The 51,438-nt window shown below is 71.5% G+C and carries 58 protein-coding genes and 1 pseudogene; 25 read left to right on the plus strand and 34 right to left on the minus strand.

Going from position 1 to position 51,438, the window contains the following annotated elements:
- Window positions 1–85 precede the first annotated feature (85 nt).
- Together AC1DYZ_RS03470 and AC1DYZ_RS03475 are read left to right on the plus strand one after the other, a co-directional pair.
- Window positions 86–490 carry a hypothetical protein gene (locus tag AC1DYZ_RS03470; protein WP_477063821.1) on the plus strand — a complete coding sequence of 135 codons (405 nt, stop codon included), beginning with the start codon at window positions 86–88 and terminating at the stop codon, window positions 488–490.
- The gene (locus AC1DYZ_RS03475) at window positions 487–609 is read left to right on the plus strand and encodes a hypothetical protein (protein WP_477063822.1); all 123 of its coding nucleotides are present in this window, start codon (window positions 487–489) and stop codon (window positions 607–609) included. Before AC1DYZ_RS03470 ends, AC1DYZ_RS03475 begins: the two co-directional genes overlap by 4 nt.
- A gap of 52 nt (window positions 610–661) precedes the next feature.
- Here AC1DYZ_RS03475 and AC1DYZ_RS03480 read toward each other — a convergent pair whose 3' ends face one another.
- The 9 genes from AC1DYZ_RS03480 to AC1DYZ_RS03520 form a co-directional block, all read right to left on the minus strand.
- Window positions 662–1,312: a coiled-coil domain-containing protein gene (locus AC1DYZ_RS03480; RefSeq protein WP_477063823.1), complete on the minus strand. Its 651-nt coding sequence runs from the start codon at window positions 1,310–1,312 to the stop codon at window positions 662–664.
- Entirely contained in the window at window positions 1,312–2,916 is a 1,605-nt protein-coding gene (locus tag AC1DYZ_RS03485) for a phage tail tape measure protein (RefSeq protein WP_477063824.1), read from the minus strand. The genes AC1DYZ_RS03480 and AC1DYZ_RS03485 overlap by 1 nt, the downstream gene beginning before the upstream one ends.
- Before the next feature lie 414 nt (window positions 2,917–3,330).
- Window positions 3,331–4,047 (minus strand): hypothetical protein, encoded by a 717-nt coding sequence (locus AC1DYZ_RS03490; protein ID WP_477063825.1) that lies wholly within the window; start codon window positions 4,045–4,047, stop codon window positions 3,331–3,333.
- 7 nt (window positions 4,048–4,054) lie between these two features.
- Window positions 4,055–4,258: a hypothetical protein gene (locus AC1DYZ_RS03495; RefSeq protein WP_477063826.1), complete on the minus strand. Its 204-nt coding sequence runs from the start codon at window positions 4,256–4,258 to the stop codon at window positions 4,055–4,057.
- A 68-nt stretch (window positions 4,259–4,326) separates the two neighbouring features.
- Complete coding sequence (locus tag AC1DYZ_RS03500; protein WP_477063827.1) at window positions 4,327–4,494, minus strand: hypothetical protein; 168 nt, start codon at window positions 4,492–4,494, stop codon at window positions 4,327–4,329.
- Window positions 4,491–4,775: a WhiB family transcriptional regulator gene (locus AC1DYZ_RS03505; protein WP_477063828.1), complete on the minus strand. Its 285-nt coding sequence runs from the start codon at window positions 4,773–4,775 to the stop codon at window positions 4,491–4,493. Before AC1DYZ_RS03505 ends, AC1DYZ_RS03500 begins: the two co-directional genes overlap by 4 nt.
- Entirely contained in the window at window positions 4,772–5,875 is a 1,104-nt protein-coding gene (locus AC1DYZ_RS03510) for an AAA family ATPase (RefSeq protein WP_477063829.1), read from the minus strand. The genes AC1DYZ_RS03505 and AC1DYZ_RS03510 overlap by 4 nt, the downstream gene beginning before the upstream one ends.
- On the minus strand, window positions 5,872–6,096 hold the full coding sequence (locus tag AC1DYZ_RS03515; protein WP_477063830.1) for a hypothetical protein: 225 nt from the start codon (window positions 6,094–6,096) through the stop codon (window positions 5,872–5,874). Before AC1DYZ_RS03515 ends, AC1DYZ_RS03510 begins: the two co-directional genes overlap by 4 nt.
- Before the next feature lie 279 nt (window positions 6,097–6,375).
- On the minus strand, window positions 6,376–6,558 hold the full coding sequence (locus AC1DYZ_RS03520; protein ID WP_477063831.1) for a helix-turn-helix transcriptional regulator: 183 nt from the start codon (window positions 6,556–6,558) through the stop codon (window positions 6,376–6,378).
- Between the two features lie 116 nt (window positions 6,559–6,674).
- Between AC1DYZ_RS03520 and AC1DYZ_RS03525 the strand changes: the two genes are divergently transcribed.
- The gene (locus AC1DYZ_RS03525; protein WP_477063832.1) at window positions 6,675–7,310 is read left to right on the plus strand and encodes a hypothetical protein; all 636 of its coding nucleotides are present in this window, start codon (window positions 6,675–6,677) and stop codon (window positions 7,308–7,310) included.
- Window positions 7,303–8,367 (plus strand): site-specific integrase, encoded by a 1,065-nt coding sequence (locus AC1DYZ_RS03530; RefSeq protein WP_477063833.1) that lies wholly within the window; start codon window positions 7,303–7,305, stop codon window positions 8,365–8,367. Before AC1DYZ_RS03525 ends, AC1DYZ_RS03530 begins: the two co-directional genes overlap by 8 nt.
- A 33-nt stretch (window positions 8,368–8,400) precedes the next feature.
- On the opposite strand, the gene glnA is transcribed toward AC1DYZ_RS03530, so the two are convergent.
- The gene (gene glnA / locus AC1DYZ_RS03535) at window positions 8,401–9,825 is read right to left on the minus strand and encodes a type I glutamate--ammonia ligase (protein WP_456824204.1); all 1,425 of its coding nucleotides are present in this window, start codon (window positions 9,823–9,825) and stop codon (window positions 8,401–8,403) included.
- 256 nt (window positions 9,826–10,081) lie between these two features.
- Between glnA and AC1DYZ_RS03540 the strand changes: the two genes are divergently transcribed.
- Window positions 10,082–10,606, plus strand: coding sequence for an RDD family protein (locus AC1DYZ_RS03540; protein WP_477063834.1), 525 nt, complete (start codon window positions 10,082–10,084; stop codon window positions 10,604–10,606).
- Between the two features lie 12 nt (window positions 10,607–10,618).
- Here AC1DYZ_RS03540 and AC1DYZ_RS03545 read toward each other — a convergent pair whose 3' ends face one another.
- Genes AC1DYZ_RS03545 through AC1DYZ_RS03560 form a run of 4 tightly spaced genes read right to left on the minus strand, consistent with a single transcriptional unit; the run spans window position 10,619 to window position 13,575 of the window.
- Window positions 10,619–11,335, minus strand: coding sequence for a DUF4191 domain-containing protein (locus AC1DYZ_RS03545; protein ID WP_477063835.1), 717 nt, complete (start codon window positions 11,333–11,335; stop codon window positions 10,619–10,621).
- Window positions 11,336–11,375: 40 nt separating this feature from the next.
- Complete coding sequence (gene lipA / locus AC1DYZ_RS03550) at window positions 11,376–12,377, minus strand: lipoyl synthase (protein WP_477063836.1); 1,002 nt, start codon at window positions 12,375–12,377, stop codon at window positions 11,376–11,378.
- A gap of 51 nt (window positions 12,378–12,428) precedes the next feature.
- Window positions 12,429–13,094, minus strand: a complete 666-nt coding sequence (gene lipB, locus AC1DYZ_RS03555; protein WP_477063837.1) for a lipoyl(octanoyl) transferase LipB — start codon at window positions 13,092–13,094, stop codon at window positions 12,429–12,431.
- A gap of 10 nt (window positions 13,095–13,104) precedes the next feature.
- Complete coding sequence (locus AC1DYZ_RS03560) at window positions 13,105–13,575, minus strand: MarR family winged helix-turn-helix transcriptional regulator (protein WP_477063838.1); 471 nt, start codon at window positions 13,573–13,575, stop codon at window positions 13,105–13,107.
- 50 nt (window positions 13,576–13,625) lie between these two features.
- On the opposite strand from AC1DYZ_RS03560, the gene AC1DYZ_RS03565 reads away from it, so the two are divergent.
- The 3 genes from AC1DYZ_RS03565 to AC1DYZ_RS03575 all read left to right on the plus strand — a co-directional run bounded on the left by AC1DYZ_RS03565 (window position 13,626) and on the right by AC1DYZ_RS03575 (window position 18,185).
- Entirely contained in the window at window positions 13,626–15,857 is a 2,232-nt protein-coding gene (locus AC1DYZ_RS03565) for an MMPL family transporter (protein WP_477063839.1), read from the plus strand.
- A 5-nt stretch (window positions 15,858–15,862) separates the two neighbouring features.
- Complete coding sequence (locus tag AC1DYZ_RS03570) at window positions 15,863–16,888, plus strand: Gfo/Idh/MocA family protein (RefSeq protein ID WP_477063840.1); 1,026 nt, start codon at window positions 15,863–15,865, stop codon at window positions 16,886–16,888.
- Between the two features lie 61 nt (window positions 16,889–16,949).
- Complete coding sequence (locus AC1DYZ_RS03575) at window positions 16,950–18,185, plus strand: protein kinase family protein (RefSeq protein ID WP_477063841.1); 1,236 nt, start codon at window positions 16,950–16,952, stop codon at window positions 18,183–18,185.
- A gap of 2 nt (window positions 18,186–18,187) precedes the next feature.
- On the opposite strand, the gene AC1DYZ_RS03580 is transcribed toward AC1DYZ_RS03575, so the two are convergent.
- From AC1DYZ_RS03580 to lpdA, 3 genes are all read right to left on the minus strand, one after another.
- Window positions 18,188–19,075, minus strand: coding sequence for a TIGR01777 family oxidoreductase (locus AC1DYZ_RS03580; protein WP_477063842.1), 888 nt, complete (start codon window positions 19,073–19,075; stop codon window positions 18,188–18,190).
- A 97-nt stretch (window positions 19,076–19,172) separates the two neighbouring features.
- Window positions 19,173–20,987, minus strand: a complete 1,815-nt coding sequence (gene sucB, locus AC1DYZ_RS03585) for a 2-oxoglutarate dehydrogenase, E2 component, dihydrolipoamide succinyltransferase (RefSeq protein WP_477063843.1) — start codon at window positions 20,985–20,987, stop codon at window positions 19,173–19,175.
- A gap of 30 nt (window positions 20,988–21,017) precedes the next feature.
- Complete coding sequence (gene lpdA / locus AC1DYZ_RS03590) at window positions 21,018–22,403, minus strand: dihydrolipoyl dehydrogenase (RefSeq protein ID WP_477063844.1); 1,386 nt, start codon at window positions 22,401–22,403, stop codon at window positions 21,018–21,020.
- A gap of 190 nt (window positions 22,404–22,593) precedes the next feature.
- Here lpdA and AC1DYZ_RS03595 point away from each other — a divergent pair, with 190 nt between their 5' ends.
- Window positions 22,594–22,932: an oxidoreductase gene (locus AC1DYZ_RS03595; RefSeq protein ID WP_477063845.1), complete on the plus strand. Its 339-nt coding sequence runs from the start codon at window positions 22,594–22,596 to the stop codon at window positions 22,930–22,932.
- Window positions 22,933–22,963: 31 nt separating this feature from the next.
- Here the strand turns inward: AC1DYZ_RS03595 and AC1DYZ_RS03600 are convergent, their stop codons facing one another.
- Complete coding sequence (locus AC1DYZ_RS03600; RefSeq protein WP_477063846.1) at window positions 22,964–24,448, minus strand: leucyl aminopeptidase; 1,485 nt, start codon at window positions 24,446–24,448, stop codon at window positions 22,964–22,966.
- A 64-nt stretch (window positions 24,449–24,512) separates the two neighbouring features.
- Between AC1DYZ_RS03600 and AC1DYZ_RS03605 the strand changes: the two genes are divergently transcribed.
- The 4 genes from AC1DYZ_RS03605 to AC1DYZ_RS03620 are packed head-to-tail and all read left to right on the plus strand — an operon-like array spanning window position 24,513 to window position 26,570.
- Window positions 24,513–24,872, plus strand: coding sequence for a hypothetical protein (locus tag AC1DYZ_RS03605; RefSeq protein ID WP_477063847.1), 360 nt, complete (start codon window positions 24,513–24,515; stop codon window positions 24,870–24,872).
- Window positions 24,869–25,288, plus strand: a complete 420-nt coding sequence (locus AC1DYZ_RS03610) for a hypothetical protein (protein ID WP_477063848.1) — start codon at window positions 24,869–24,871, stop codon at window positions 25,286–25,288. Before AC1DYZ_RS03605 ends, AC1DYZ_RS03610 begins: the two co-directional genes overlap by 4 nt.
- 5 nt (window positions 25,289–25,293) lie before the next feature.
- The gene (locus AC1DYZ_RS03615) at window positions 25,294–26,358 is read left to right on the plus strand and encodes a quinone-dependent dihydroorotate dehydrogenase (protein WP_477063874.1); all 1,065 of its coding nucleotides are present in this window, start codon (window positions 25,294–25,296) and stop codon (window positions 26,356–26,358) included.
- Window positions 26,358–26,570, plus strand: coding sequence for a hypothetical protein (locus AC1DYZ_RS03620; RefSeq protein ID WP_477063849.1), 213 nt, complete (start codon window positions 26,358–26,360; stop codon window positions 26,568–26,570). The genes AC1DYZ_RS03615 and AC1DYZ_RS03620 overlap by 1 nt, the downstream gene beginning before the upstream one ends.
- Window positions 26,571–26,574: 4 nt before the next feature.
- On the opposite strand, the gene yczR is transcribed toward AC1DYZ_RS03620, so the two are convergent.
- Complete coding sequence (gene yczR, locus AC1DYZ_RS03625) at window positions 26,575–28,035, minus strand: MocR-like transcription factor YczR (RefSeq protein WP_477063850.1); 1,461 nt, start codon at window positions 28,033–28,035, stop codon at window positions 26,575–26,577.
- Window positions 28,036–28,098: 63 nt separating this feature from the next.
- Between yczR and AC1DYZ_RS03630 the strand changes: the two genes are divergently transcribed.
- Both AC1DYZ_RS03630 and yczE read left to right on the plus strand, forming a co-directional pair.
- Complete coding sequence (locus tag AC1DYZ_RS03630) at window positions 28,099–28,233, plus strand: hypothetical protein (protein ID WP_456824222.1); 135 nt, start codon at window positions 28,099–28,101, stop codon at window positions 28,231–28,233.
- Window positions 28,234–28,265: 32 nt separating this feature from the next.
- Complete coding sequence (gene yczE, locus AC1DYZ_RS03635; RefSeq protein ID WP_477063851.1) at window positions 28,266–28,898, plus strand: membrane protein YczE; 633 nt, start codon at window positions 28,266–28,268, stop codon at window positions 28,896–28,898.
- A gap of 41 nt (window positions 28,899–28,939) precedes the next feature.
- Here yczE and AC1DYZ_RS03640 read toward each other — a convergent pair whose 3' ends face one another.
- Both AC1DYZ_RS03640 and AC1DYZ_RS03645 read right to left on the minus strand, forming a co-directional pair.
- The gene (locus AC1DYZ_RS03640) at window positions 28,940–29,950 is read right to left on the minus strand and encodes an aldo/keto reductase family protein (protein ID WP_456824223.1); all 1,011 of its coding nucleotides are present in this window, start codon (window positions 29,948–29,950) and stop codon (window positions 28,940–28,942) included.
- Between the two features lie 21 nt (window positions 29,951–29,971).
- Window positions 29,972–30,553, minus strand: a complete 582-nt coding sequence (locus AC1DYZ_RS03645; RefSeq protein ID WP_477063852.1) for a DUF3043 domain-containing protein — start codon at window positions 30,551–30,553, stop codon at window positions 29,972–29,974.
- A 26-nt stretch (window positions 30,554–30,579) separates the two neighbouring features.
- Between AC1DYZ_RS03645 and AC1DYZ_RS03650 the strand changes: the two genes are divergently transcribed.
- On the plus strand, window positions 30,580–31,965 hold the full coding sequence (locus tag AC1DYZ_RS03650) for a M20/M25/M40 family metallo-hydrolase (RefSeq protein ID WP_477063853.1): 1,386 nt from the start codon (window positions 30,580–30,582) through the stop codon (window positions 31,963–31,965).
- A gap of 20 nt (window positions 31,966–31,985) precedes the next feature.
- Here the strand turns inward: AC1DYZ_RS03650 and AC1DYZ_RS03655 are convergent, their stop codons facing one another.
- From AC1DYZ_RS03655 to nadA, 4 genes are read right to left on the minus strand one after another with little or no spacing between them, the layout of a single operon-like run.
- A complete protein-coding gene (locus AC1DYZ_RS03655) occupies window positions 31,986–32,513 on the minus strand; it encodes an acyl-CoA thioesterase (RefSeq protein WP_477063854.1) in 528 nt (175 codons plus the stop codon).
- A 19-nt stretch (window positions 32,514–32,532) separates the two neighbouring features.
- The gene (locus AC1DYZ_RS03660) at window positions 32,533–32,862 is read right to left on the minus strand and encodes an antibiotic biosynthesis monooxygenase family protein (RefSeq protein ID WP_477063855.1); all 330 of its coding nucleotides are present in this window, start codon (window positions 32,860–32,862) and stop codon (window positions 32,533–32,535) included.
- Window positions 32,859–33,458: a DJ-1/PfpI family protein gene (locus AC1DYZ_RS03665; protein WP_477063856.1), complete on the minus strand. Its 600-nt coding sequence runs from the start codon at window positions 33,456–33,458 to the stop codon at window positions 32,859–32,861. The genes AC1DYZ_RS03660 and AC1DYZ_RS03665 overlap by 4 nt, the downstream gene beginning before the upstream one ends.
- 2 nt (window positions 33,459–33,460) lie before the next feature.
- Window positions 33,461–34,651 (minus strand): quinolinate synthase NadA, encoded by a 1,191-nt coding sequence (gene nadA / locus AC1DYZ_RS03670; RefSeq protein WP_477063857.1) that lies wholly within the window; start codon window positions 34,649–34,651, stop codon window positions 33,461–33,463.
- Between the two features lie 42 nt (window positions 34,652–34,693).
- On the opposite strand from nadA, the gene AC1DYZ_RS03675 reads away from it, so the two are divergent.
- Complete coding sequence (locus AC1DYZ_RS03675) at window positions 34,694–35,884, plus strand: glycerate kinase family protein (protein ID WP_477063858.1); 1,191 nt, start codon at window positions 34,694–34,696, stop codon at window positions 35,882–35,884.
- A 112-nt stretch (window positions 35,885–35,996) separates the two neighbouring features.
- Window positions 35,997–36,353, plus strand: a complete 357-nt coding sequence (gene erpA, locus AC1DYZ_RS03680) for an iron-sulfur cluster insertion protein ErpA (RefSeq protein ID WP_477063859.1) — start codon at window positions 35,997–35,999, stop codon at window positions 36,351–36,353.
- Window positions 36,354–36,401: 48 nt separating this feature from the next.
- Here erpA and AC1DYZ_RS03685 read toward each other — a convergent pair whose 3' ends face one another.
- Together AC1DYZ_RS03685 and AC1DYZ_RS03690 are read right to left on the minus strand one after the other, a co-directional pair.
- Window positions 36,402–36,620 carry a sulfurtransferase TusA family protein gene (locus AC1DYZ_RS03685; RefSeq protein ID WP_477063875.1) on the minus strand — a complete coding sequence of 73 codons (219 nt, stop codon included), beginning with the start codon at window positions 36,618–36,620 and terminating at the stop codon, window positions 36,402–36,404.
- Entirely contained in the window at window positions 36,620–37,738 is a 1,119-nt protein-coding gene (locus tag AC1DYZ_RS03690; RefSeq protein WP_477063876.1) for a cysteine desulfurase family protein, read from the minus strand. The genes AC1DYZ_RS03685 and AC1DYZ_RS03690 overlap by 1 nt, the downstream gene beginning before the upstream one ends.
- Window positions 37,739–38,061: 323 nt before the next feature.
- On the opposite strand from AC1DYZ_RS03690, the gene ctaC reads away from it, so the two are divergent.
- From ctaC to AC1DYZ_RS03710, 4 genes are all read left to right on the plus strand, one after another.
- Window positions 38,062–38,943 (plus strand): aa3-type cytochrome oxidase subunit II, encoded by an 882-nt coding sequence (gene ctaC / locus AC1DYZ_RS03695; RefSeq protein WP_477063860.1) that lies wholly within the window; start codon window positions 38,062–38,064, stop codon window positions 38,941–38,943.
- The gene (gene ctaD / locus AC1DYZ_RS03700; RefSeq protein WP_477063861.1) at window positions 38,943–40,751 is read left to right on the plus strand and encodes an aa3-type cytochrome oxidase subunit I; all 1,809 of its coding nucleotides are present in this window, start codon (window positions 38,943–38,945) and stop codon (window positions 40,749–40,751) included. The genes ctaC and ctaD overlap by 1 nt, the downstream gene beginning before the upstream one ends.
- Window positions 40,748–41,146, plus strand: coding sequence for a cytochrome c oxidase subunit 4 (locus tag AC1DYZ_RS03705; RefSeq protein ID WP_477063862.1), 399 nt, complete (start codon window positions 40,748–40,750; stop codon window positions 41,144–41,146). The genes ctaD and AC1DYZ_RS03705 overlap by 4 nt, the downstream gene beginning before the upstream one ends.
- Before the next feature lie 72 nt (window positions 41,147–41,218).
- A complete protein-coding gene (locus AC1DYZ_RS03710; RefSeq protein WP_477063863.1) occupies window positions 41,219–41,626 on the plus strand; it encodes an META domain-containing protein in 408 nt (135 codons plus the stop codon).
- Between the two features lie 85 nt (window positions 41,627–41,711).
- Here the strand turns inward: AC1DYZ_RS03710 and AC1DYZ_RS03715 are convergent, their stop codons facing one another.
- The 5 genes from AC1DYZ_RS03715 to ctaE all read right to left on the minus strand — a co-directional run bounded on the left by AC1DYZ_RS03715 (window position 41,712) and on the right by ctaE (window position 46,732).
- The gene (locus AC1DYZ_RS03715) at window positions 41,712–42,338 is read right to left on the minus strand and encodes a superoxide dismutase (protein WP_456824235.1); all 627 of its coding nucleotides are present in this window, start codon (window positions 42,336–42,338) and stop codon (window positions 41,712–41,714) included.
- Between the two features lie 121 nt (window positions 42,339–42,459).
- On the minus strand, window positions 42,460–44,196 hold the full coding sequence (gene qcrB / locus AC1DYZ_RS03720) for a cytochrome bc1 complex cytochrome b subunit (protein WP_477063864.1): 1,737 nt from the start codon (window positions 44,194–44,196) through the stop codon (window positions 42,460–42,462).
- Window positions 44,193–45,233 carry a cytochrome bc1 complex Rieske iron-sulfur subunit gene (gene qcrA, locus AC1DYZ_RS03725; RefSeq protein WP_477063865.1) on the minus strand — a complete coding sequence of 347 codons (1,041 nt, stop codon included), beginning with the start codon at window positions 45,231–45,233 and terminating at the stop codon, window positions 44,193–44,195. The genes qcrB and qcrA overlap by 4 nt, the downstream gene beginning before the upstream one ends.
- Entirely contained in the window at window positions 45,230–46,015 is a 786-nt protein-coding gene (gene qcrC, locus AC1DYZ_RS03730) for a cytochrome bc1 complex diheme cytochrome c subunit (RefSeq protein ID WP_477063866.1), read from the minus strand. Before qcrC ends, qcrA begins: the two co-directional genes overlap by 4 nt.
- A 69-nt stretch (window positions 46,016–46,084) precedes the next feature.
- Window positions 46,085–46,732: an aa3-type cytochrome oxidase subunit III gene (gene ctaE / locus AC1DYZ_RS03735; protein WP_477063877.1), complete on the minus strand. Its 648-nt coding sequence runs from the start codon at window positions 46,730–46,732 to the stop codon at window positions 46,085–46,087.
- A 293-nt stretch (window positions 46,733–47,025) separates the two neighbouring features.
- Between ctaE and AC1DYZ_RS03740 the strand changes: the two genes are divergently transcribed.
- Together AC1DYZ_RS03740 and trpD are read left to right on the plus strand one after the other, a co-directional pair.
- The gene (locus tag AC1DYZ_RS03740; RefSeq protein ID WP_477063867.1) at window positions 47,026–47,463 is read left to right on the plus strand and encodes a hypothetical protein; all 438 of its coding nucleotides are present in this window, start codon (window positions 47,026–47,028) and stop codon (window positions 47,461–47,463) included.
- Entirely contained in the window at window positions 47,460–48,527 is a 1,068-nt protein-coding gene (gene trpD / locus AC1DYZ_RS03745; RefSeq protein WP_477063868.1) for an anthranilate phosphoribosyltransferase, read from the plus strand. The genes AC1DYZ_RS03740 and trpD overlap by 4 nt, the downstream gene beginning before the upstream one ends.
- A 5-nt stretch (window positions 48,528–48,532) precedes the next feature.
- On the opposite strand, the gene AC1DYZ_RS03750 is transcribed toward trpD, so the two are convergent.
- Entirely contained in the window at window positions 48,533–48,814 is a 282-nt protein-coding gene (locus AC1DYZ_RS03750; protein ID WP_477063869.1) for an Lrp/AsnC family transcriptional regulator, read from the minus strand.
- A gap of 8 nt (window positions 48,815–48,822) precedes the next feature.
- A complete protein-coding gene (locus AC1DYZ_RS03755) occupies window positions 48,823–50,736 on the minus strand; it encodes a DEDD exonuclease domain-containing protein (protein ID WP_477063870.1) in 1,914 nt (637 codons plus the stop codon).
- 145 nt (window positions 50,737–50,881) lie between these two features.
- On the opposite strand from AC1DYZ_RS03755, the pseudogene AC1DYZ_RS03760 reads away from it, so the two are divergent.
- Window positions 50,882–51,438 (plus strand): annotated as a pseudogene (locus AC1DYZ_RS03760) (NYN domain-containing protein); the annotation flags it as partial.

Consider the following 51,438-nt stretch of genomic DNA (forward strand, 5'->3'; position numbering starts at 1 on the left):
GATCAAGAACAGAGCGGCGCCCGTCGATGCGGGAACACCAACGGGCGCCTAGGAAGCACCCCTACTGCTGGACAGGAGCACTCCCATGAGTACGAGCATGACGCACGGCCCTGGATACACCGAAGGCGTCCTCCCCGTGTGGGCGACGGAGTGGGACACCGACGAGTACGGCGACTCGACTCCGATCCGCCCGATCGTGGGCGAGGAGATCCGACTCGAGCCGGGCGCGGACGGTCAGCCCGTCATCTACACGTCCTACGCGTTCGTCGCGGGTAGCGGACACGTCGAGCCGTCGAAGGCCCGTGAGCTGGCGGCGGCGCTGTTCGAGGCTGCCGACATCCTCCAAGGTGGGCCGAGCATCGCGCGGCAGGTCGCCACGGTCATCGCGGGGCTCATCGAGGAACGCGACATCACCGCGGGCCAGCTCGACGCGATCGCCACCGTTCTGGGCATCGACGCCGACGCCATTCTCAAGGCGGCGCGCGGATGAACGCCGCCGACGACTTCGTCCTGGACGTGCTCGCTGCTCGCCTGACGTCGCATCAGGCGCGGGCGCTCGCGGCGGCGTTCACCGAGGTTGCCGAGGTCCTTGAGAGCGCTCAGGACTGACCGACCAACGAGCCCCCCGCAACCATGGTCGGTTGCGGGGGGCTCGCTCGCGTCAGCGGAAGTAGATGACGGTCGCAGCGATCGAGAAGAACGCCGTGGCAGTCCCTGCGCTGACGAACGCGCGGGTCTCGACCGTGAACGTGCCCCMGGGCGTGACGCTGAACTTGCGCGAGAAGTTCGAGGCGCCGTTGGCGAATCCGGCGCCCGGGTAAAGGTTCATGAACGGCCCGTCGGTGCCGCCGATGCGGGTGGCGATCTGCGCCGGGTTGGACGATCCGATCGCTGCAGCGGTGTTGGCCGTCACGGCCGCCTGCGTGTAGCCGGCCGGAACTGTGAACGTGACCGTCGTGTAGGAGCCGGTCGATGTCGTGAGCGTGATGCCGCTCTGGCTCGTGTTGGCCGTGTCCGCCGTCGTCTGCTCGCCCTGGAGGGTGGAGATCGATGCGACCTGGGCCGTCAGGGTGGCCTGCTGTGCCGTGAGCGTGGCTTGCTGGCTTGTCAGGGCGGCCTGCTGGGTTGTCAGCGCATCCTGCTGAGTCTCGAGCGCCGCCTGCTGTGCCTGCAAGTCAGCGATGACCGGGGCGAAGGACGCCGCGATCGACGGCCCGAGCTCCCTGACGCCGCGTTCGAGGTCGATGATTCGTCGGCTGTTCGCGTCCTCGCCCGGAGGGACGAGGTTGCCGAGCGTTCCGGGGAAAGCCATCAGGGCATCCTCATGTTCTGTCGTCGGGCCACGGCCTGAGCGGTGGCCTCGGGGGTGGCGTTCTCGTAGATGTGCCAGTTGGTGACCCCGGCTGCGGAGCCAGTGGAGGACGAGCCCATTGCCGCGAGCTGCTGCTGGTTGTAGATGTGCCCAGGACGGTCCGGCACGAACAGCTCCGGGGAGTTCTCGCCCACGACGTACGGCTGCCCCGCAGACACCGGGCCGCCACTCGCGCGGAACTTCACGCCGCCACCCGCGACCCGGAACGTGCCGTCCTGGAACGCGGTAACGAGGTTGCCCTGCGCGTTCAGAGACACGGTCGCGGATGCCCCGTTGAGGGCCAGCACCTTGTCCCGCAGAGAGTCGACTGCGTCCGCGCCGGCGTAGAAGGTCTGAGCGGTCTTGTCGGCCCCGGCACGCATCGCTGAGAACGTCTCGTCCGTCGTGGCGCCGAACGTCCTCAGGTTGTCGGAGGCCTGCTGGATCTTCGGACCGATGCCAGGGATCCACCCGAACGCCTCCGCGGCACCGTCCACGAACCGCTGCACGACGTAGAGGAACGCGTCGACCATGAACTGGCCGCCCGTGAGGATCGCACCCTGGAGCTGGAACCACATCGCCCCAACCTTCAGGAGCGCCGAGGTGATCGAGAGGCCACCTGCGACGAACGCGATCGCGGTCGTCTTGATGACGTCCTGGTTCTCCGTGACCCACGCCGCCAAGTCCTGAAGCGCCGGCACGCCGACGTCGGAGAACGTGTGGAACAAGTCGGTGACCACGGGCAGGAGAGCCGTGCCGATCGTGGCCTTCGTGTTCTCCAGCTCAGCCGTGAAGATGCGCTGCTGGTTCGCCAGACCGCCGCTAGTGCGGGCGAAGTCACCCTGAGCGTCCGAGGTCTGCGCCAAGATCTCCTGCTGAGCCGCAAGAACCTTGTTTGCCGGCGTCAGAGCGTCCTTGGTGGACGAGATGAGCCCCATCGCCAGCGCACGGTTCTTCAGGGTCGCGTCGTCGAGGAGGACCCCATATGCGCGGATCGGCTCAGCCTCGCCACGCAGCGCGGACCCGATCGCGTTGATCGCATCCTCGGGGCTGGTGTTGTTGAACGACGCCAAGTCACCCGCGAGGCCCACCAGGCCAGTCGAGAAGTCCGACAGGTTGTCACCCGTCAGGCCGGCGGACTTGCCGAAGATGCCGAACGTCGCCGCACCGTCGAGGGCCTCCTGCTGGGACTGACCGAGGGCGGTCGAGGTCGTCTTGGAGAACTTCAAGACCTTGCTAGCCGCATCCCCGAAGATCTGCTCGGTCTTCGACGTCGTCTCGTTCAAGTCCGACGCCGAGGAGATCGCATCCGTGAGGAAGTCCTTCACGGCGTCAGCAGCCTGCGAGATGCCCACCGCGGCGAACGACGCCAGGAACGCACCACCGGCGACCAGTCCCGCCTTCGCAAACCCCTTCGACTTCCCGACACCGTCACCGATCTGGTCACCACCACGCATTCCCGCCTGCGAGAACGGAGCGTCCAGATCCTTATTCAGGTTGCTCGCGAAGCCCTTCGTGCTGGGCAGAATCGTCAGGTACGCAGACCCGACCTCATAACCGGCCATCACTGGCCCCCCTTCTTCGCAGCCGCTAGGGCCGCATCGAGTAGTGGCCCAGCCATCCGGCCGAACCCAGTGCGGAACGCCGACACCGACGTCACCGCCAGAGCGATCACAAGCTCATCCATGGCGTCCACCTCACGAGCCCGTGCGATCACCAGCTGCGCACTCGCGTCATCCGTGTCAGCCGCGTAACGGATCAACGCGACAGCCTCAGCAGCCGCGTCGAACGACTGCGGCGTCACCACGACGACCCCGCAGAGACGACGGGGCGGGACCCCCCTGCCCCCCGGTGGACGGCCACCCCGTGGCATAGGGCCCTTTCACACACGGAGTGCTGGGGGTTTTTTGCCTGCGGGGAGAGATCGGCCCTATGCCACGGGAGGGCCGTGAGGCCCCCCCGGAGGAGGTGGTGCCCGGTCACGCGTCGGCCGTTTCGAACGTCGTCTGACGTTTGGCGGGTCGGACGACGTCGGCGGGCTCGGGTGTGGTCGGAAGTCCGGCCATCACCTTGTACCGGTCTTCCACCTGCAGGTCATAGGCGGCCTTGTCAGAGGTGGTGTAGTCGCCCGGTGCGAGCCTGTAGGGCTCGGGCTGGAAGCGGCTGCCCGAGTGCCAGCGCAGGTGGACGTAGGAGAGCCCGACACGTTCGCGGGCCTCTGCTGCCCGTGCGACGGCCTGGTGCGCTTCCTGTGCGGCCTGGCGGTACTCGGTGAGCCGTGCGAGCTCGTGGGCGGCTACCTCGGCCTGGTGGGTGCGCAGGTAGTTGCCGACGGCGGCCTGAGCATCGGCCATCGGTGCTCGAGCGTCGGCGCGGGCGATCTCGAACGCTACCCATGCGATCTCTTCGGCTCGCCGGGCTGCGTCGGTTGCGGGGGTTCCGGGGTCGGGCTCGCCGGCCCGGATCGCAGCTATGAGCGCGTCCTTGTCTTCCTCGGGCGCGCCGTTCTCGAGAATGTCGACGGCGTCGGTCCAGGCGTCGTGTGCCTCGGTGGCCTTGACCCAGGCGGCGTCACCGGCGGCGAGGATCTTGGCGACGTCCCTGGGGAACGGGTAGTCCTCGAGCTCGATGGGCAGCGGGTCGGCGATGACGTACGTGTGCGTCGTGCCGTGACGGGTAACGGAGAAGGCGGTCATGGTGTGATCACTCGCCCGTCTGCGCGGCGAGGCCGATGTCGCGGCCGTCCGGCGTCGCAGAGGCCGACTCGGCCGACGGCTTCCCGGCCATCAGCTCGGTGAGGTAGCCGGCACGCCGGGCCTCGTTGATGGCCTTGTAGTCCTTCGCGGCCACTGCGCGTGCCAGGTCGCTGTGCGTCCACTGCTCTTCGGGGGTCGGGTTGTAGCTCATGGTGGTTCCTCTCGGGGTTGGGGTGGTGCTGGTGGTCTGCCGCGCTTGGTGCGCGGCGGTCTGGGGGGTCATCGGGTACCGGCTCGGACGAGGCGCACGGCGCCGCAGGTGGCGCACTTGAGGGCGTGCCAGCCGCGGACTGCTGCGGTGTCGGAGGTCCAGCCGGGTAGGTGGCAGCCGGGGGCGTGGTGCACTCCGTGCTGGTCGATGACTTCGGGGCGGGTCTCGTAGTTCACGCGGCCTCTCCCTTCTTGGGGCGGCCGACCTTGGGCCGGCGCTCGAGGTAGGTCAGGCCGCCGTAGACGCCCTCCTCCTTGGGGTGAGCGAGCCCGTACGCCTGGCACTCAGGGACGGCCCTGCAGGGCACGCAGCGGCGTGCGGCGTACTCCTGGTCCGCGGGGTCGTCCGAGATCCAGCAGGCAGTCGTGTCGGGCGGTCCGAGGCGGCACTGGATCCGGAAGCCGTTGTCCTCGAGCGCCTGCAGGTACCTCTCGAGTGCGTCGCGGTCGGTGCTCACGCCGCCTCCTGGTGCTGAGGTCGGCAACGTGCCGTGAATCCCGGACCGTTGAGGGGTTCGCCGCAGTCTTCGCAGGCAAGTGATGTGGGTGTGGAAAGTGTGGGTTTGTGGAAAGTGGGTTCCAATTCCACACTTTCCACACTCCCAACAGGGGCATACAGACCCCGGCTGCGGATCCGTAGGCGTCCGCTGTCGACCAGGCGCCCGAGGTAGGTCCCGGCAGCCTTGGCGGTGACGCCCACTGCTGCCCCCACCTCGGTCGGGCCGACGCCGGCGGGGTAGCCGTTGACGTACTCGACGATCTCTGCGGACCGGTCGCCGAGACCCTCCGTGGCCTTGGCCTGCTGGGCAGCTCGTGCGGCATCGGCCAGTGACGATCCCTGGATGGTCCAGGAGCCCTCGCTGACGGTGAGCGCGTACTCGCCCTCGGGGACATCGCGACCGGTGACCCTCAGGACGCCCTCTGTGTCGTTCCTGGAGCGTGAGAGGGACACCGTGAAGTCGGCGGCACCGTTCAGGCCGTTCGTGCCGCTGGTGGAGTCCATCCAGTCGTCCGAGGTGGCCTTGCGGACGTGGTGCACGACGAGCAGGCAGGCGCCCGGGTTGTCGTCGGTGAGCCGCTTGAGTGCCCCACCGATGCGGTAGTCCCGGGCGTAGGCGCTCTCTCCGGGCTGTGCCGGCGGGGAGACCTTCCCAAGGGTGTCCAGGACGACCAGGGGGCGCGTGCCGGGGTGCTCGTCGAGCCAGGTCGCGATCAACGGGATGATGTCGCCCGGCGTCGCGCTCGTCGCGTAGTCCAGGTTGGAAGGGATCGGCTCGTCGCCCAGGAGCTTGCGGCATCGGCTCTGGAGCCGCCTGTCGCCGTCCTCGAGCGCGAGCAGCAGCACGGGTCGCGCCTCGCCCACTGGCACCTTCCCAAGGGCGTCGGAGCCGGATGCGACCGCGAGGACGATGTCCAGGGAAGCCCAGGACTTGCCGACCTTGGGCGGCCCGGTGAACAGGCCGAAGCCCTCAGGGATGATGCCCGGGACAGCCCAGGCGAGCTCGGGGAACGTCTGCGCGTCGAGCCATGCGCCGCTACGGATCCGGGGGGCGTTCACGCGGCCACCCCACGGTCACGAAGGATCTCGCGCTGACGGGCCGCCCGGTCGGGCTCTCCCCGCCGGTCGCAGAGGTCCGCGTACGTGGGCCTGGCGGCCACGAGACGGGCGATTGCGGCGGAGACCTCCATGCGTCCGCGCCACTCGTCCTCGGCCTGCTGGCGACCGATGGCGATGCCCTGAACGACTCCCGCCTCGTACCAGTCCAGGGCGTCACTCATGGTCATCACCCGCCTCCGTGACGGGGACGAGCTCGACGAGGATCATGTCGGCGGCATCACCGCGGTCGTGGGCTCGACGTACAGCACGCTCGGCCGCCGGCAGGTTGAAGTACAGATGCCGGTGCACCCTCTTGCCACGCACCAGGACAGCGAACGAGGTGCGGAAGAACTCCGCGGCGTCGTGGTCGGTGCTCGGTAGAATCGGAAGTGATCCGGCGCCCACCTGATCGTTGCGGCCCTCGTCCCTGACCAGGACGGGGGCCGTTCTCTGTGCCCCCATCAGGCGGCACGACCGGCGCGGACGTCCTCAAGCCACGTTTCTACGTCGTCCACCGCGTAGAGGACGCGACGGCCGACCTTGAGGCTCTTCGGCCCCTTCCCGACGTACCGCCAGTAGCGCAGAGTCTCGGCTGGCGTGTGTACGAGCGTTCCGAGTTCATCGGTTGTCATGTACCGGGACATCGGTCCTCCTCTTGAATCACGGTCACCCGGTGAGATCCGGGTACTACCGTTGACTCTAGGTGAGATAGACCCCTAAGATGGGTCTAACTAGACGCCCACACGCTTGGAGGCCCGCGATGCGGAGCCAGTTCAGGAAGTACCCCGACCACTACGAGCGGCAGCTCACCGTCGCCGGCGGCACGGCATTCGTCGCCTACTCCTACAGCGGTCCGAAGGTTGAGAGCGCTGGCGGAACGGTCGCCCCTGAGCGCTTCACCTACGTCGAGACTCCGACCGATCCCTTGGCGCCGAGCTACGTGGTCGAGTGCGCGCACGACGACCAACGCCGAGTCAGGATCGAAGCAGTGCACGTCCTCCGCAGACCGGGTGGCCGAGAGATCTACTCCTCGGACATGAGGAGAATTCGTTCGCTCGAAGATGTCGTCGAAGAGGCGTGGATGGCCGCATCGTTTCGGAACGCCTTCGCACTCGGAGACTCACTCAAGGAAGCAACGGACGCGCTCGAGCGGACGGTTGCTTCCCATACCGCGGAGGACCGGAAGACAATCCGCGGGTTGCGCCGCCAACTGCGGCGCAAGGTCACGCCGGAACTCTTGGCCGAGGTTGCGGAGGTGTACCGAGAGAACGTGTCGACCGGCAAGCCGACGCTCGCGGTGCGAGAGCACTTCGGCCTAGCCGAGTCGACCGCCTCGCTGTATGTGAAGCGAGCTCGAACGGCTGGCCTCGACATGGGGGATGCGAACAATGGCTAGCATCGCGAAGCGCACGAGCGGCCGCTGGATGGCCCGCTACCGGGACGTCGCCGGCAAGGAGCACTCCAAGACGTTCGACCGCAAGATCGACGCTCAGCAGTGGCTCAACATCGTTACGGCGAGCGTCGTTCGTGGGGACTACGTCGACCCGCAGACGGCCCGGACCACAGTCGAGGCCTGGTGCACGTCGTGGCTCGAGGGCTACGGGACGCGCCGCAGGTCGACAGTTCGCCAGGCCGAGGTGCACGTCGCGAAGATCGTCGAGCAGTTCGGGCCGATGCGCCTGGCCGACGTGAAGCCGTCGGCGGTGAAGTCGTGGTGCGCGAAGCTCAAGGCCGGGGGAGCGGCGGACTCATACGTCTACGCGCTCCACGCGCGGCTCTCCCAGATCATGGCTGACGCAGTCCATGACGGTGTGATCGCCCGCAACCCGTGCTCGCGGCGGACGTCGCCCGGAGCGGGCAAGCAGCGGCCCTACGTGGCGACCACAGAGCAGATCTGGGCGCTCTACGACGCCGTACCGGAGCACATGCGCGGAGCGATCCTCCTGGGCGCGTTCGCGGGCCTCAGGACGGCCGAGGTGTGCGGCCTGCGGGTCGAGGACGTCGACTTCATGCGGGGCATCGTGAACCCCAAGCAGCAGTGGCCCGCGGAGCCCTTGAAGACAGAGACCTCCAAGACACCCGTGCCGATCCCGCAGTCACTCGCGCTCGAGCTCGCGGCCGGGGCGGACGACCGTACGTGGGTCGTCGAGACGATCCTGGGCGAGCAGGTCGGGCCTTGGCAGATCGATCGGGCCATCCGTGCACACCGTGCCGCCGCCGGTCTGCCAGCGGCGTTCCGGTTCCACGACTGCCGGCACTACTACGCGTCGCTGCTCATCGCGGACGGCGCGGACGTGAAGGTCGTGCAGGCCCGTCTGCGGCATGCGTCCGCGACGACGACGCTGAACACCTACACGCACTTGTGGCCGGACACAGAAGAGTCCACACGCGCCACCGTGGGAGCAGCCATGGCGGCGCGTGCGGACTCTCTGCGGACTAGGCGGACCTCGTGAACGCGTTACCGCAGGTCAGAGGCCCTCCGACGACTACACGTCGTAGTAGAGCTCGAACTCGTGCGGGTGCGGGCGCAGACGGATCGGGTCGACCTCGGCGTTGCGCTTGTAGTCGATCCACGTCGCGATCAGGTCGGGCGTGAAGACGTTGCCCGCCGTGAGGAAGTCGTGGTCGGCCTCGAGGCTGTCGAGCACCTCGCCGAGCGAGCCCGGGACCTGCTGGATGAGGGCGTGCTCCTCGGGGGGCAGCTCGTACAGGTCCTTGTCCACCGGGTCCGGCGGCTCGATCCGGTTCTGGATACCGTCGATACCGGCCATGAGCATGGCCGCGAACGCCAGGTACGGGTTCGACGACGGGTCCGGAACGCGGAACTCGATGCGCTTGGCCTTGGGGTTCGAACCGGTGACCGGGATGCGGATGCACGCGGAGCGGTTGCGGGCCGAGTAGACCAGGTTGACGGGGGCCTCGAAGCCGGGGACCAGGCGGTGGTAGGAGTTCACCGTCGGGTTGGTGAACGCCAGCAGCGAGGGCGCGTGCTTGAGCAGGCCGCCGATGTACCAGCGCGCGAGGTCGGACAGGCCGCCGTAGCCCTTCTCGTCGAAGAACAGCGGCTCGCCGTCCTTCCAGAGGGACTGGTGGACGTGCATGCCGGAACCGTTGTCACCGAAGAGGGGCTTCGGCATGAAGGTCGCGGTCTTGCCGTTCTCGTGCGCCACGTTCTTCACGACGTACTTGAAGAGCATGACCTTGTCGCCCGAGATGGCGAGCTTGTCGAAGCGGTAGTTGATCTCCTGCTGGCCGGCGGTGCCGACCTCGTGGTGGGCGCGCTCGACACCGAGGCCGAGGGCGTCCAGCTGCAGGCTGATCTGGTCGCGGATGTCCGAGAAGCCGTCGACCGGGGGGACCGGGAAGTAGCCGCCCTTGTAGGGGATCTTGTGGCCGAGGTTGCCACCCTCCTCCTCGCGGCCGGTGTTCCAGGCCGCCTCGAAGGAGTCGATCGAGTAGAAGGACTCGTTCTGCTTCGTGTGGAAGCGGACGTCGTCGAAGATGTAGAACTCGGCCTCGGGGGCGAAGAACGCCGTGTCCGCGATGCCGGTCGACTTCAGGTACGCCTCGGCCTTCGCGGCGACCTGACGCGGGTCGCGGCTGTAGGGCTCGTCGGTGTACGGGTCGACGATGTGGAAGTTGATGTTCAGCGTCTTCTCGACCCGGAAGGGGTCGATGTAGGCGGTGCTGATGTCCGGGATCAGCTTCATGTCCGACTCGTGGATCGCCTGGAAGCCGCGGATCGAGGATCCGTCGAACATCTGGCCGTCCGTGAAGAAGTCGAGCTCCAGCGAGTAGGCCGGGACGTTGAAGTGCTGCATCGTGCCGGGCAGGTCACAGAACCGGACGTCGACGAACTTCACGTCCTCGCTCTTGATGAACGCCAGGACTTCCTCTGGCTTGCTGAACATCCGCTGCTCCTCGGTCGGTGGTACCCGTGGGGTCGGGCAAGGCGAGGCTACGAGCGGGGCGTTTCTCTGTCGTGTACCAAGTGTTTCGACAGCGTTACGGGCCCGTTCCTCGTGTAACGAATGTTGACCCTATGCCCTCCGGTGGGGTGGCTCATGGGCGTCTCACTAGAGCATGACGAGCATCCTCCGGGTCGCGGGCAGCGGCCACCGCTGGCTCCTGTGCGGCCGATCCGGGTCCGTCGCCTACCCTGCTCGGGTGGCAGATCGTCGTGACCTCAGCTCGTGGCTTGGCGGCACTCCCGACGACTCCGACGGGCCGGGCGCGACCCGCGCGGTACCGCGCGGGGTGCGTCTCGGGCTGCCCGAGTCCGGCCCGGGCGCGCTCGCCCCGCTGGGGCGCCGGGTCCTGGCCCTCGCTATCGACTGGGTGGCGTGCCTGCTGATCTCCGGCGCGTTCTTCGTCGTGGACCCGACCGCGTTCTTCCTGTCCCGCGGCAACCCGCTGGCCACCCTGGGCATCTTCGCGCTGGAGAACGTGCTGCTGGTCGGCTCGATCGGCAACACGCTCGGCCACCGGCTCCTGGGCCTGCGCGTGCGTCGGGTCTTCCCCGACCGGCCCGCCGAGCGCACGGACCCGGTCTGGACGACCGCGGCCCCCGGCTTCCTCAGCGCTCTCGGGCGCACCCTGCTGCTCTGCCTCGTCGTGCCCGCGGTCGTGTGGGACAGCGACGGCCGCGGCCTGCACGACCGCGTCGCGGGGACGGCCATCGTCCGCCGCTGACCCCCAGGCGGGTCAGCGGCCGCGCATGCCCTTGCGGTCGGGGCGGGCACGCATGGGGTCGACGCCCTTCGGCACGGGGAGCTTGATGCCGCCGAGGGCGGTGAGGCGCTTGCTCACCTCGGCGACCTCCTGCTTGGAGAGCTTGGGTCGGAGCTTCTGGACGGCACGCGGGAGCTTGCGCAGCGCGACCTGGCCCTCGCCGTCGCCGACCTGGATGAGCGTGATGGGGGCGCCGGAGATGACGCGCGCGGTGCGCTTGCGCTCCGACTCCAGCAGCTTGCCGATGCGCGACGCGGGGCCCTCGCCGACCAGGACGACACCCGGCCGCCCGACGCCGCGGAACACCATGTCCTGCGTGCGGGGGTCGACCGCGACGGGCTCCTGCGCGAACGTCCAGCCGCGCCGGATGGTCCCCAGGGCGGCGAAGGCCGCACCCGGCTGGCCCTCGATCTGCGTGTAGGCGGCTGTCTCCGCGCGGCGGGCGAGGATGAACATCGCACCCAGAGCGGCGAACGGGATGCTGAGCAGCAGCACGTACACCCAGTGGTTGATCAGCAGGCCGATGATGAGCCCCACCACGATGATGCCGAAGAACACCGCCAGCACGATCCACGTGACCGCCGGGTCGTTCTTACGGGTCATCTGGTACGCCTGCCACACCTGGTGGTACCAGCGGGTCTTCTTGACCTTGCCGGTCGGTGCAGCGGCGGGGGAGTTGTCACGGGCCATGGGCCCGAAGTCTACCGACCCGGAAGGGCCGTTCTGACGCTCACCGGGCGAGCAGGCTCGCCGCCTCCTGGCGGGACGTCGTCGGCTCGGCGAAGTGGGCCAGCGCCTCGGGGATGGGGCGGCCGTAGCGGCGCATCGCCTGGCCCCAGAGGCGGCCTGCGCGGTACGACGAGCGGACCAGCGGCCCGGACATCACGCCGAGGAACCCGAGGCGCTCGGCCTCAGCCGACAGCTCGACGAACTCCTCCGGTCGCACCCAGCGCGACACGGGGTGGTGCCGCACCGACGGACGCAGGTACTGGGTGATCGTGATGAGGTCGCAGCCGGCCTCTCGAAGCTCGGCCAGGGCCTCGACGACCTCCTCAGTGGTCTCGCCCATGCCGAGGATGAGGTTGGACTTGGTGACCAGCCCGGCCGCGCGGGCCGCGGTGAGCACCGAGAGCGAGCGGTCGTAGCGGAAGCCGGGCCGGATCGTCTTGAAGATGCGGGGGACGGTCTCGAGGTTGTGCGCGAGCACCTCGGGTCGCGACGAGAAGACCTCGGCCAGCAGCTCGGGGGTCGCGTTGAAGTCGGGGATGAGCAGCTCGACGCCGGTCCCGGGGTTCACCGCGTGGATCTGGCGGACGGTCTCGGCGTAGAGCCAGGCGCCGCCGTCGGGCAGGTCGTCGCGAGCCACGCCGGTCACGGTCGAGTACTTCAGGCCCATGGCCTGCACGGACGCGGCGACGCGGCGGGGCTCGTCGGCGTCGAAGTCGGCGGGCTTGCCGGTGTCGATCTGGCAGAAGTCGCACCGCCGGGTGCACTGGTCGCCGCCGATGAGGAAGGTCGCCTCGCGGTCTTCCCAGCACTCGAAGATGTTGGGGCAGCCGGCCTCTTCGCAGACCGTGTTCAGGCCCTCGCGCTTCACCAGGCCCTTGAGCTCGGTGTACTCGGGGCCCATCGTCGCGCGCGTGCGGATCCACTCCGGCTTGCGCTCGATCGGGGTCTCGGAGTTGCGCGCCTCGATACGGAGCATGCGTCGGCCATCGGCTGCGATCGTCACGCCGGTCAGACTAACCCGCGGTCGGCGCGTCGGCTGCAGGGGAGTCGCGCGTCACACCGCGGCCGGCGCCGTCCGCGCCTCGAGGATCGGGAGCAGCGTGTCGACGAGGTGCGCACGGACGAGGGGGACGACCTCGGCGATGGTCACCCGCCGTCCCGTCTCGACGGACAGCGAGGTCACGTCGGCGTCGGCGATGCCGCACGGCACGATGCGGTCGAACGCCGCCAGGTCGGGCTCGCAGTTGAGCGCGAAGCCGTGCATGGTGACGCCGCGGGAGACGCGCACGCCGATCGCGGCGACCTTGCGCTCCCGGCGCAGCTCGTCGGCGGGGAACCAGACCCCGCTGCGGCCGTCGACGCGGATGGCGGTCAGGCCGAGGTCGGCGCACGTGCGGATGAGCGCCTCCTCGAGCGCCCGCACGTAGCGCACGACGTCGATGGGGGTCGCGAGCTTGACGATGGGGTAGCCGACCAGCTGTCCGGGCCCGTGCCAGGTGATCCGGCCGCCCCGGTCGACGTCGACCACGGGGGTGCCGTCGACGGGCCGGTCCCACGACGCGGTCCGCCGGCCCGCCGTGTACACGTCCTCGTGCTCGCACAGGAGCACGACGTCCTCGCGGGTGCCGTCGGCGACCGCCGTGAGCACCTCGCGCTGCAGCTGCCACGTCGGCTCGTAGGGGAGCAGGCGCGTGCCGAGGTCGAGCTCGTCGAACCGCATGTCGGTCAGGCTAACCCGCGTCCGCGGCGGGACGGGCGACGAGGGCGAGCAGGACGCGCAGCTGCTCGGTCTGCTCCTGGGTCAGTCCCCGAGTGACCAGCTCCTCGGCGAACTCGCGGTCGGAGGCCACGGCGAGGGCGCCCCGGCCGGAGTCGGTGATCGCGATGACGTGCCGGCGGCGGTCGGCCTCGTGCGGCGTGCGGGTGACGTAGCCCGTGCGCTCCATCCGGGCCAGGACCCGGCTCATGGTCTGTTCGGTCACGCCGCAGGCGGCGGCGAGCTCCCGCTGGGACATCGAGGCGCGCACCAGGTGGATCAGCACCGGCAGGCTGGCGTGGTTGAGGTCCCAGGCGGCCAGGTGCGCGTTCCAGTCCCGCTCGACTCGTCGGGACGCCGCGGACAGGAGCCGTCCGACGGGCCAGTGCGCGGGGTCGGGCGAGGCCGGGTCGAGCGTGTCCGCCGCCTCGTCCTCGTGCTCCATGATCCCGTCTCCATTTGCTCTCCGGAGGATCGTCGCCAATGATACTCAGCATGCTGAGTAATCGCCGTTCGACGATCGTCCGCGCCGTTCTCGTCGGCGTCGCCCTGGTGGTGTGGCTCGGCATCGGGTCGGTGGGCGGGATGGCTCAGGGCAAGCTGTCCCAGGTCCAGACCAACGACGCCTCGGCGTTCCTGCCCTCGTCGGCCGAGTCCACCAAGGCCGCCGAGGAGAGCAAGGGCTTCGTCGACACGGAGACCCTACCGGCGCTGGTGGTCCTGGAGCCGGAGGACGGTGGCGACGTCACCCCGGAGCAGCTGGCGGCGGTCCAGCAGTGGGCGGAGGGGGTGCCCGACCAGGCGCTGCCGGCGGGGAACGAGGGCACGTGGTCCGAGTACCTCGTCGGAGAGCCGGCCGTGGTCCCGGCCGAGGACGGGCAGGCGCTGCTCGTCGCGTTCTCGCTGGACGGCGCGAAGGCCGACGACCTGCTGGCCGGCGACGAGGGCGTCACCGACTCGTTCGTGCTCGCGCTGCGCGAGTCGCTCGAGGAGGACCTCGGCGCGACCTCGACCACCGCGGGCGACCTCGGCCTGCACGCCTGGGTCACCGGTCCCGCCGGTTTCGTCGCCGACCTGGTCACGGCCTTCGGCGGCATCGACGGCGTGCTCCTGCTGGTCGCGCTCGGTGCGGTCCTGCTGATCCTCGCGATCGTCTACCGCTCGCCGTTCCTGCCGTTCGTGGTGATCTTCACGGCGGTGTTCGCCCTGTGCCTGGCCGGCCTGGTGGTGTACCACCTCGCGAAGAACGGCACGATCGTCCTCAACGGCCAGTCCCAGGGGATCCTCTCGATCCTCGTGGTCGGAGCGTCGGTCGACTACGCCTTGCTGCTCGTGGCGCGGTACCGGGAGGAGCTCCACCACGTCGAGCACCCCGCAGCCGCCATGCGCCGCGCGCTGCGGGCGTGCGTCGAGCCCATCGCCGCCAGTGCGGGCACGGTCATCGCCGGCGTCCTGTGCCTGCTGCTGTCCGACCTCGGCTCGAACCGCAGCCTCGGGCCCGTGGCGGCGATCGGCATCGCGTCGGCGCTGCTGGGCGCCCTCACGCTCCTGCCGGCACTGCTCCTCGTCTTCGGCAAGCACTCGCGCGTCCTGTTCTGGCCGCGCGCTCCGCGGCCCGACGCGATCGACGCCGCGGTGGTGGACCCCGCGCAGGGCACCGGGGTCTGGGCGCGGCTCGCCCGGTTCGTCGGCCGGCGGGACCGCGCGGTGTGGATCCTCACCGCCGTCGCGCTGTGCATCGGTGCGGCGTTCCTGCCCACGCTCAACGCGTCCGGGACGAGCCAGGTCGACATCTTCCTCACCGACGTGGACGCGGTCAGCGGCGAGGCGGTCCTGACGGAGCACTTCCCGGCGGGCGCCGTGCAGCCGGCGATCGTCATCGTCGACGAGGCGGACGTCGAGGCCGTCACCGCCGCGGCCGAGGGGGTCGAGGGCGTGGACGCCGTCGTGCCGTACACCGGCGCGCCGGCCGGAGCGGGTGCCCCGGCGACGGACGCGCCGCCGATCGTGGTCGACGGGCGGGTGCGGCTCGACGTCACGACGACGGCCTCGGCCGACACCCAGGCGGCCGTCGCGACCGTCGAGGACCTGCGGGCCGCCGTGCACGAGGTCAGCCCCACCGCCGTCGTGGGCGGAGCCGCAGCGCAGACGCTGGACACGCAGCTGGCCAGCGAGCGGGACCTGCGGGTGATCGTCCCGGTCGTGCTGCTGGTGATCGGGCTGATCCTCATGTTCCTGCTGCGGTCGGTCGTGGCGGCCGCCCTGCTGCTGGTCGCGAACGTGCTGTCGTTCGCGGCGGCGCTCGGCGTGGCCGCGATCTTCTTCAACCACGTGTTCGGGTTCGCGGGCGCGGACCCGGTGGTGCCGCTGTTCGCCTTCGTGTTCCTCGTGGCGCTCGGGGTCGACTACTCGATCTTCCTCATGACCCGCGTGCGTGAGGAGTCCGCGCAGGTCGGGACGCGGGCCGGCGTGGTGCGGGGCCTGGCGGTCACCGGCGGGGTGATCACCTCGGCGGGCGTGGTGCTGGCCACCACCTTCGCGGCCCTGGGCGTCATCCCGCTGCTGTTCCTCGCGCAGATCGCGTTCATCGTCGCCTTCGGCGTGCTCCTCGACACGCTCGTGGTCCGCAGCCTGCTGGTACCCGCCCTCGTGCACGACCTCGGTCGTCGCACGTGGTGGCCCAGCGCGCTCGGGCGCAAGGACGGTGCGGCAGCCGACCTAGAGTGAGCCGCATGGAGCCGCTGCGGGTCGGTCTGGTCGGGTACGGGGGAGCGGGCCGGGGGATCCACGCCCGGCTGCTGCGCGAGGCGGGGCAGCGCGTGACCGCGGTCGTCACGCGGAGCCGCGCGGCCCAGGTGGAGCAGGACTGGCCGGGAGCCACGGTCGTGACCGACGTCGACGGGCTGCTTGCGCGGGCCGACGAGCTCGACCTCGTCGTCGTCGCGAGCCCCACCGGCGAGCACGTGGCGCACGCGAGCGCCGCCCTGGACGCCGGCCTGCACGTGCTCGTCGACAAGCCGCTGGCCACCACCGCCGCCGACGCCCAGGCGCTGGCCGACCGCGCCGACAATCGGCTCACCGTCTTCCAGAACCGGCGGTGGGACAGCGAGCAGCTCACGCTGCTGGGCCTGCTCGCGAGCGGCGAGCTGGGCACGGTGCATCGTTTCGAGCGACGCTGGGAGAGGTTCCGGCCGGTGCCGCAGGACCGCTGGAAGGAGAACGACCCGCAGTCCGGCGGGCTCCTGCTCGACCTCGGCGCCCACCTGGTCGACTCGGCCGTGCAGCTCTTCGGACCCGTCGCACAGGTCTACGCCGAGCTGCACGCCCGCTCGACGCCCGCCACCGACGACGTGTTCCTCGCGCTCGTGCACGCGCGTGACGGCGTCGTGAGCCACCTGCAGGCCGGTGGCGTCGTCGGCGCTCCCGGGCCCCGCACGCGCGTGCTGGGAGACGGCGGCGCGTTCCTGGTCACCAGCTTCGAGGGGGAGCCGACGCCGTTCGCCGCGCTGGACGACGCCTACGAGGAGACCCGTCGACCGGGGGAGCCGGTGCACGAGGGGTGGCTGGTCCGCGGCGCGGAGCGCACACCGGTGCCGCGCGCGGCCGGCGGGCACGTCGACCTGTACCGCGCCGTGGTGCGGTGGGTGGTGGACGGCGGGCCGCCGCCCGTCGACCCCGCCGACGCGGCGCGCACGGCACGCGTCCTGGACGCCGCCCAGGTGTCCACCGACGAGCGCCGGGTGGTCCTGCTCGACTGAGGGCGCGCGGCCTGTGGACGACGGCCGACGCGCGAGCCCGGACGGGTCTTGGATGACCGGCATGGACGCGTACCTCGTGCCGGCCGACGTCGAGACCGTGCTCGCCCACGTCGGGTTCCGCCCCGTCGAGCTGGCGGGCGAGGGCTGGCTGGCCGTGGCCCTCGACGGCTCCGAGCGGCGGCTCGAGCTCCACGTCGTGCCCGCCGTGGTCGACGAGCTCCTCTCGGCCCGCGTCGCCCGGCTCCGCGCACTGCGGCACGAGCACCTCGCCCAGCTGCTCGACGTGATCGAGCTCTCCCCGGGGCGGCTCGGGCTCGTGGTCGAGCACGTGCCCGGCCTGACGCTCGCGCAGGTCCGCGCCGCGCGCGCGCCGCTGAGCGACGGCGAGGCCGCGACGGTGGCGATCCCGGTCGCGGGAGCGCTCGGCGCCCTGCACGACGCGGGCATGGTCCACGGTGGCGTGACGGCGTCGGCCGTCGTCGTGCGCCCCGACGGCCGGCCGGTCCTCACCGACCTGCGCGGTGCGGTGCTCGCGGCGGGTGACCCCGAGGCGGACCTGCGGCGCCTGATCGCCACCGTGCTCGCCCAGCTGCCGAGCCAGGACATCCATCTGGTGTCCGACGTGGCCGACCGGCCGGCGCTGCGGGAGGCCTTGGCCGAGCTGCTGACGGTCCCCGGGCTCGAGGCGGGCCGCGTGGTGGACCGGTGCTACCGGATCACCGAGCCGGAGCCGGTCCGGCTGCCCGACGCAGGTGCGCTGGCGTCCTCGTCGCTGGCCGCCGGCGCCCGCCGCGAGCACGACCTGCCGCGCGGCGTGCGGCGAGCGGAGCGGGTCCGACGGCGTCGCCGGGCCTTCGCTGTCGGCGTCGCGGCGACCGTGCTGGTCGTTGGGGCGGTTGCCTTCGGGCTGGTCGAGTCCAGACGGGTCGACGTGGTGCTGGACCGCGACGACCCGGTCGCGGCCGCCGCCCAGCTCAGCAGGCTGCGGGCCGCGGCGGTAGGCGATGCGGACCCGGCGGCGCTCGACGCGGCGGAGGTTCCCGACGGCCCCGCGCACACCGCGGACGTGCAGCTCCTCGCCGGCCGTGGTGGGCGGCACGCGGACGGGCTGACGGTCGACGTGCAGGACGCGTGGCTGGTGGAGGACGACGGAAGCCGGGCCACCACCACCGACGTCGCGGTGTCCGCGGTCACGACGACGCCGTCGCAGACGCCCGCACCGGCGGCCCGCACGGTCGTGCTCGGGCTGCGCTGGACCGACGAAGGCTGGCGCGTGTGGGACGTGGTGGAACCCTGACGTCAGCCGGCGGCCACCCAGGCCGCGGCTGTCGCGAGGTCGCCGTGCACGGGGGCGAAGCCGCTGGCGTCCAGCACGGCGGGGACCGCCCGGATCGACCCGAGCACCTCCGAGGAGAAGTCGCGGAGTACCAAGCGCAGCGCGAAGGACGGCACCGGGATCGCCGCCGGACGGTGGAACGCACCGGCCAGCGCGGCGACCACCTCGGCGTTCCGGGCGGGTGCGGTGACGAGGTTGACGGGACCCTGCACGTCGGCCGTGAGCAGGTGCTCGATCGCCCGGACCTCGTCCAGCAGCGTGATCCACGGCCAGAACTGCCGCCCCGACCCGAGCCGCCCGCCGACTCCGGCCTTGATCAGCGGCAGCAAGGGTCCCAGCGCCCCACCGCCCTGCCCGAGCACGATCCCGGTGCGCAGGTGCACCACGCGGACGCCATCGTCGGCGGCGGGCGCGGTGGCCGCCTCCCACTGCCGCACGACGTTCGCGAAGAACGTGGTGCCGATCGGCTCGTCCTCGTCGAGCACGTCCTCGCCGCGGGAGCCGTAGGCGCCGATCCCCGACGCCTGCAGCAGCACCTGCGGCCCGTCGTCGAGCTCCGCGAGCGTCCGCGCCAGGAGCCGGGTGGTCAGCAGCCGCGACGAGAGGACCTCGCGCTTGCGGGCCTCGGTCAGCGGCCTCGACCCGGGGTTCGCGCCCGCGAGGTTGATGACCGCGTCCGCGCCGGCGAGCGCGGCGGGGTCGAGCCGGCCGGCCACCGGGTCCCACGCGATCTGGTCGGCGCCCTTGGCCTCGCCCCGCACGAGCACCGTGACCCGATGCCCGCCCGCCCGCAGATGCGGGACGAGCCTGCTGCCGATGAACCCGTGCGACCCCGCGACGACGACCTGCATGCCGTCACCCTACGGTCGGGACGTCCCGCCGACATGTCGACGGCCCGGCACCCGCTGCGGGGTACCGGGCCGTCGGTCGATCAGGTGGAGCCGTGCGTCAGAGGCCGACCTCGGACTCGAACGCGCCTTCCTCGATGCGGGCCTTGACCGCGCTGAGGTACCGCGAGGCGTCCGCTCCGTCGACCAGGCGGTGGTCGTAGGAGAGCGACAGGTAGCACATCGAGCGGATCGCGATGACCTCGGCGCCGTCCGCGTCCTGGACCACGACCGGGCGCTTGACGATCGCGCCGGTGCCGAGGATGGCGGACGTGCCACCGGGGACGATCGGGGTGTCGATGATGGCGCCGCCCGAGCCGGTGTTGGTCACCGTGAACGTGGCACCGCTCAGCTCGTCCGGCGTGACCTTGTTCTGGCGCGTGCGACCTGCGAGGTCGACGATCTTGCGCGAGATGCCGGCGAGGTTCAGGTCGCCCGCGTCGCGGATCACCGGGACGAGCAGGCCCTTCTCGGTGTCGACAGCGATGCCGACGTTCTCCTGCGCGTGGTAGGTGATCTGGTTGCCCTCGAGCACGCCGTTGATCTTCGGGAACGCCTTGAGCGACTCGACGGCCGCCAGCACGAAGAACGGCAGGAACGTGAGGTTGACGCCCTCGCGTGCCTTGAAGTCCTCCTTGGCCTTGGCGCGCAAGCGGGCGACCCGGGTGACGTCGACCTCGACGACCGTGGTCAGCTGAGCCTGCGAGTGCAGGGCGTCGACCATGCGCTCGGCGATGATCTGGCGCAGCCGGCTGGCCTTCTCGGTCGTGCCACGCAGCGGTGAGACCGCCGGGACGGCCGCGGCGGGCTTGGCKGGGGCGGCGGGCTTGGCGGCGGCCGGCTGGGCCTTCGCCGCCTCGGCTGCTGCCTTCTCGGCCTCGGCCTTGGCTGCCGCGTCGAGGACGTCTTCCTTGCGGATCCGACCGCCGACGCCCGTGCCCACGAGCGCAGCGACGTCCACGCCCTTCTCGGCCGCGAGCTTGCGGACGAGCGGGGTGAGGTAGGTGCCCGAGACCGACGGGGGTGCAGCGGGAGCCGGCGATGCCGCGGGTGCGGGTGCGGCGGCGGGCACCGGAGCCGGCGTCGGGGTGGMCGGCACGGGCGCCGGCGCGGCCGACTCCTGCTCGGCGGCCGGCTCCGGAGCGGTCTGCGGCTCGGGAGCCTTCTCCTCGGCCTCGGGTGCCTTCTGCTCGGGAGCAGKAGCGGCATCGGCGGCCGGCGCGGAGCCGGAGCCGATGACGGCGAGCGTGGCGCCGACCTCGACGGTCTCGTCTTCCTGCACCAGGATCTGCTGCAGCGTGCCGGCGAAGGGCGACGGGATCTCGGTGTCGACCTTGTCGGTGGAGATCTCGAGCAGCGGCTCGTCCACCGCGACCTCGTCGCCCACGGCCTTGAGCCAGCGGGTGACGGTGCCCTCGGTGACGGACTCGCCCAGCGCGGGGAGCACGACGTTCTCGCTGGCGCCGCCGGACGTGGACTCGGCCGCGGGCGCTGCCGCCTCCGCGGCGGGCTCCTCGTGCGACTCCGTGCTCTGCTCCTGCGGCTCGACCTCGGCGGCGGGCTCCTCGGCGGGCGCCTGCTCCTCGGCTGCGGGCTCCTCGGCCGCGGGGGCGGCGTCGCCCTCGCCGGACGAGGCCTGGCCGGAGCCGATGACGGCGAGCGTGGCGCCGACCTCGACGGTCTCGTCCTCCTGCACCAGGATCTGCTCGAGCACGCCGGCGAACGGCGACGGGATCTCGGTGTCGACCTTGTCGGTCGAGATCTCGAGCAGGGGCTCGTCGACCTCCACCGTGTCGCCCACGTTCTTCAGCCAGCGGGTGACGGTCCCCTCGGTGACGGACTCACCGAGTGCGGGCAGCTGCACGTTGTCGGACATGACCGCTCGTGTCTCCTTCGATTCGTGTGGTCAGTTGTGGGCGTGCAACGGCTTGCCGGCGAGCGCGAGGTGCGCCTCCCCGAGGGCCTCGTTCTGCGTCGGGTGAGCGTGCACGAGGGACGCGACGTCCTCGGGGTAGGCCTCCCAGTTGACGATGAGCTGACCCTCGCCGATGAGCTCGCCGACGCGCGCGCCGATCATGTGGACGCCGACGACGGGTCCGTCCTTCTGCCGCACGAGCTTGACAAAGCCCTGCGTACCGAGGATCTGGCTCTTGCCGTTGCCGCCCAGGTTGTACTCGAGCGTCTCGACGGCGTCGGCCCCGTGGACCTCCTTGGCGCGCGCCTCCGTGAGACCCACCGAGGCGACCTCGGGGTCGGAGTACGTCACGCGCGGGATGCCGGACTCGACGATGGCCGCCGGGTTGAGGCCCGCGATCTCCTCGGCGACGAAGATGCCCTGCGCGAAGCCGCGGTGCGCCAGCTGCAGGCCGGGGACGATGTCGCCGACCGCGTAGACGTTGCCGACGCCGGTGTGCAGGCGCTCGTCCGTGATGACGAAGCCGCGGTCCAGCGTGATGCCCTGCTCCTCGTAGCCGACGCCAGAGGTGCGGGGTCCGCGGCCGACGGCCACGAGCAGGAGGTCGGCGTCGAACGTCTTGCCGTCCTCGAGCGTGACGTGCACGCCGTTGTCGTCCTGGGTCACGCCGGAGAACCGGACGCCCAGGTTGAAGTTGATGCCGCGCTTGCGGAACGCGCGCTCGAACGCCTTGGACAGCGACTCGTCCTCGTTCGCGACGAGGTGGGGGAGCGCCTCGATGATGGTGACGTCCGCGCCGAAGGACTTCCAGACGCTGGCGAACTCGGAGCCGATGACGCCGCCGCCGAGGACGATGACCGACTTCGGCACCCAGTCGAGCTGCAGCGCCTGGTCGGACGTGACGACACGACCGCCGATCTCGAGGCCGGGCAGCGAGCGCGCGTACGAGCCGGTCGCGAGGATCACGTGGCCGCCGGTGATGCGCTCACCGTTGACCTCGACGGTGTCGGGGCCGACGAGCTTGCCGTAGCCCTCGAAGACCGTGATCTTGCGGGACTTCACCAGTCCCTGGAGGCCCTTGTAGAGGCGGCCGATGACGGTGGCCTTGTACTCGTTCACACCGTTCATGTCGATGTGGTCGAGGGTCGTGTGGACGCCGAAGTGGGCGCCGTCGCGGGCGTGGTCCGCCAGCTCGGCGGCGTGCAGCAGGGCCTTGGTCGGGATGCACCCGTAGTGCAGGCAGGTGCCGCCCACCTTGTCCGCCTCCACGAGGGCGACGGACTTGCCCAGCTGTGCGGCGCGCAGCGCGGCGGCGTAGCCACCACTGCCTCCGCCCAGGACGACGATGTCGAAAGCGGTGCCGTTCGTGTCGGCCACGTGCAGACTCCTCATACGCAGACTTGGTGGTCTCGAGCTCGCCGACCATCCTGTCATCCCGACAGGGTTGGAACGACCCGGACGACGCGCACGACCATGTGATGAGCAGAACAGTCGTCCCATGACTGGTGTTCCGTCTGCTCGATCACACCCCGGCAACCGGCAGGTTCGCAGGTTACTCTCGTGCGCCATGGGCCTGTTCTCGCGCCGCAAGCCGGCCGCCACCGACGCGCCGACGGACCGCGACGCGCGCGAGGCGACACTCGCGCACCTCAAGAACTTCGTCGCGACGCGCGTCGGCGTGGAGGCCTACGTCGAGCCCCGCACCAATGACACGCCGACGACGATGATGCTCGTCGCCACCGACGGTGAGTGGACCCGTCGGCGGGTGCCGGACCCGGCGACGGCGTGGCAGCTCGCGCGCGACATGGCGATCCCCGTCTACGACGTGCAGCGCACCGGCTACCCGCAGCGCGTCCGTGACTGGAACTCGCGGMAGCGGCTCCGCGGGCGGCGCAAGCACGCCTAGCAGCGGTCGCGGTCTCGAGCCCTGAGGGCGGTCAGGCCGCCGGCGCCCGGCCCTCGAGCAGAGCCAGGAGCGTCCGGACGCCGACACCGGTGCCGCCGACCGGCGTGTACCCGTGCGGCGCCCGCTCGTTGTAGGCCGGACCGGCGATGTCGAGGTGGGCCCACGGGGTCTGCCCGACGAACTCCTGCAGGAAGATCCCGGCCGTCAGCATGCCGCCGAACCGGTCCGCGATGTTCGCGAGGTCGGCGACCTTGGACTTGAGCCCCGCCCGCAGGTCCGCGGGCAGCGGCATCGGCCAGAACTGCTCGCCGCTGGCCTGCGCGGCGGCCACGACCTCGCCGCGCACGTCGTCCGTGCCCATGACGGCGGACACGCGGTGGCCGAGCGCCACCAGCTGCGCGCCGGTGAGGGTGGCGATGTCGATGACGACGTCCGGCTTCTCCTCGACGGCGGCGACGAGCCCGTCGGCCATGACCAGGCGGCCCTCGGCGTCCGTGTTGAGCACCTCGACGGTCTTGCCGCCCCGGATGGTCAGGACGTCGGACGGGCGCTGGGCCGTGCCGGACGGCATGTTCTCCGCGAGGCACAGCCAGCCCGTGACGGCCACGGGCAGCTCCAGGCGGGCCGCGGCGAGGACCGTGTGCAGCACGGCGGCGGCACCGGCCATGTCGGACTTCATGGCCTCCATGCCGGCGGCGGGCTTGATCGAGATGCCGCCCGAGTCGAACGTGATGCCCTTGCCGACGAGCGCGACCTTGGCCTTGGGACGCGACGGCGTGTACGCCACCTTCACCAGGCGGGGGCCGCGGACGGATCCCTGGCCGACGCCGATGAGGCCGCCGTACCCGCCGGCTGCGAGCGCCTTGTCGTCGAGCACGGTGACCTTGAGCCCCTTGGCGCCGGAGTCCTTGACCGCCGCCTTGGCGATCTCGGCGAACGCCGCCGGGTACAGGTCGTTCGGGGCCGCGTTCACCAGGTCGCGCGTGCCGTGCACGGCGGCGGCGACGATCTCGGCGCGGGCGACGGCCGCGGCGGCGGCCCGGTCCCGGGGGTGGGCGGTGACGAGCTGGAGGACGCCGACCGGCGCCTGCTTGGCCGCCTCGGAAGCGCGGTACCGGGTGTAGGAGTACGCGCCGAACAGGGCGCCCTCCGCGACGGCGGCGACGGACGCCGTGTCGTCGGCGGGGAGCGCCAGGCCGACGCGCGCGGTGCCGGCGAGCTCGCGCGTGGCGGCACCCGCGGCCCGACGCAGCACCTCGGGGGTGATCTTGTCGGCCGGCCCGACGCCGGTGAGCACGACGACCGTGGCCACGAGCCCGGTGCCGGGCAGGCGGCGGACCTCGTCGGTGGCGCCCGTGATGCCGAGCGCCGCGGCGTCGGCCAGCTGGGCCCGCAGGTCCTTGGGCAGGCGTTCGGCGCCGAGGACGGCGGGCGCTCCGTCCTGCTGGGCGACCGCGACGACCAGGGCGTCGACGGCGAGGCGGGCAGGGTCCTGGGAGGTCAGCGTCAGCGTCACGGCTCGATGATAGATCCGGACGGGTGGACGGTCGTCGCGGCCCCCGCCGGTACGGTGGGGCACCGTGATCGTCCCCCTGGCCCTGCTGGTGGCCGCGCTGTGCCTGTCGCTCGCCGGCTGGGCGCTCTGGTTCGTCGTCCGGGACCGCGCGGTCGTCCTGCGCCAGCTGTGGGGTGGGGCGGTGATCGAGGCCGTGCTCGTCGTGCAGGGCGTCGTCGCCGGAATCCTGGCGGCCACCGGGAGCCCCGACGTCGACGGGGTGCTCCTGTGGGGCTACGTGCTGACGCAGCTGCTCATCCTGCCCATCGCCGCGGCGTGGGCGTTCGCCGAGCGGACGCGCTGGAGCTCGGTGGTCCTGCTCGTCGCCGCCGTGACCGTCGCCTTCCTCGAATTCCGACTGCTCCAGATCTGGGGGACCGTGTGACCGACCGACCGGACAACCACCGACCGACGGGGAGCGGCCCCGGCCGCCTGCTCGTGGCCGTGTACGGGATCCTCGCGCTCGCCGCGACGGCCCGCGGCGTCTATCAGGTGGCGACGAAGCTCTCCGAGGCGCCGGTCGCGTATCTGCTCTCGCTCGCGGCCGGTCTCGTATACGTCGTCGCGACGATCGCGCTGGCCAAGGACTGGCGTCGGCTCGCATGGTGGGCCGTGTCGATCGAGCTGGTGGGCGTCCTCACGGTCGGCGTCCTGTCGCTCGTCGACGTCGGCGAGTTCCCCGACGAGACGGTGTGGTCGGCGTTCGGCCAGGGGTACGGGTACATCCCGCTGGTGCTGCCGTTCCTCGGGCTGCTGTGGCTGTGGCGCACGGGCCGCCCCGCCGCCGACGACCTAGGGTGAGCAGCGTGTACCGCCTGCTGTTCGACCTCGTCTTCCGCCGCATGGATCCCGAGCGCGCGCACGAGGTCGCCTTCCGGTTGATCCGCGTGGTCGCGCAGGTCCCGGGCCTGCGCGACGTCGTCCGCCGGGTGTTCGCCTCGTCCGACCGCGGCGCCGTCCACGTCTGGGGGCGGCGCTTCCCGTCGCGCTTCGGCCTCGCCGCCGGGTTCGACAAGAACGCCGTCGGCGTCGCCGGCCTGACCACGCTCGGGTTCGGCTTCGTCGAGGTGGGGACCGTGACCGCCCACGCCCAGCCCGGCAACGAGCCGCCGCGGCTGTGGCGGGTGCTGGACCAGCGGGCGCTGCGCAACCGGATGGGCTTCAACAACGAGGGGTCCGAGGCGGTGGCGGCGCGCCTGCGACGCCTGCGCGCGACGCCCGCGGGTCGCCGGCTCGTGGTCGGCGTGAACATCGGCAAGACGAAGGTGACGCCCGCCGAGCACGCGCCCGCCGACTACGCCACCAGCGCCGGGCGTCTCGCGCCGTACGCCGACTACCTCGTGGTCAACGTGTCGTCCCCGAACACGCCCGGCCTGCGCGACCTGCAGTCGGTCGAGGCGCTGCGGCCCATCCTCGAGGCCACGCGCGTCGCGGCCGACGAGGCGACGGTGGCCGCCGGGATCGCCCCGGTGCCGTTGCTGGTCAAGATCGCGCCGGACCTGTCCGACGACGACGTCGACGCGGTGGCCGAGCTCGCCGCCGAGCTCGGCCTCGACGGGATCGTCGCCGTCAACACGACCATCGGCCACGACCTCGGACCCGGCGGGCTGTCGGGACCGCCGGTGCTGGCGCGCGGGCTCGACGTGGTGGCCCGCCTGCGCAACCACCTCGGGCCGGACGCCGTGATCATCGGCGTCGGCGGTATCACCACCCCTGCCGACGCCCGCGAGTACGTCGCCGTCGGCGCCACGCTGGTCCAGGGTTACACCGGACTCATCTACGAGGGACCGGCGTACGCCTCGCGGATCACCCGCGCGCTCGCGGCCGACCAGGCGCTGCGCGGGACGCCCCGCCGGACGGCGGTCGCCTGATGGTCCTGCGACCGCAGTGGGAGTGGCGGTTCGACGGTGCGGACGGTGCCGTGCTCGACCGCCCCGTGAGCCCGGTCTTCACCACGCAGTACGACGCCGAGCAGTGGCTCGGCGAGCACTGGCGCACGCTCGCCGCGCAGGGCGTCCAGGCGGTGGGCCTGCTGCACGAGGGTGCGCAGGCGACCCCGACTCTGACCCTGCCGCTGACCTGACGCGTCACACCATCGCGTGGACTCCGGCGGGTCCCGCGGCGGGCTCCGTGATGCCCAGGCCGGCCCAGGCGTCCGCCAGCCCGGCGACGGCGCGGCGCAGGTTGTCGGCCGTCGTCGTGAACGGCAGGCGCAGGTTCCGCTCGAAGCTGCCGTCCACCCCGAACGCCGTGCCTGGCACCACGCGCACGCCGTGCCGGGCGGAGATCGCGGCCAGCGCGCTGGACACCGGCGCCCCGAGGTCGGCCCACAGGGACAGCCCGCCCGCGGGGACCTCGAACCGCCACGACGGCAGCTGGTCGAGCAGGAGGCCGACGAGCAGGTCGCGGCGGTCCCGCAGCGCCGCACGACGGCCGGCGAGGAGCTCGTCGGAGTGCGCGAGCAGCTCGGCCACGACCAGCTGCTCGAGGAGAGCCGTGCCGATGTCGACGTGCGCCCGCGTGGTGGCCATGCGGTTGACCAGGTCGGGGTGCGCGCGCACCCACCCGACGCGCAGGCCGCCCCAGAAGCTCTTCGACGCCGAGCCGATCGAGACGACGTAGGCGGCGGCCGTGCCGTCGCCGGCGAACGAGCCGGGCGCGGGCCCGTCCATGGTCAGCTCCGTCAGCACCTCGTCGCCGACGATCGTCGTGCGGTGCCGCCGCGCGAGCGCGCGCACCCGGGCGCTGTCCTCGTCGCTGAGGCTGGTGCCCGTCGGGTTCCGGTGGCTCGGGATGAGGTAGACCAGCCGCGGCGCGACCTGCCGCAGGGTCGACTCGAGCAGGTCGATGTCGAGCCCGGCCTCGCCGGAGGGGACCGGCACCGCCCGGCCGCCCACCGACCGGACGACGTCGATCGCGTGCGGGTACGTCGGGTGCTCGACGACCACCCGGTCGCCGGGGCCGGCGTGCGCGGTGACCAGCAGGTGGATGGCCTGCTGCGCGCCCGTGGTGACGAGCACCTGGTCCGGCGTCGTGGGCGTCCCGCGCAGGGTGTACCACCGCGCGATCGCCTCGCGCAGGACCGGGAGGCCCAGCGGTGCGTACCCGGTGCCCGTGAGGTGCCGGGGGAGCGCGTCGAGGGCGGCCAGGTACGCGCCGTGCAGGGACGACGGGGCGGACGGCGCGGCCATCGCGAGGTCGACGATCCCGGGCTCGTCGCGCACCGTCTCCGCCATCGACGAGCGCGCGCCCGGACCGGCGGGAAGGGTGGTGACCGTGCCGGACCCGCGGCGGCTCACCAGGTACCCCTCGTCCCGCAGGAGCCCGTACGTCGCGGTGGTCGTGGTGCGGGAGACGCCGGTGGCGTCGGCGAGCTCGCGCTCGGACGGGAGGCGCGTGCTGAGCGGGACGGTGCCCGACAAGATCGAGGCCCGGACGGCGTCGGCGAGCGCGACGTAGGCGGGACCGGGGCGCTGCCACGCCCCGAGCACCGAGCCGAGGCGTTGGCCACTGATCCGACGGTCCGCGGGCAACTCAGGCGTGATCACCAGGCCACTATGCCAGAAGTGGCTATTCCAAGGAAGGCCACACACGAGCCAGCATGGCTGACCATGAGCATGTGGATACCAGCGATCCTCCTGATCGCGAGCCTCACCGTCACTCTCGTCCTCGTGGTCCACCGGGACGGCCTCGGGCACCGGCCACCGCCGGCTTCGCACCGCGAGTGGTTCGAGCAGCTGCCGTGAGCGCCGGATCGGTGCGGACGTATGCTCGCGCGGTGCTGACCCGGAGGACACCCGACGCGCGACCCGTGCGCCGGGGCGTGCAGCTCCTGGTCGGCCTCGTGCTGTACGCGGCCTCGATCGCGATGCTCGTGGACGCCGGCCTCGGCAGCATGCCGTGGGACGTCCTCACGCAGGGGATCGTCCGGCACACGGGCTTGTCGTTCGGCGCCGTCACCCTGCTCGTCGGGGTGGTGGTGCTGGCGTGCTGGATCCCGCTGCGCCAGCGACCCGGGGTGGGCACGGTGGCCAACGTCATCGTCATCAGCGTGCTGGTGGACCCGTTCCTGGCGCTGCTCGGCGGGCTGCCCGACGCGATGGGTGTCCGCATCGCGCTGGCCGCGAGCGGCCTCGTGCTCAACGGCCTGGCGACCGGGCTCTACGTGGGCGCCGGGCTCGGACCGGGACCCCGCGACGGACTCATGACGGGCCTCGTGCGCCGGACCGGGCGCTCGGTGCGGCTGGTCCGGACCGGCATCGAGGTGGCGGTCGTCTCCGTCGGCTGGGCGCTGGGCGGCACCGTCGGCTTCGCGACGCTGGCCTACGCGCTGGCGATCGGTCCGCTGGTGCACCTGTTCCTGCCGCGGCTGACGGTGCGCACCGAGGTGCGGGAGCCCGTCGCCGTGTGACGAGGTCCGGCCCCGGGGAGCCCAGGGGCCGGACCGTCGCGTCAGCGCGCGGGCGGCGCGTTCTTGGCCGTCTCGGCCGGGTCGGACACGACGGAGTCGCCGAGGATCGTGTCGATCCGGGCCAGGAGCTCCGCCGGGATGGTCACGCCGGACGCCTTGACGTTCTCCGTGACCTGCTCGGGCCGCGAGGCGCCGATGATCGCCGCGGCGACGTTCTGGTTCTGCAGCACCCACGCCACGGCCAGCTGGGCCAGCGAGAGCCCGAGCTCGTCGGCGACGGGCGTGAGGTCCTGCACACGCTGCAGCACGTCGGGCTGCTCGAGGAAGCGGCCGATGAACCGGGCGCCGCCCTTCTCGTCCGTCGCGCGCGAGCCCGCGGGCGGGGCCGCGCCGGGCTTGTACTTGCCGGTGAGCACGCCCTGGGCGACGGGGGACCAGACGATCTGCGACACCCCGAGCTCCTCGGACGTCGGGACGACCTCGCCCTCGATGACTCGCCAGAGCGCCGAGTACTGCGGCTGGTTGGAGATGAGCTGGAAGCCCAGGTCCTTCGCCAGGGCGTGCCCGGCCCGGATCTGGTCCGCGGTCCACTCCGAGACGCCGATGTAGAGCGCCTTGCCCGCGCGGACGACGTCGGCGAACGCCTGCATCGTCTCCTCGAGCGGCGTCGACTCGTCGTAGCGGTGCGCCTGGTAGAGGTCGACATAGTCGGTCTGGAGGCGCTCGAGCGAGCCGTCGATGGACTCGAGGATGTGCTTGCGCGACAGGCCGGAGTCGTTCGCCCCGCCCGGGCCGGTGGGCCAGTAGACCTTGGTGAAGATCTCGAGCGACTGGCGCCGCTCGCCCTTCAGGGCCTCGCCCAGGACGGTCTCCGCCTTGGTGTTGGCGTAGACGTCGGCGGTGTCGAAGCTGGTGATGCCCGCGTCGAGCGCGGCACGAACGCAGGCCTTCGCGGTGTCGTTCTCCACCTGCGAGCCGTGCGTGAGCCAGTTGCCGTAGGTGATCTCGGTGATCTTGAGGCCGGAGCGGCCGAGGTAGCGGTAGGAAACCATGGCCGCCACCCTACGGCGGGGTCAGGACGGGCGCTGGCCGTGCTTGACCTGCGGCTTGGGCAGCCGCGCCGGACGGATCTGGAAGACGCGCAGCACCGCGTACATGGCCACCCCGCGCGGGATCTGCGCGGCGCCGAACTTGGCGACGAGGCGCTTCTTCAGGCCGCGCCACATCAGCCACGCGTCGATGGCCGCCGCGATGATGTAGATGTACAGGGCGAGGATGGCGATGACGGCGAACCCGGTCTTGGCCAGCGCGAACTGGATCACCAGGAAGACGGCGGCCATCGGCAGGAAGAACTCGCCGAGGTTCCAGCGGGCGTCGACCGCGTCGCGGATGTAGCGGCGCACCGGTCCGCGGTCCTTGGCGGGCATGTTGCGCTCGTCGCCGGTCTGCATCGCGCGGTACTCGACGTCGCGCTGCGTCTTCGCCTGCTGGCGGGTGGCCTTCTTGGTGGTCGGCGAAACCAACGGGCGCTTGTTCGCGGCCTCGGAGACCTTGCGCTTGGGCGTCGGGCGGCCCTTGCCCGCGTCCGTGGGCGGCGGGGTGCTCTCCGTCAGTGCGGGAGTCACGGGCTGGGGGTCGTTGCTGCGTCCGAACACCCCGCCAGGGTAGTCGAGTAGCGTGCTTGTCCGTGACCGATGCCTCCTCGCACCAGACCACCGTTCCCGGCGACCGCACTGAGGCCCTGCGCACGCGCACGGCTGCCGCATTCGGTGCTCTGCGCGCCGACCTCGAGGCCCTCGTCCGCATCCCGAGCGTGTCCAACGCCGAGTTCGACCAGGCGCACGTGGCCGCGAGCGCCGACGCCGTCGTGGCGCTGCTGCGGGGCGCGGGTCTCGACGACGTCCAGGTGCTCTCGGTGCCGGGCGGCGCCCCCGCGGTCGTCGGCCGGCGCCCCGCGCCGCAGGGCGCACCGACCGTGCTCCTGTACGCCCACCACGACGTCCAGCCGCCCGGGGACGACGCGGACTGGGACACCCCGCCGTTCGAGCCCACCGAGCGCGGCGGGCGGCTGTACGGCCGTGGCGCGGCGGACGACAAGGCCGGCGTCATCGCGCACGTCGGGGCGCTAAGGGTGCTCGGCGCCGACCTCGGCGTGGGCGTCACCGTGTTCGTCGAGGGCGAGGAGGAGATCGGCTCGCCCACGTTCACCGCGTTCCTGCACGCGTACCGCGACCTGCTGGAGGCCGACGTCATCGTCGTCGCGGACTCATCGAACTGGGCGATCGGCGTGCCGGGCCTGACCACGTCCCTGCGCGGCCTGGTCGACTGCGTGGTGGAGGTCGCGGTCCTGGACCACGCCGTGCACTCGGGCATGTACGGAGGCGCGATCCTCGACGCACCGACGCTGCTCGCCCGCCTGATCACGACGCTCCACGACGACGAGGGCAACGTGGCCGTCGAGGGCCTGGTGCACGCGCCGGACCCGACCGTGGACTACGACGAGGCGACGTTCCGCACCGACGCCGGCGTGCTGGACGGCGTCCGGCTCGCCGGCTCGGGACCGATCACGGCCCGGCTCTGGACGCGCCCGGCCATCGGCGTCATCGGCTTCGACGCCCCCCGCGTGGCCAGCGCGTCGAACACCATCACCCCGCGCGCCTCGGCCAAGCTCTCGGTCCGGCTCGCGCCCGGCCAGGACCCAGCCGCCGCCATGGCCGCGCTGCGCACTCACCTGGTCGAGCACGCCCCGTTCGGTGCCCGCGTGACCGTGACCGACGGCGAGGAGGGCAAGCCGTTCCAGGCGCCGCTCGACTCGCCGGCGATGCAGGCGGCCCGCTGGGCGTTCGCGCAGTCGTGGGGGACCGATCCGGTGGACATCGGCGTCGGCGGGTCCATCCCGTTCATCGCCGACCTGCTCGAGGTCTACCCCGACGCGTCGATCCTGGTCACTGGCGTCGAGGACCCCGACGGCCGCGCGCACGGCGCGAACGAGTCGGTGCACCTGGGCGAGCTGGAGAAGGTCGTGCTGGCCGAGGCACTGCTGCTGGAGCGGCTGGCCAGGAGCTGAAGTCGGCGACCAGCCGGGCCTCAGGCGGTCTCGCGGTGGGCGACGCCGACGGCCTCGGCCCAGCCCTGGACGTCGGCGGGCAGCTCGGGCGAGGGGCCGTCGTGGGTGCCCAGCAGGTCGATGACATCGGGCGCCGGGATGCGCGAGCCGTCCCGCGCGAGGAACCGACCGGCGACGACGCCGCGGGCCACGTGCTCATCGCCCCGGCGGAAGGTCTGCTCGAGATAGGCGCAGCGCAGGTCCCAGCCGAGCAGGCGGGTGGAGATCTCGAAGCGCTGGCCGAGCGTCAGCGAACGGCGGTAGGAGATGGTCGACGAGGCGACCACGGGGTACCAGCCGTGCTCCTTCAGCGGCCCGAAGGCGCCGAGGTCCGCGAGGAAGTTGCCGCGCGCGACGTCCATCATCTGCAGGTACACGCCGTTGTTCACGTGCCGGTAGAAGTCCAGGTCGCCGACGTGCACGCGCATCCGGGTGACCGACGGCTCGAAGAGCCCGCGGCCGGGGACGGCGGGCCGGGGGCGGGTGGTGGCCAGTGCGAGCTGGATCATCCGAGTCACCCGGGCGACGTTACTCGCCGGTAGGTTCCGCGGGAACGGCGACGAAGTGCTCCACGACCGGGAACGGCTCGTAGAAGTGGTGCAGCAGCTCCCGCCAGCGCGCGTACTGCTGCGACCCGCGGAAGCCGACCTCGTGCGCCTCGACCGAGTCCCACCCGATGAGCAGCAGATAGGTTCCCGTGCGCTCCACCCCGCGGGAGACGTGGATCCCGCGGAAGCCCGGGATGCCCGCCACGAGCGGGACGGCCTCGGCGAGCGCCCGCTCGAAGGCTTCCTCCTGGCCGGGGCGGACGGGCAGGAGGGCGTGCTCGGTGACGGCCGCGTCGAGCGGCCCGGTCATACGGGGGGCTCGGGGTCGTACTGGATGCCGCGCCGGACGGCCTTGGCGGCGTCGACGGACTCGAGGCGGGCCACCAGGTGCAGGGCCATGTCGATGCCGGCGGACACACCCGCCGACGTGACGATGTCGCCGTCGTCGACGAACCGGGCCTCGGTGTCCGCCAGGACGCTCGGGTCGATCGTCGCGAGCTCGTCGAACGCGCTCCAGTGGGTCGTGGCCGGCCGCCCGGCGAGGAGCCCCGCGGCGGCGTACACGAGCGCACCCGTGCAGACGCTGGTCATCAGCGGCGTCGCGGCGCGCATCCCGCGCACCCACTCGAGGTGGTCAGCGTCGCGCACGAGCGCCCGGGTGCCGAAGCCTCCCGGGTAGACGAGGACGTGCAGGGGGCCGACCTCCTCCGCGCTGAGGTCCGGGACGAGCCGCAGCCCCTTGGCGCAGCGCACCCCGAAGCCGTCGGCCGAGAACGTCACGACCTCGGGCCGCAGCTCCGAGGTTCTGGCCCAGTACGCGAGCACCTCGTACGGCCCGACGACGTCGAGCTCCTCCGCGTCGTCGAAGATGAAGATGCCGACGCGCAGGTGGTGGCCGGTGGACACGCTCAGTACCCCGGCAGGGCGAGCATCTGGTCGAGCGCGACGCGCGCCCAGTGGGCGTCGTCGGCGTCCACGACGATCCGGTTGACCGCCCGGCCCGCCACCAGCGACTCCATCGCCCAGACGAGGTGCGGCAGGTCGATCCGGTTCATGGTCGAGCAGAAGCAGACCGTCGAGTCGAGGTAGTGGATGTTCTTGTCCGGGTGGGCGGCGGCGAGCCGGCGCACCAGGTTGAGCTCGGTGCCGACGGCCCAGGAGCTGCCCGGCGCGGCGGAGTCGAGCGCCTTGACGATGTACTCGGTCGAGCCCACCAGGTCCGCGGCGAGGACGACCTCGTGCTGGCACTCCGGGTGCACGATCACCGTGACGTCCGGGACGGCCGCGCGCATGTCGGTGACGTTGCGAACCGAGAACCGGCCGTGCACCGAGCAGTGGCCGCGCCACAGGATCATCCGGGCGTCGCGCAGCTGCTGGGTGGTCAGGCCGCCGCCGGGCTTGCGCGGGTCGAACACCACGCAGTCGTCGAGCGAGAGCCCCAGCTGCTGCACCGCGGTGTTGCGGCCGAGGTGCTGGTCGGGCATGAACAGCACCTTGCCGGTGCCGCCGACGCCGCCCACCTTGTCGAACGCCCACCGCAGGGCGACGTGCGCGTTGGACGACGTGCAGATGGTCCCGCCGTGCCGTCCCGTGAACGCCTTGATGGACGCCGCCGAGTTCATGTAGGTCACCGGCACGGTCACCTCGGCGACGCCGGCGTCGACCAGCACGTCCCACGCGTCCTCGACCTGGTCGATCGCCGCCATGTCCGCCATGGAGCAGCCCGCCGCGAGGTCCGGGAGGATCACCTGCTGGTGGTCGGACGTGAGGATGTCCGCCGACTCCGCCATGAAGTGCACGCCGCAGAAGATGATGAACTCCGCCTCGGGCCGGGCGGCTGCCTCGCGCGCGAGCTTGAAGGAGTCGCCCGTGACGTCGGCGAACTCGATGACCTCGTCGCGCTGGTAGTGGTGGCCCAGGACGAAGGCCCGGCTGCCCAGCGCGGCGCGGGCCGCGCGGGCGCGCTCGACGAGGTCCGGGTCGCTCGGGGCGGGGAGGTCGCCGACGCACTCGACGCCGCGCTCGGAGGCCAGGTCGACGCCGCGTCCCAGCAGCAGGAGGGCCGACGGAGCCGGCTCGGAGAAGGTGCTCACGCTCACGCCGCGATCCTTTCACACGGTCGCCCGCTCGCTCGTGCCACGATGCACGCCGTGCGCGTGCTCATCGCCCCGGACAGCTTCGGCTCGAGCCTCACGGCCGACGAGGCGGCGCAGGCCATGGCCGGTGCGTGGCGGGCGACCGCGCCGCACGACGAGGTCACCACGTGCCCGCTGTCCGACGGCGGCCCGGGATTCGTCGCCACCCTGCACGCGGCGCTGGGCGGCGAGCTCGTGCCGGTGACCGTGACGTCGCCCGTCGGCGCGGCCGTCCCGGCGGTCCTGCTGCTCGCCGGGACGACCGCCTACCTCGAGTCCGCGCAGGCCGTCGGCCTGCCCCTGGTGCCGGACGAGCTCCGCGACCCGACCCGGACGTCCAGCCGCGGCGTCGGTGAGCTGCTCGCGGCCGCGATCTCGGCGGGCGCCCGCCGCGTGGTCGTGGGCCTCGGGGGGTCGGCGACGAACGACGGCGGCGCAGGTGCGCTCGTCGGGCTGGCACGGGCGCTCGGTCTCGACGGGCCGGGCGACCTGCTCGACGCCGGCGGCGGATCGCTCGGCGCGGTCGGCCCGGACGACCTGGTCGGCCTGCGGGTGCTGCGCGACCGACTGCGGGGCGTGGAGCTCGTCGTCGCCACCGACGTGGACGTGCCGCTGCTGGGCCTGCACGGTGCGAGCGCCGGCTTCGCTCCCCAGAAGGGGGCCACGCCCGAGCAGGCGCAGGACCTCGAGCGGTCCCTGGGCCACTTCGCGCACGCGGCGACGGCCGCCCTGGGCGACGCGCTGCGCCCCGACCTGCTCGCCGGCACCCGCCCCGCGTCGGCGACGTCGCGGCTCACCGCCGCGCCCGGTGCCGGTGCCGCCGGCGGGCTCGGGTTCGGTCTCGCGCTGCTCGGCGGGCGGCTGGTGCCCGGGTCCGTGTTCGTCGCCGACGCCGTCGGCCTGGACGGCCTCATCGGCGACCACGACGTCGTCGTGACCGGCGAGGGCCGGTTCGACTGGCAGTCGCTGCACGGCAAGGTGGTCTCCGAGGTGGCGTCCCGCGCGCTCGCGCACGCCGTGCCCACCGTCGTCGTCGCCGGGGAGGTGCTGGTCGGGCGTCGGGAGCTGTCCGCCGCGGGCATCACCTCGGCCTACGCCGTGGGCGAGACGCCCGAGCAGGTGGCCGCGGCGCTGGCCGACCCGGCGGGGAGCCTGGCGGCGCGGTCGGCCCGCGTGGCGAGAACCTGGTCACGTTGAGCGGGATCTTGTCGCGGGAGTCGTACCCTGGACGGGAACAACCTCGACCCTGGTGCTGTTGGCCAGGGTTGACGCGTGAGCAGTGCTGTCCAGCGAGCACCCAGGAGAGACCATGAGCGAGACCACCGAGACCGCGACCGAGACGCACGGCGTCCTCCTCACCGACTTCGCCGCCTCGAAGGTTCGCAGCCTCCTCGAGCAGGAGGGCCGCGACGACCTGCGTCTGCGCGTCGCCGTCCAGCCCGGCGGCTGCTCCGGCCTGATCTACCAGCTCTACTTCGACGAGCGGGTTCTCGACGGCGACGCCCTCAAGGACTACGACGGTGTCGAGGTCGTCGTCGACCGCATGAGCGTCCCCTACCTCGAGGGCGCGACGATCGACTTCGCCGACTCGATCGAGAAGCAGGGCTTCACCATTGACAACCCGAACGCCGGCAGCGCCTGCGCGTGCGGCGGGTCGTTCAGCTGAGCTGAGCTCACCGCAGGCCCGGTTCCCCACCAGGGAGCCGGGCCTGTGTCATGCGTGCGTCCGGACGGTCAGGGCGTGCACGCCGTCGTGCTCCGTCGCGCCGACCATCTCGTGGCCTCGCATCCGGGCCCACGCCGGCACGTCGTGGACCGCCGCCGGGTCGGTGGCCAGCACCGTCAGCTCCGACCCGGGCGGGGCGTCCGACGCCGCGCGGGCCAGGCGGATCACGGGGGCGGGGCAGCGCAGGCCGCGCGCGTCGACCGTGATCACAGCCCGCCGACCCCCCACGCCTGCCGGACGCCGGCGACGATGCCGGGAAGCTCGGCGAGGAACCGGTCCACGTCGGCGGCCGAGGTCCCGCGGGGGAGCGCGAGGCGGATGTTGCCGTGGGTCAGCGCCCCCATCGCCGCCAGCACGTGGCTGGGCTCCAGCGCGCTCGACGTGCAGGCCGAGCCCGAGCCCACCGCGAAGCCGCGTTCGTCCAGGGCGGTCAGCAGCGCCTCGCCCTCGACGTAGAGGCAGGAGAACGTCACCACGTGGGGGAGCCGGTCGCTCGGGTCGCCGACCACGTCCACGTCGGGCACGTCGGCGGCCACCCGCGCCCGGATCCGGTCCACCAGCTCGCGGCGTGCCGTGTCGTCGGCGCTGCGGGTCGAGGTGGCCACCTGCAGCGCGACCGCGGCGGCCAGGGCGGCGGGCACGCTCACACCGCCGGGGAACCAGCGGTCCTCGTCCTCGGGCCAGTCGGGCGTGCGCCGCACTCCCGTGCGGGTCACCAGCACGCCGAGCCCGCCGGGTCCGCCCCAGTCGCCCGCGTCCGCGGCCAGCAGGTCCCACGCATCACCGACGTCGACGTGGCCCAGGCTCGCGCCCGCGTCGACCAGCAGCGGGACGCCGGCCGCACGCGCCGCGGCGTGCACCGACCCGACCGGCTGGCGGGTGCCCACCTCGCCGTTGGCGTGCTGCAGGGCGGCCAGGGCGACGCCGGGCCGGGCGACGGCGTCCACGAACGCGTCGGCATCCACCCGACCGAGCCGGTCCACCGGGACGGTCACCCGGTTCCCCGCGAAGTCCGCCGCGTTAAGCACGGCCGCGCGCTCCACCGCGCCGACGACGACGTCCGTCCCGCTGCGCCGGCGACCGCGCGCGACGGACCGCACGGCGCCGTGCAGTGTCGCCGTGTGGGAGGGCGCCAGGTCGACCTCGGGCGTTCGCGCGCCGACGGAGGCCGCGATCGCCTCGCGGGCGCCGTCGAGGAGCATGCGGGCGCGTCGGCCCTCGGCGTGCAGGCGGCGGGGGTCCGCCCAGCCCTGGTCGAGGGCCTCGAGGAACGCGGTGCGGGCCGCCGGGAGCAGGGGAGCCCGGCCGCCGGCGTCCAGGACCACCCTCGGGCCAGTGGTGTGCGTCACACGCGTGTCGCGCGCGGAGTCGACGTCGCCGTCGTCGGGCTGGCTGCTCACGGGGGCACCGTAACCCCGTGGCGCCGTGACCAGGCGCGCGACGGCGGGCTTGTCGCCCGCCACCCACCGTCGGTTTCGGTGAAGGACGCGCGGTGTGATGGTGCTGACACGGTGTCGTCAAGGGGTGTCGTCAGCACGAAAGGCTGTGGTCGGCGCGCTAGGCTGCACTGGTCGAGGACGAAGGTCCCGGGTGGCGCCCTGCAGCATTGCGGGGAGTCGACGGGACGCGAGTGAGAGGTCCCCCCCCGTTGCACCCGGACACCCCCCGTCGCACGCGGCGACCAGCCCTGTTGCTGGCCGGTCTGCTTGGCGTCGTCGCCATCGCCCTGAGTGGATGCTCAGCCGAGGTGGAGCGCGGCTGGCTCCCCGGCAGCTCCAGCGCCGAGATCACCGACCAGACCGGCAGGATCACCAACCTCTGGGTCGGCTCCTGGATCGCCGCGCTCATCGTCGGCATCATCACCTGGGGCCTGATCCTGTGGTGCGTCGCGGTCTACCGGAAGCGCAAGGGTGACGACACCCTCCCCGTGCAGCTGCGGTACCACGTCCCCCTCGAGGTCATGTACGTGATCCTGCCGATCATCATGGTCGGGGTGCTCTTCTACTACACCAACCGCGACACGACCGAGATCCAGGACACCGCGGCCGACGCGGACGTCCACGTCCAGGTCATCGGCAAGCAGTGGAGCTGGGACTTCAACTACCTCGACGACGACGCCTACGACACCGGTCAGCACGCGCAGGACGTGGGCAGCGCCGGCACGGGCGTCCTCAAGGACCAGGTCACGCTCTACCTCCCGGTGAACGAGCGGGTCGAGTTCACGCTCGACTCCCGTGACGTCATCCACTCGTTCTGGGTCCCCGCGTTCCTCTACAAGATGGACATGATCCCGGGCAAGACAAACACCTTCCAGGTGACGCCGCAGCAGATCGGTGACTACCTGGGCAAGTGCGCCGAGCTCTGCGGCGAGTACCACTCGTCGATGCTGTTCAACGTCAAGGTCGTATCGCGCGAGGACTACGACGCGCACATCGAGGAGCTCAAGGCCAAGGGGCAGGAAGGCTCGCTCGGTCTCGAGTACAGCCGCCAGCAGGACCTGGACAGCGCTCCGAAGGAAGGCGATAAGTGATGGCCGCCGTCGCGGAGCACATCCCCGGCCTGGCGCCCTCGCGCCAGACCCTCGGACGCACGGTGATCAAGTGGATCACCTCGACCGACCACAAGACGATCGGGTACCTGTACCTGATCACGTCGTTCGTCTGGTTCGCCATCGGCGGCGTCCTGGCGCTGCTCATCCGCGCCGAGCTGTTCGCGCCGGGCATGGACATCTTCCAGTCCCGTGAGCAGTACAACCAGGCGTTCACGATGCACGGCACGATCATGCTGCTGCTGTTCGCGACGCCGCTGTTCGCGGGCTTCGCCAACGTGATCATGCCGCTGCAGATCGGCGCGCCCGACGTGGCGTTCCCGCGCCTCAACATGCTCGCGTACTGGATGTTCTTCTTCGGCGGCACCATCGCCGGAGCCGGCTTCTTCACGCCCCAGGGTGCCGCGTCGTTCGGCTGGTTCGCCTACGCGCCGCTGTCCAACACGGTGTACTCACCGGGGCTCGGCGGCGACCTCTGGGTGTTCGGCCTGGCGCTGGCCGGGTTCGGCACCATCCTCGGTGCGGTCAACTTCATCACCACGATCGTGACGATGCGCGCGCCCGGCATGACCATGTTCCGGATGCCGATCTTCACCTGGAACACCCTGGTGACGTCGCTGCTCGTGCTCATGGCGTTCCCGCCGCTGGCCTCCGCGCTCTTCGCGCTCGGCGCGGACCGGCGGCTCGGTGCCCAGGTGTTCAACCCGGAGAACGGCGGCGCCATCCTCTGGCAGCACCTGTTCTGGTTCTTCGGGCACCCCGAGGTCTACATCATCGCGCTGCCGTTCTTCGGCATCATCACCGAGATCCTGCCGGTCTTCAGCCGCAAGCCGATCTTCGGCTACAAGGGCCTCGTGTACGCGACCATCGCCATCGCCGCGCTGTCCGTGACCGTGTGGGCGCACCACATGTACGTCACCGGCTCGGTCCTGCTGCCGTTCTTCTCGTTCATGACGATGCTCATCGCGGTGCCGACCGGCGTGAAGTTCTTCAACTGGATCGGCACGATGTGGCGCGGCAAGCTCACGTTCGAGACGCCGATGCTCTGGACGATCGGCTTCCTCGTCACGTTCCTCTTCGGCGGCCTGACCGGCATCATCCTGTCCAGCCCGGCGCTCGACTTCTCGCTGTCGGACTCCTACTTCGTGGTCGCCCACTTCCACTACGTGGTGTTCGGCACCGTCGTGTTCGCCATGTTCGCGGGCTTCTACTTCTGGTGGCCCAAGATGACCGGCCGGATGCTTAACGAGCGCCTGGGCAAGGTCCACTTCTGGATGCTGTTCATCGGCTTCCACACCACGTTCCTCATCCAGCACTGGCTGGGTGTCAAGGGCATGCCGCGTCGGTACGCGGACTACTCGCCGGACGACGGCTTCACGTGGATGAACCAGCTGTCGACCATCGGCGCCGTCATCCTCGCCGCCTCGACCCTGCCATTCCTCTGGAACGTCTACACCACGTGGCGCAACGCGCCCCTGGTCACGGTCGACGACCCGTGGGGCTACGGCGCCTCGCTCGAGTGGGCCACCAGCTGCCCGCCGCCGCGGCACAACTTCACGTCGCTGCCCCGGATCCGTTCCGAGCGCCCCGCGTTCGACCTGCACCACCCCGAGGTCGCGGCCATGGACCACGTGGAGCCCAACCCCGGCCCGCTGGACTGGGAGGCGGACCGGCGCGGCGAGAGCGCCGTCGCCACCGATCGCGTCGTGAGCGGCACCGGTGAGCCCGAGCAGTCCAGCGCGACGATCGTCGAGGAGCGCCCCGGCTCGGACGAGGAGGGAACGCGATGAAGTTCGAGACCAAGCTCTTCCTCTACGGGGTGCTGTTCTTCGTCCCGGTCGGCCTGATCTACGCCGCATGGAGCCACGGTGAGCCCGTCGGCACGGTGGGCATCCCGCTCGTCGGTGGCCTGGTCGGCATGATCGGCGCGTACTTCGCGCTCCTGTCGCGGCGCATCGACGAGCGGCCCGAGGACGACCCGCTGGGCGAGATCGAGCAGGGTGCGGGCGACCAGGGCGTGTACAGCCCGTGGAGCTGGTGGCCGCTCGTGCTCGGCATCTCCGCCGCGATCACGTTCGCCGGCCTTGCCGTGGGCTGGTGGCTCTCCTACATCGGCATCGCGCTGGGGCTCATCGGCCTCGTCGGCTGGGTGTTCGAGTACTCCCGCGGGCAGCACGCGCACTGATCTGGCATCTCGAGAAGACCCCCGCCGTTCCGGTGGGGGTCTTCTTGTGTCCGCTGCGCTAGCGTCGGAACTATGAGGCATGCGTACACATTCGCGGCCCGCTCCTTCGTGCTCGTCGCCGCGGTCGGGGTGGTGCTGGCGGGGTGTGCGAGCAGCAGCTCCGACGGGGGCTCCGGTGCGGCGCTCTCCACCAAGGACGTCACGGGGGAGTGGTCCCAGCCGAAGTCCGAACCCCTCGTCTACCTCGAGCTGATCGAGGCCGGCACCGTCAGCGGGTCGGACGGCTGCAACCAGCTCAACAGCACGTGGAAGATCGACGGCTCGACCATCGAGTTCGGCCCGTTCTCAGCGACCATGATGGCCTGCGACGGGGTGGACACCTGGCTGTCGACGGCGTCCTCGGCGACCGTGTCCGGAGACCAGATGACGGTGCTGGACGACGGTGGCAAACAGATCGGCACGCTTCAGAAGACGAACTGACTGCGGGAGAGCGCTGCCGTGAGGACCCGCCGACGCGACGAAGGCCGGCACCCACGACGGGTGCCGGCCTTCGCGCTCGGTGCGCTCAGAGCGCGACGATGAGACCCGCGGTCTGCGTGCGGGCACGGTCGAAGCGCGCGGCGGCGTCGGCCCAGTTGACGATGTTCCACCACGCCTTGACGTAGTCCGCCTTGACGTTGACGTAGTCGAGGTAGAACGCGTGCTCCCACATGTCGAGGACGACGACGGGGACCAAGCCCAGCGCGATGTTGCTCTGCTGGTCGTACAGCTGCACGATCACGAGCTTCTGGCCGATCGAGTCCCACGCGAGGATCGACCAGCCGGAGCCCTGGATCCCCAGTGCGTTGGCGGCGAAGTGCTTCTGGAACGCCTCGAACGAGCCGAAGAACTCGTCGACCGCCGCGCCGAGCTCGCCAGTGGGCTTGTCGCCACCGTCCGGGGAGAGGTTCTGCCAGAACACCGAGTGGTTGACGTGGCCGCCCAGGTTGAACGCCAGGTTCTTCTCGTGCAGGTTCACGGCGGCGAAGTCGTCGGCCGCGCGCGCCGCGGCGAGCTTCTCGAGCGCAGTGTTCGCGCCGGTCACGTAGGCGGCGTGGTGCTTGTCATGGTGCAGCTCCATGATGCGGCCCGAGATGTGCGGCTCGAGGGCCGCGTAGTCGTAGGGCAGATCCGGAAGCGAGTAGTCAGCCATGCGTGAGTACACCTCTCCTGCTCGGTCTGGGACCGCGTGCCGCGGCCCGCTCTCAACGAAGAAACGGGCGGCCCGCCGTTACGGCGAGCCGCCCGACTCCACGATCAACTCTTGCTCAGAATCAGCGATTCCGCCCGTCGGGGGCCGTCTCATCCTGCGGATCCACCAGGTGCTGGCCGCCGCCCACGGCACCGGTCAGCTCGGCCGGTGCGTGCTCCTCGGAGGCCTGGATGGTGTCGTGCTCGCCGTGCGAGTGGGACGCCGCCAGCTCGGCCGGGGTGACGGGCTCGATCCGGTCCTCGTAGAACGTCTGCGAGAGGCGCTGGCGCATGCGGTCGAGCGCGTAGCCCTTGCGCCGCACGCCGCGGGAGTCCTCCGCGGGCTCGATCTCCAGCGGGCGGATCGCGTCGTGCTGCACCCGCAGCCAGCGCTCGTGCGCGTCCAGCGGCTTGTGCACCTCGATGTACTCACCGTTGGCGAACCGGACGATCCGACCGGTCTCGTGTCCGTGCAGCACCAGCTCGCGGTCCTTGCGCTGCAGACCGAGGCAGATCCGCTTGGTGATCCAGAACGCGAACCACGGCCCGAGGAAGATCAGCGCCCGGAACGCCCACGTGATGTCGTTGATCGACAGGTGGAAGTGCGTCGCGATGAGGTCGTTCGACCCCGCCAGCACGAGGATGAAGAAGGCCGTGAGGAGCGAGACGCCGAACGCCGTCCGGAACGGCCGGTTGCGCGGGCGGTCGAGCACGTGGTGCTCGCTCCTGTCGCCCGTCACGGCCGCCTCGATGAACGGGTACGCGGCGAGCAGCGTGAACAAGATGCCCGGCACGACCATGGCCGGGATGATCACGTTGAGCGACAGCGTCCAGTGCCCGATCACGACCTCGGCGAACCCGGGCATGAGGCGCAGCGATCCCTCGAGGAACAGCATGTACCAGTCGGGCTGCGCGCCCGCGGAGATGGGCGACGGGTCGTACGGCCCGTAGTTCCACACGGGGTTGATCGTCATCGTCGCCGCCATCAGCGCGATGATGCCGAACACCGTGAAGAAGTAGCCGCCGGCCTTCGCCACGTAGATCGGGAAGAGCGGGTAGCCGACCACGTTCTGGTTGGTCCGCCCCGAGCCCGGGTACTGCGTGTGCTTGTGCAGCACGACGAAGAACAGGTGCAGGCCGATGAGCGCCAGGATGATGCCGGGCACCAGCAGGATGTGCACCGTGAACAGGCGGGGGATCAGGTCCTGACCCGGGAACTCGCCGCCGAAGATGAAGTACGACGTGTAGCTGCCGATGATCGGGATGGCACGGACGACGCCGTCCGTGATGCGCAGGCCGTTGCCGGAGAGCACGTCGTCGGGAAGCGAGTAGCCCGAGAAGCCGGCCGCCAGGCCGAGGATCAGCAGCAGGAAGCCGACGACCCAGTTGACTTCGCGAGGCTTGCGGAACGCCCCCGTGAAGAACACGCGCATCATGTGCGTGACGATCGCGGCCATGAAGATCAGCGCGGCCCAGTGGTGGATCTGCCGCATCAGCAGGCCGCCGCGGACCTCGAAGGACAGTCGCAGCGTCGAGGAGAAGGCCTCGGACATCTGCACGCCCTGCAAGGCGGCCCACGGTCCGTCGTAGTGCACCTCGTTCATGCTCGGCACGAAGAACAACGCGAGGAACACGCCCGAGATCAGGATCGTGATGAAGCTGAAGAGCGCGATCTCACCCAGGAGGAACGACCAATGGTCGGGGAAGATCTTGCGCGCGAACGTCTTGACCKCGGTGCCGACGCCGGTGCGCTGGTCCAGGTAGTCCGCCGTGCCCGCTGCGAGCTTCTCGACGGGCGTGGGGGTGGCTGTCGTCGTCATTTCGTCAGACGCTCCCAGTAGCTCGGGCCGACGGGCTCGTTGAAGTCGCTCTGCGCGATCAGGTAGCCCTCGTCATCGACGGTGATCGGCAGCTGCGGCAGGGGCCGCTTCGCCGGTCCGAACACGACCTTTGCTCCGTCCGCCACGTCGAACGTCGACTGGTGGCAGGGGCACAGGAGGTGGTGGGTCTGCTGCTCGTACAGCGCGACCGGACAACCCACATGGGTACAGATCTTCGAGTATGCGACGATCCCGTTGTAGGACCAAGACTTCTTCTCTTCGGACTCCTTGAGGTCCGCCGGGTCGAGGCGCACCAGCAGGACGACGGCCTTGGCCTTCTCGTCGAGCGGGAACTCCTGCTCCTCGAGGCCCTCGGGGATCACGTGGAATACCGAGCCGATCGTCACGTCGGACGCCTTGATCGGACGGTTGGTCGGGTCGGTCGCGAGGCGCGTGCCCTTCTTCCACATCGTGTGGCGGAACTTCGAGACGTTCCAGTCCTCACCGACGCTGCCGATGATCGGCACGATGATCGCCAGCGGGAACAGCGCCAGCGCCGAGATCATGGCTCCCTGCAGGACGCCGCGCCGGCCGATGGCCGAGTCCGCAGCGCCTTCCTTGAGCACCTCGACGGCGGCGACGCGCGTGTCGTCGTCGCTGCGCTGGAGGTGACGCTCCTCGGACTTCTCGTGGTCGTTCATCAGCGCCTTGGCCCAGTGCACGGCCGCGAAGCCGATACCCAGGAGCGAGAGCGCCAGGCCGACGCCGAGGGCGAGGTTCGACCGCCGCATCGACTCGACGGTCTCGCCGGGCGGCAGCGCGAAGTACGCCACGAGGAAGCCGATGGTCGCGATGACCGAGATGGCGAAGAGGGCGACGACCTGCCGCTCCGCCTTCTTGTTCGCCTTGGGGTCGTGGTCACCCATGCGGTCGTGGTGCTCGGGGTGTCCCGGGTCCTCGAACCGGTCGGGCAGCGTGCCCGCGGCGTGGGTGGTGATCTCGTTGCTGGCCTCGTGGCCGGGTTCGTGGTTGCTCACGAGGACTTCGCTCCGATCCAGACTGCTGCGCCGATGAGCAGGCCCATGCCGATGACCCAGGCCCAGAGGCCCTCGCTCACCGGGCCGAGGGCGCCGAGGGTGAGACCGCCGGGGGACGCGCCGCCCTGCAGGTCGATGAACGCGATGATGTCGCGCTTCTCCTCGGGGGTGATGTTCGCGTCGTTGAACACGGGCATCGACTGCGGGCCGGTCAGCATGGCCTCGTACAGGTGGGTGGGCGTCGTCTCCCACAGGCTGGGGGCGAACTTGCCCTGGGACAGGGCACCGCCCGCGCCCACGGCGTTGTGACACATCGCGCAGTTGGTGCGGAAGACCGCCATGCCGGAGGCGGGGTCACCCAGGCTCGGGTCGACCTGCTCGGCGGTCGGGATGGCCGGGCCGGCACCCAGCGACGCGACGAACGCGGCGAGCTGGTTGATCTCGTCCTGCGAGAACTGCACCGGCTTGGCCTGAGCCTGCGGGCCGCTCATCTGCGCCGGCATGCGACCGGTGCCCACCTGGAAGTCCACCGCTGCGGCGCCCACCCCGATGAGTGACGGGGCGCTCGTCGTGCCGGACGCGCCGGCTCCGTGGCAGGTAGCGCAGTTGGCCTGGAACAGCTTCTCGCCGGCCGCGATGTCGTTGGTGCTCGCCTTCACAGGCGTCGCATCGGCCGACGTCGGTGCTAGCACCGCGTACAGGCCACCGGTGAGCAGCAGCGCCAGCAGGAGCAGCACGATCGGCGCACGCCGATCCTGCCTGCGGGCTGCGAGTGCCTTCACGGATCGATCCTCGTCTCGCACATGGGGGATGGGGGTCTGGGAGTGACGGGCGGGGGCGCCCGGCGCCCCTTACTTCAAGAGATAGATGACCGCGAAGAGCGCGATCCACACGACGTCGACGAAGTGCCAGTAGTACGACGTGACGATGCCGGTGGTGGCCTCGTGGTGACCGAAGCGCTTGGCGCTGAACGAGCGACCGAGCAGGAAGAGGAAGGCGATCAGACCGCCGAGGACGTGCAGGCCGTGGAAGCCGGTGGTCAGGTAGAAGACCGAGCCGTACGGGCTCGACGAGATCGTCAGGCCCTCGCTGACCAGGGCGGCGTACTCGAAGATCTGGCCGCCGATGAAGAAGGCGCCCATGAGGTAGGTGAGGGACACCCACTCGTTCATGCCCCAGCGGTTCACCTGGAAGATCGAGCCGCTGCGGACCGGCTGGAAGCGCTCGGCGGCCCAGACGCCCATCTGGCACGTCACCGACGACAGCACCAGCACCGTGGTGTTGATCGCGGCGAACGTGACGTTGAGCTTCGGAGTGTTCTCCGCCCATGCCTCCGGCGCTGCTCCACGCAGCGTGAAGTACATGGCGAAGAGGCCTGCGAAGAACATGAGTTCGCTGGCCAGCCAGACGATCGTCCCTACCGACACGGGGTTCGGTCGGTTGACGCTCACGTGGGGGCTGGTGCGCGGGGCAGCCGTTGCGGTCGACACGATCGCCATTATGGCCGAAGACACCCCCGCATGGGACGTTGGACCCTCAGCGTCGCCTCAGGTAAATGTCACACCGTCATGATCGGAGGCCTCGCGCGCGAGGTGGCGGCCGGGAATCACGCCGATCTGGCCCCGCCGAGCAACCGGTCGACGCGGTGTGCGCGGGTCGCGTCGTGCGGCGCGTCGCGGGCCGCGTGCTATGCGTCCGGGCGACCCGAGAGCGGGCCTCCCCGCCGAGGCGGGACGAGCCGTGCCAAGATGCCCTCGGACGTCACGTCGACGACGAGTGAGGAACCCTCTCCATGAGCTCCACGAGCACGGCGCAGCCCGATCACGCGGCCGCGACCCCCGGCCCCCGCATCCTTCTGTACAGCGACGACGTCGACGCGCGGGCGCAGGTGCGGCTCGCCGTCGGGCGTCGGCTCCGGCGGGGCGCGGGCGACATCGAGTGGGTCGAGGTGGCGACCGCCGCGGCCGTCATCGCGACCACCGAGGCCGGCGGGCTCGACCTGCTCATCCTCGACGGCGAGGCGGACAAGGTCGGTGGCCTGGGGCTCGCGCGCCAGCTCAAGGACGAGATCTACCGGTGCCCCCCGACGCTGGTCCTCACGGGCCGCCCGCAGGACGCCTGGCTGGCGTCCTGGTCGAACGCCGACAGTGTGGTCAGCCGCCCGCTGGACCCCGTCGAGGTGCACGCGGCCGTGGCGGCCCTCGTCGAGGCGCAGGCCGTCACCCGATGACCGAGGTGGCCGCTGGGTCGAGTCCGGCCAGCTGGCCCGATCTCTTCACCACGCTGACAGCCCGGCGCGACCTCTCGCCCGAGCAGACCTCGTGGGCGATGGCCGAGATCATGAGTGGCGCAGCGTCGACCCCCAAGGTCGCCGCGTTCCTCGTCGGCCTGAAGACCAAGGGCGAGTCCGTCGCCGAGCTCACGGCCCTGGCCGACACGATGCTCGCGCACGCCGTCCGCATCGAGGTGCCCGGCCGGACGCTCGACATCGTCGGCACGGGCGGCGACCGCTCGCACACCGTCAACATATCGACGATGTCGGCCCTGGTCATCGCCGGGGCCGGCATCACCGTGGTCAAGCACGGCAACCGTGCGGCGTCGTCGTCCTCCGGGTCCGCGGACGTGCTCGAGGCGCTCGGCATCCGGCTCGACCACCCGCCGGCTCGTGTCGCCGAGCTGGCCACCGAGGTCGGCATCACCTTCTGCTTCGCGCAGGTGTTCCACCCGTCGTTCCGGCACACCGCGGCCGCCCGCACCGAGCTGGGGATCGGCACCGCCTTCAACTTCCTCGGCCCGCTCACCAACCCCGCGCAGCCGCGCTCCGGTGCCATCGGGGTCGCCGATGCCCGCATGGCCCCGCTCATGGCCGGCGTCCTCGCCCAGCGGGGCTCCAGCGCGCTCGTGTTCCGCGGTGAGGACGGGCTCGACGAGATCGCCCCGACCGGCCCGACGCGCATCTGGGAGGTCCGCGACGGCGGCGTCACCGAGTCGGTCGTCGACTGGCAGGCCGAGCTCGACGTCGCGCGCATCGACCTCGCGTCGCTGCGGGGCGCGAAGGCGGACTACAACGCCGACGTCGCTCGCCGGCTGCTCGCCGGGGAGGCCGGGGCGGTGCGCGAGACTGTGGTGCTCAACACGGCGGCCGCCCTCGTCGCCGACGGGACGCTGCCCGGGACCGCCGGCGGCACGCTCGTCGAGCGCCTGGCTGCCGGTCGCGAGCATGCCCGGCAGTCGCTGGACAGCGGGGCCGCGGCCGACGTGCTGGAGCGGTGGCGGGCCGCGAGCAGCGCGTAGGAGTTCTAGTCCTCCAGCCCCAGGGCGAACGCTTGTTCCAGGTCGTGCTGCGAGTACGTGCGGAACGCGATGTAGGTCTGGGTGCGGATGACGCCCTCGATCTTGCTCACCTTGTCCGCGATGACGTCGGCCAGGTCGTCGTGCTCGCGGACCCGGACCAAGGCGATGAGGTCGACCTCTCCGGTCACGGAGTAGACCTCGCTGACGCCCGGGATGTCGGCGATCGCGGCGGCGACCTCCGGGATCCTCGAGGCGTCCGAGTCGATCAGCACGATGGCGGTCAGCATGCTCGTCATCATGCCGTGCGGGGCGGTCGGATGCTGATCGGGATGACCCGCGCGTCGTCCAGCTCGAGCGTCACCGGTCGCGCCTCGGCGATGTCCAGCTCGCGCTCGCCCGGGGAGGCGGGGACCAGCTGGAGGAGCTGGCCGCCCGCGAGGGCGATGCGGGGTCTGACCAGGGTCGCGACCGCAGTGGCGGATTCGCCGAGCGCCTCCGCCGACCGCACCGGGCAGGCCCACGGGCGGTCGACCGCGACGAGCCGCACGCCGGGCTTCTCGAGCCACGCCAGGATCAGGTCGGTCTCCTCGGGGTGCGCCGCCGGGGCGGGGGCAACCGGCGCCTCGACCTGCTCGCCCGTGGCCTGGAGCGTGGCGATGGCGGGCCGGGGGTCGGTGCGGCGGTCGACGCGTGCGGTCCCGGCGAGCCGGCCGTAGCGCACCAGCACGAGCTCCCACCCGCCGTCGTCGGACCGCTTGGCAGCGACGAGCTCCGCGCAGGCGGCCAGCGGCGCGAACTTCTGCGCCCGGCTGGCGCCGCGCAGGAAGCCGCCGAGCCGGTCCCGGACGGTGCCGGCCTCCTCGAACCGCTCCTGCGCCACCAGCCAGCCGATCCGGTCGGCGTGCGCCTCGACCACGGGGGTCGCGTCCGCGAGCATCGCGCTGCGTACGCGCTCGACGACGTCGGCGTAGTCGGACGTGCCCTGGTGCCCGGTGCAGGGGGCTCCGCACTTGCCCATCTCCGCGAGCACGCAGGCCGACGCGCCCGTGGGCGCGACGAGCGGGAGCCGGCGGGTGCACTGCCGGATGGGGAACGTCTCGTGGAGGGCGTCGACGGCCAGCTGGGCGGTCGACGCCGACGAGAACGGGCCGATGTACGTCGCGCCGTCCTCGTCCTTGACCTCGCGCACCACCGAGAGGCGTGGGTACGGCTCGGAGGTGAGCCGGACCCACGGCATGCGCTCGGGGAAGCGGGACCGGCGGTTGTACCGGGGGGAGTGCGCGGCGATGAGGCGCAGCTCCCGCACGCGGGCCTCGAGCGGCGTCGCGCACGGGATCGGGTCGACACGCTGCGCCACGCGCACCATCTCGATCATCCGGCTGCGCTTCTCGGCCGACGTGAAGTACGACCGGACGCGCTGCCGCAGCGAGGTGGTCGAGGTGCCGACGTACAGGACCTCGTCGCCGGGGCCGCGGAACAGGTACACGCCAGGTCCGTCCGGCAGGCCGTCTGCGAGGGTGCGCTTGCGGCGCACGTCGCCCGGGACCGGGTCGGTGGCCGTCGCCAGGTCCTCGAGGTGCGTGATGCCCAGGGGGGCCATGCGGGACAGCAGGGCGTGCAGGACGTCCACCGTGGCCTGCGCGTCGGACAGCGCCCGGTGGTTCGGCGTCACGGTGGCGTGGAACAGGCCCGCCAGCGTCGAGAGCTTGTGGTTCGGCGCCTCGTCCTTGGTGACCACGCGGCGCGCGAGCCGGACCGTGTCCACCACCTTGTTGCCGGGCCACGCGTGGCCGGTCCGGGCGGCCGCGGCCTTGAGGAAGCCGATGTCGAACGGGGCATTGTGCGCGACGAGGACGGCGCCGCGGGAGAACTCGAGAAAGCTGGGCAGCACCTGCTCGATGGGCGGGGCGCCGATGAGCATCGTGGTGGTGATGCCCGTGAGCACCTGGATGAACGGCGGGACGGGCCCGCCGGGGTCCACCAGGGTCTGGAACTCGCCGAGCACCTCACCGCCGCGCACCTTGACCGCGCCGATCTCGGTGATCGCAGAGTCGGCGGGCGTGCCGCCCGTGGTCTCGAGGTCCACGACGACGAACACGACGTCCGACAACGGGGTCCCCAGGTCGTCCAGGCTCAGCTGCACCGGGCGCGCCGCGGGGTCGGGGATGGCGTCCGCCCAGACGGGGCGCAGGCGGCGGACGGGCGACATGACCCGGACGTTACCTACGCCCACCGACACGCCCCGGCTCCTCGCCCGGTGCGTCGCACCCTGCTCAGGCCGTGGCGTGTCGGTCACCCGCTCGCCCGTGCCCGTCGGGCCGCGTCACGCGTTCGCTCCGCCTAGGGTGCTGGGCATGCGCAGCGCGGACCGGACAGCAGACGACGCGGTCGACGTGCCGGTCTCGCTGCGGACCGCGCTCGTGCAGGTCGCCGCCGACGCGCTTGGTGCGGCCGAGCCGGCCGAGGTGCCCGCGTCGTTGCGCGCCGTGCACCGCTTCGCCCCCCGACGACGGGCCACGGCGGGCGCTGGGCCGCTCTGGGCCGCCCTGCAGGACGACGCCTTCCGCGCCCGGGTCGCGCGGGTGTGGGCCCAGGCGAACCCCGAGCTGGCGGCCGAGGTCGGGCCGGACGCGCAGGAGCCCGCCGAGGCCTCGCTGGCGGCGGCCGTCGGTGCGTGGCTGCTGAGGTCGTCGCGGTGGCCGGAGCTGCTCCCCCCGCAGGAGGCGGCCACCGACCCCGACGCCGCGCAGCTGCGCGCCCGCCTGGAGCGTGCCCAGGCCGACGTCGAGCGGTCACGCGTCGACGCGACCGCGGCCCGCGAGGAGGCCCGCGCCGCGCAGGACCAGCTKGGCGCGCTCCAACGGGAGCTGCGGCGGCTGCGGTCGGACGCCGACCGCGCGCGCAGCGAGGG

Source organism: Cellulomonas sp. P1_C4, from assembly GCF_056406355.1.

What these genes read in the sequence shown, in the direction of transcription:
- AC1DYZ_RS03565 (WP_477063839.1), top strand. Translation starts at nt 13,626, where the DNA reads ATGCTGAGTAATCGCCGTTCGACGATCGTCCGCGCCGTTCTCGTCGGC.
- AC1DYZ_RS03705 (WP_477063862.1), top strand. Translation starts at nt 40,748, where the DNA reads ATGAAGTTCGAGACCAAGCTCTTCCTCTACGGGGTGCTGTTCTTCGTC.
- AC1DYZ_RS03495 (WP_477063826.1), bottom strand. Translation starts at nt 4,258, where the DNA reads ATGAGCTACAACCCGACCCCCGAAGAGCAGTGGACGCACAGCGACCTG.
- AC1DYZ_RS03530 (WP_477063833.1), top strand. Translation starts at nt 7,303, where the DNA reads ATGGCTAGCATCGCGAAGCGCACGAGCGGCCGCTGGATGGCCCGCTAC.
- AC1DYZ_RS03475 (WP_477063822.1), top strand. Translation starts at nt 487, where the DNA reads ATGAACGCCGCCGACGACTTCGTCCTGGACGTGCTCGCTGCTCGCCTG.
- AC1DYZ_RS03470 (WP_477063821.1), top strand. Translation starts at nt 86, where the DNA reads ATGAGTACGAGCATGACGCACGGCCCTGGATACACCGAAGGCGTCCTC.
- AC1DYZ_RS03675 (WP_477063858.1), top strand. Translation starts at nt 34,694, where the DNA reads ATGCACGCCGTGCGCGTGCTCATCGCCCCGGACAGCTTCGGCTCGAGC.
- AC1DYZ_RS03515 (WP_477063830.1), bottom strand. Translation starts at nt 6,096, where the DNA reads ATGAGTGACGCCCTGGACTGGTACGAGGCGGGAGTCGTTCAGGGCATC.
- AC1DYZ_RS03520 (WP_477063831.1), bottom strand. Translation starts at nt 6,558, where the DNA reads ATGTCCCGGTACATGACAACCGATGAACTCGGAACGCTCGTACACACG.
- AC1DYZ_RS03570 (WP_477063840.1), top strand. Translation starts at nt 15,863, where the DNA reads ATGGAGCCGCTGCGGGTCGGTCTGGTCGGGTACGGGGGAGCGGGCCGG.
- erpA (WP_477063859.1), top strand. Translation starts at nt 35,997, where the DNA reads ATGAGCGAGACCACCGAGACCGCGACCGAGACGCACGGCGTCCTCCTC.
- ctaE (WP_477063877.1), bottom strand. Translation starts at nt 46,732, where the DNA reads ATGGCGATCGTGTCGACCGCAACGGCTGCCCCGCGCACCAGCCCCCAC.
- AC1DYZ_RS03525 (WP_477063832.1), top strand. Translation starts at nt 6,675, where the DNA reads ATGCGGAGCCAGTTCAGGAAGTACCCCGACCACTACGAGCGGCAGCTC.
- AC1DYZ_RS03580 (WP_477063842.1), bottom strand. Translation starts at nt 19,075, where the DNA reads ATGCAGGTCGTCGTCGCGGGGTCGCACGGGTTCATCGGCAGCAGGCTC.
- AC1DYZ_RS03640 (WP_456824223.1), bottom strand. Translation starts at nt 29,950, where the DNA reads ATGGTTTCCTACCGCTACCTCGGCCGCTCCGGCCTCAAGATCACCGAG.
- AC1DYZ_RS03620 (WP_477063849.1), top strand. Translation starts at nt 26,358, where the DNA reads ATGGTCCTGCGACCGCAGTGGGAGTGGCGGTTCGACGGTGCGGACGGT.
- AC1DYZ_RS03710 (WP_477063863.1), top strand. Translation starts at nt 41,219, where the DNA reads ATGAGGCATGCGTACACATTCGCGGCCCGCTCCTTCGTGCTCGTCGCC.
- AC1DYZ_RS03545 (WP_477063835.1), bottom strand. Translation starts at nt 11,335, where the DNA reads ATGGCCCGTGACAACTCCCCCGCCGCTGCACCGACCGGCAAGGTCAAG.
- lipB (WP_477063837.1), bottom strand. Translation starts at nt 13,094, where the DNA reads ATGCGGTTCGACGAGCTCGACCTCGGCACGCGCCTGCTCCCCTACGAG.
- trpD (WP_477063868.1), top strand. Translation starts at nt 47,460, where the DNA reads ATGACCGAGGTGGCCGCTGGGTCGAGTCCGGCCAGCTGGCCCGATCTC.
- AC1DYZ_RS03560 (WP_477063838.1), bottom strand. Translation starts at nt 13,575, where the DNA reads ATGGAGCACGAGGACGAGGCGGCGGACACGCTCGACCCGGCCTCGCCC.
- AC1DYZ_RS03755 (WP_477063870.1), bottom strand. Translation starts at nt 50,736, where the DNA reads ATGTCGCCCGTCCGCCGCCTGCGCCCCGTCTGGGCGGACGCCATCCCC.
- ctaD (WP_477063861.1), top strand. Translation starts at nt 38,943, where the DNA reads ATGGCCGCCGTCGCGGAGCACATCCCCGGCCTGGCGCCCTCGCGCCAG.
- AC1DYZ_RS03740 (WP_477063867.1), top strand. Translation starts at nt 47,026, where the DNA reads ATGAGCTCCACGAGCACGGCGCAGCCCGATCACGCGGCCGCGACCCCC.
- AC1DYZ_RS03655 (WP_477063854.1), bottom strand. Translation starts at nt 32,513, where the DNA reads ATGATCCAGCTCGCACTGGCCACCACCCGCCCCCGGCCCGCCGTCCCC.
- glnA (WP_456824204.1), bottom strand. Translation starts at nt 9,825, where the DNA reads ATGTTCAGCAAGCCAGAGGAAGTCCTGGCGTTCATCAAGAGCGAGGAC.
- AC1DYZ_RS03575 (WP_477063841.1), top strand. Translation starts at nt 16,950, where the DNA reads ATGGACGCGTACCTCGTGCCGGCCGACGTCGAGACCGTGCTCGCCCAC.
- AC1DYZ_RS03485 (WP_477063824.1), bottom strand. Translation starts at nt 2,916, where the DNA reads ATGGCCGGTTATGAGGTCGGGTCTGCGTACCTGACGATTCTGCCCAGC.
- AC1DYZ_RS03715 (WP_456824235.1), bottom strand. Translation starts at nt 42,338, where the DNA reads ATGGCTGACTACTCGCTTCCGGATCTGCCCTACGACTACGCGGCCCTC.
- AC1DYZ_RS03750 (WP_477063869.1), bottom strand. Translation starts at nt 48,814, where the DNA reads ATGCTGACCGCCATCGTGCTGATCGACTCGGACGCCTCGAGGATCCCG.
- AC1DYZ_RS03660 (WP_477063855.1), bottom strand. Translation starts at nt 32,862, where the DNA reads ATGACCGGGCCGCTCGACGCGGCCGTCACCGAGCACGCCCTCCTGCCC.
- AC1DYZ_RS03490 (WP_477063825.1), bottom strand. Translation starts at nt 4,047, where the DNA reads ATGACCGCCTTCTCCGTTACCCGTCACGGCACGACGCACACGTACGTC.
- AC1DYZ_RS03630 (WP_456824222.1), top strand. Translation starts at nt 28,099, where the DNA reads ATGAGCATGTGGATACCAGCGATCCTCCTGATCGCGAGCCTCACCGTC.